Genomic DNA, 57,671 nt, shown 5'->3' on the forward strand with positions numbered 1-57,671 from the left:
AAGCATATACAAATTTAGGTGTTGGTTTAGAACCTTCAAGCAATTCAACGACTTTTTTAGCCATATCAATGCCGCCTTCGCCGCCTTTTTCCCAACATTCATTGAGCTCTACAGGTACACCAAAGTCATCACAGAGACGAGTCAATTCAGCAATCTCTGCATCGGTATCGGTAGCAAATTTATTAATTGCTACCAATACAGGCACATTGAAGTAACGCATGTTTTCAATAGCTTTTTGCAAATTGCTGAAACCTTTCGTAACGGCCTCAACATTTTCAGTGCTAAGTTCTTGTTTAGGCACACCACCATGCATTTTAAGAGCACGCAATGTAGCTACGATTACAATTGTATCAGGGAAAATTTCACCGTAACGACATTTAATGTCGAGGAACTTTTCAGCCCCTAAGTCAGCACCGAAACCAGCTTCAGTAACTACGATATCGCCTAATTTAAGGCCAAGCTTTGTAGCTACGATGGAGTTACAACCATGAGCGATGTTAGCAAATGGACCACCGTGAACGATAGCTGGTGTATGTTCTAATGTTTGTACTAAATTCGGCTTTATGGCATCTTTCATAAGAAGGGCCATCGCACCTTGGCAACCAAGTTGATGAACATAAACAGGCTCACCTGCTAAATTACAGCCGATAACGATACGACCAAAGCGTTCTTTTAAATCTTCTAGATCTTTAGCCAAGCAAAGAATAGCCATGATTTCAGAAGCAACAGTAATCATGAAGTGATCTTCTCGTGGGAAACCGCACACTTTGCCACCAAGTGCTACAGTTACGTTGCGAAGTGCACGGTCATTCATATCTAAAACACGAGTCCAAGAAAGTTGACGCAAATCGATTTGCAATTCATTACCTTGATGGATGTGATTGTCGATCATCGCGGACAATAAATTATTAGCTGCTGTAATAGCGTGCATATCACCTGTAAAATGAAGATTAATATCATCCATCGGTACAACTTGAGCGTAACCGCCACCTGCTGCACCACCCTTAATGCCAAATACAGGACCTAAGGATGGCTCACGCAATGTGGCAATCGCATTTTTGCCAATTTTTTGTAAGCCTTGTACAAGACCAATGCTCGTTGTAGACTTCCCTTCACCTGCTGGCGTCGGTGTAATAGCCGTAACGAGCACTAATTTACCATCAGCTTTAGATTCTAAGCGACGAATAGCATCAAAAGAAATCTTCGCTTTATAATGACCATATTGTTCAATGTCATCAGGTGTTAATCCGCATTTATCTGCAATGACCTGAATTTTTTCCATTTTATTCTGTTGGGCAATCTCAATATCGCTTAACATAAAGCCTCCTTGGCACTATGGCCACATTAAACCTATATAACAACTATTAATAAACTTTATCTACTTTTTGTCTACTGTGAATGTATATTTGTACACTTACATTACTCTATTATATGTGAAAGTCTCTTGATTGTCTAATAGTAATCACTAACAAATTTAGTAATATATCTAATAGATCTAAGATGCCTAAGACGTATAGAAAATCTAATACGTCAAATACGTATAATACATCTAAAACATCTAAAACATCTAATAGCTAAATTATATTATCTAATACGTTTATCACTACCTATTGCACATATGAGAAAGAGCCCTAATGCAACATACATTAGGGCTCTTTCTAAAAAACTTATATTATCTCATTAAAATGGGAATAAAATTGGTAACAATATAAGCGCTACTATGCTAGATACAACGATGAGTGGCAAACCAGCTTTCACATAATCCATGAAGCTATAACCAGCAATGTTGTATACCATAGTATTCGCAGGCATACCAATTGGGGTAGCATACGCTAAGGAGCTAGCGATTACGATAGCTGCAAGCACCGCTTTTGGATCGAAGCCCAATTGAGATGCTAAGCTAAGACCGATTGGTACCAATAATGCACAGGTAGCAGTATTAGACATGAAGTTCGTCATGAACACACCAAGCACAAAGATTACTACTAGAACAACAATTGGAGATGGACTAGCACCAAGGCTATTTACGATAATATCTGCAATTACAGAACCAGTACCTGTTTTAACCATTGCGTCCCCAAGGGCCATAGAGCCAGCGAAGAGCATGATTGTTTTCATATCTATAGATCTAACAGCTGCACTTTCACTAATAACATTAGTAGCAACTAATACAAGAGCACCTATCCAGGCACTTACATAAAGTTTTACACCTAATTGTTTTTCAAAGATCATAGCAACAACTGTCAAAATTAATACAATTGCAGCAGTCCATTTTTTCCAAGACGGTACATGGCTATAATCGTCATTGCCTTCAAAGGCTCCATCTGGTTGATGACTTGGAGCATCTGGTAAGAAACGTTTACCAATTGTAGCATAGAATATAGTACCTACGATAAGGATTGGTAAGCCTACTAGACCATAATCAAAGAAACCAAAGGAGCCTAAGCCTGCCTGTTGTAAACCTGCTTGCGCAATCATATTACCAGGCGCACCGATAAGAGAAATATTACCACCCATAGCTGCAGCAAATACAAGAGGCATCAATAGTTTAGTTTGTTTAAAACCACTCTTTTTACAAATACCGATAATTACAGGAATCAGTACAGCAGCTGTACCAGTATTAGATAAGAAACCAGATAAAATACCTGTAATCATCATAACTGCAACAAGTAAAGATGTTTCAGTTTTAGCAAACTTATGAACTACATTACCTACACCTACAGCAACACCTGTTGCAAAGAAGGCTTCACCAATAACAAACATGCCCATAAATAGTAAAACGTTTGGATCTACAAAACCGGCAAATGCTTCTTTAGCAGATAAAACTCCACTTAGATGCAAGCCTACAGCTACGATCATAGCGGTAATAGACAATGGAATTTTCTCCCACGCAAACATGACGATGGCAAATACCAAGAAGCCAAGAGTTATCATTACACTCGTATCCATATATACCTCCTAATACGTGTAATATACCTAAAAAAGGGTGCAAAAAAGGAGGATTGTACAAAATCCGTATAATCCTCCTATTTAGTTACATTTCACAATGCAATTATTTAATGAAGCCTACGTGTTTATAGAGCTCTTCTAACACCTCTTCTTTTTTCGCATTGTATTCTACTTTTTTATTTTCAAAGTAGTTATTGCCATCTGCATCAATAGATACGATAAGCGGACCAAATTCTTTTACCTTAAAAGTCCACAAAGTCTCACACATACCTAATTCACGCCAATTAGCAGATTCTACTTTTTCGACTTCTGTAGCAGCAAGAACTGCATTGCCTGCAGGGAATACACAGTGTAGTGCGCCAAAGTCTTTACATGCACGTGCTGTTTCAGGGCCCATCCCACCTTTACCTACAATGAGACGGACACCGGTCTTCTTAACAAAGTCATATTCGAATTTTTCCATTCTCATAGATGTAGTAGGTCCTACAGATACTACTTCAAATTCATTATCGCTTATAGTACGAATAATTGGGCCCGCGTGAAGGATAGCACCATCTTTAACGTCAACTGGTAACGTTTGACCTTCTTCCACCACACGACGATGCCCCATATCACGACAAGTTGTAATATGCCCAGTCAAATAAATCACATCGCCGGGCTTAATGCCTGCTAAATCAGATTGTTGAATAGGTGTAGTTAATATTTTCTTAGCCATTATAATGTCACTCCTTTATGAGATTTAACTGTGCAATTACCATCCTTGTCAAATACGAGATCGCCGCGACGATGATTCCAACAACCTACACTGACAGCACAAGAAATAACAGATGGATGACGTGTACCATGTTCAATGTTAACACCTAATACAGTTTTATCCCCACCCATACCTTGAGGTCCAATACCAATCTTATTAATTCCATCCTCTAACAATTGTTCCATATAAGCCGCTTTTTCATTAGGTGCTTTTGAAGATACAGGACGCATTAATGCTTTTTTAGATAAATCAGCCGCAGTATCAATAGTTGTAGCAATACCTACACCTACCAATAGTGGAGGACACGCATTCAATCCATAGCTTGTCATCAAATCAAGAACAAACTTAGCAACACCTTCATAGCCTTCGCCTGGCATCAATGTTTTACCTGACCCTGGCAAGGAGCAACCGCCGCCAGCCATGTAAGGGAAGATTTCTACATCATCGCGATCAGGAATGATATCCCAGTGAATATAAGGTGCAGTGAGGCCAATATTTTTACCAGTATTAAATTCATCAAAGGTTTCTACACAATTCAATCGTAATGGAGCTTCTTGTGTAGCCTTATAGGTTGCTTCTCTTAGAATATCTTCTAATTCTCCTAGTAATGGATAATTAGATCCAACCTTTACCCAAAATTGTAAGACCCCTGTATCCTGACAAGAAGGACGATTAAGCTGAGCTGCTAAATCCATATTATGTTGCATTGTCTCATAAATAGATTTGGCCATAGGATTTTTTTCATCCTGCGCCAATTCATGAATTTTTTCTTGTACATCATCAGGCAATACCTTTGCCATATAAGAAATGAAATTAGCTATCTTATTAGTCATTTCTTGTACTTGTTGTTCCTTCGTACTCATCGCAAACCTCCAAAAGGACTTCATTATTTAAGACTCAATAACTTCTATTTCGGAACCTTAGTTCCTTTCGATGATTTCATTCTACTCTTTTTTCAGAATATAACTATCCAATTTACAAGTTGTTTTTGCTTGTAAAAAAACAGTAATTTCATACAAAACCATCTATATGATTATATTTTCACCCCTCTAAAATATACAATTACACCTATCTAGAAATACAAAAAAGAGCACTACCTATCAAAAGGAAGTGCTCTTTCATCATTTATTTTTATATGCTTATCAAATATACAAAATCACCTATACCTAATGATTGTATATCTACCTTAATTTTAATTTTCAAAATCATAAAATTATAACTAACTACAAAGTATTATAACAATGAAAATTATGATTGTAAATTTCTTATAACCAGCTCAAGTTGTTCTCTAACAGCCTTTAACTTTTGATTAGCCTCCTCTAATCTATCCTTATTGATAGATTCATCTTGGTAGGGTAAACAAGTTTGTAAAATATCTATAATATCTTCTTCCTTTGTAGAAATAATTTCCTTCCAATCATGTAATTTTGTCTTACGTCCCATCTCTTTTGCTTGCTTTCTATATTCAGATGGTGTTGTATGGAAATGTTTCTTGAAAGCTACATTAAAGGCTTTAATATCTGCGAAACCACAGCTACTTGCAATATGTGCCACTCCATCTTCAGAGTTAACCAAACGAACTGTAGCCTCTCGTAATCTCAACCGCAATAAATACTCTAAAAAGGAAACCCCTAATTGGCGTTTAAAAAACTGAGATGTATAGTTCACATTATAACCGCCAATTTTAGCAATATCTTCTAACTCAATCTTTTGCTGATAGTTTTCATCAATATAAGCAATCATTTTATCAAAGGTAGCTACAGTCATATCAACAGGCTTTGTATGTACAGGGGTAGTCTTAACCGTATCAATTTCACGATATATATCACTAATCAAGGCTAAATAGTGACTCTCCAACCGTAATTGACAATCAGGCCTTTCACCATTCACCATTAGTAACATCATTTGCGCTGCATGATGACGTAAGGACGTAAATAATTGATTATACCGATTAGTTTTATCTGAGCGCAATACAAATTGGTACATTCCAAAGTTAGGATCAAAATATTGGAAAAACTCCTTACTTACATGAATAACAAGAGCAGTCGTATCCTCCTCTAAGGCCAACGTAGCATGACCTACTTGAGGAGAAATAATAATTGTATCAAGAGGCTCCATAGTAAAAACCTCACTATTACAACTCATATCAATTCTACCCTTTAACAAAATTAGGATTTCCACACCACTGTGCCAGTTGTAATGATATGTACTAACCTTATATATATCACTATTAAAATCTATATGATTATGTTTATAGGTATAGTGAAAGTAATCCATAACAACGTAACACCCCTTATAAAGTCAAACAAGTACCTATCAATTATTTACATAAAAAATGCATCCCTTAGAAATTCAAGGGATGCATTTATTATGATATATATATTTAACTAAGGTCAACAGTAACTTAATTTTTATCTATTAAGCCTGCTAAAATGTTGATATACACATTACTGTTACTATTACACTTAATTAAAAATTACATAAGAGCTGTAATTGCTGCTGCTAAACCGAAGAAGATACCTGGTGCATTGGCTAATGCTACTGGAATATCTCTATGTTCTTTAAACAAACCATATAACACCCATAATGTACAGTTGATAGCTGCTACTAAAGGTTGGATCCAATCACCAGTACCTGGATGTGCTAAGTTGTTCATAATTTGTGGGAAGTAAGATACATACATAGCTACAGCTGTAACTGTTGCAACTTTACCTACGTTTTCCATAAATTTTACTTGATTCATTATATCCTCCAAAATGATTAATTTACGATTGTTTGTAATACCTGATGAAGTATATTCTACTCATTTTAAGGAATCTAACTATCCAAATTAAAAGATAATTTTTCTAGTAAACCTTACATAAAACGATGATTTTCTTTTGATTTATTATATTTTGATTTCACGACAATCTATAAATCCGCCCCCATAAAAGGTACAAAAAAAGCACTACTTATCAACAGTAGTGCTTTTTAGGTAACTATTTGATGATTTTTTATATAGAAAATCACCCAATTCTAACGTTTATATATGTATCAAAAATATTTGCTAATATTTTGCTAATGCGCCCTAGGCTATGAAGATATATATTCTATCAAAATATACGGAATTAATTATAAGTCTTTTACAACATCAGCTAACTTCTCTTTCAAATATTCTAACTTTTTACTCATGAATTCTAACTCATCCTTCGCTCGTGAATCATCTTCATAGGATAAGAATGAGTGCAGTAGATTTAGAACATCTTGATTTTCTACAGAAATAATTTCCTTACAGTCTTGCAATGTCGTTTTACGCCCAATATTCTTTACTTGTTTGCGATATTCTGTTAGGGTTATGTGGAAATGCTTTTTAAAAGCCACATTAAAAGCTTTAACATCGGCAAAGCCACAATCACTCGCAATTCGTGCCACAGCCGTATCGGTGTTAATTAAACAAAGGGTAGCCTCTCGAAGTCTCAAACGCAAAACATATTCAACAAAAGAAATACCCATTTGCTTTTTAAAGAACTGAGATGTATAGGCAACATTATAGCCCCCAATTTTTGCAATATCTTCCAACTCTATTTTCTGCTCATAATGCTCATCAATATAGGCAATCATTTTATCGAACGTTGCTGGTTTCATATCACCAGGTCTAGCATTTTCATGAATCTTTTTAATGGGATCAAACTCTCTAAATACATCCTCAGCCAATGCTAAGTAATGATGCTCTATCCACATTCGATGTACCGGGCTTTCACCTTTAGTCATCAACAACATCGTCATAGCTGCATGATGCCGTAAGGTTGTAAAGAATTGATTATGACGAGTACTATTATCTGAACGCAATACAAATTGATAGGCACCAAAATCTGGATCATACTGTTGGTAAAATTCATTTCCTACATGCATGACAAAGGCAATGACATCCTCTTCCAAAGCTAATGTGGCATGTCCCACTTGAGGAGAGATAATGACCACATCAAGTGGTTCCATCGTAAATGCCTCACCATTACAACTCATTTCCATTTGGCCTTTTAATAAAATAAGAATCTCCGTCTCACTATGCCAGTTGTAATGATATGTGCCAACTCTATATATGTTACTGCTAAACTCTATGTAATTATGTTTATATGAATAGTCGAAATAATCCATAATTTCTGAAGTCCTTTAATATAACTGCTTTTGCAGCTTTTGTTCTTGTGCTCTACCTACCGCCAACAAATCCTTTTCTGCTGAAGTCCAATCACCAAATAAAATTTTATCTACCACAGTTCCAATTGATTCAGTACACAGTTTTGAGTTATATACTTGTTCTAAATCACGTTTATACACTTGAATACTTTCAAAGACTCCACTCTGTTCTAGTTCAGTAATATTAGCGACCAAGGATTTTACAATTCCATCATGATGCTCTTTAGGTGTCGCTCTAGCTTGCAACGGATCTACTAGAAGCATTTCTAGATAACGTAATTGTGTCGTCAAATAAGATAACTCTGGCTTGGTGGCAATCAAACAAAAGTCGACGGTATAGCCTTTAGATTTTAATAATGTAGCTGTATTAATTGGTACTGCAGCTGAACGTAATGTGCCTTCAATAATTAAATTGTATTTTAAAGAGCTTAATTTATCAATTACAGCCTCTACCATCTTACCTGCAAACATTTTTGTGTAATCTACACTATCAACACCATATTTCTCTTGTAACTCTCTAAAATACGGGTGTTGAGCACGGTATGTATCGCCATCAATGACAATATAATTACCTTTTGACTCTAGCATTTTCACACGATGAATTGTGGTTTTCCCTGCCCCACTTTGACCACCTAAAATAACAGCATGAGGTGTACTAGATATATTTTTATTAAACGTTAAGAAATCAATGGTACGTTCTAAGGCCTTATCAAAGTCTTCAGAACTATAGGACTCAATAGCTTGTACATCACTAGTCTCTTTAACAGCTTTAACATCACTAATGTCATGAGAAGCTTGTGCTAACGACTCTTTAATAGTATTTTCAAGTTTTACCAGATCTAACTTTAGAATATCTAACTCATGTATAGACGTAGCTAAATATAACTCTGTATTTACAATATGAGAATACGCTTTTAATAGCTCTACACAGTCACTAGTGCCACTCCCCTCAACTAACTTACAGAGACGCGCTAATGTTTCCGCGCTTTGTTCTTTTAGAACTTCTATTTGTAAAGTTAAATTATACTGTTCAACGACATTCATACATTCGACCTCTCTCAACGCATTAAAAATGCACCCCTTATAATCCAAAGGATGCATTCATTATGATATATTTATTTAACTACGGTCAACAGCATCTTGAAGTTTTCTCGGGCATCGAGGCTATGAGGCACTTCAGATGGCATAATCAATGTTTCACCAGCTTTCACAGTATGTTCCACATCACCGACGACGATGTGTGCCTCACCATCAAGAATTTGCACAATCGCATCGCCTACAGTTACATGTGTTGAGATTTCTTCGCCCTTTGGTAACGCAAACAAGGTAACACTGAGGCGTTCATTTTGAGCTATCGTAATACTAATCACTTGCCCCTCTTTATACTCTAAACGCTCGCCTAGATGTAAAATTTCGTTGACTGGGATATTTTTTGTGAAAGTCTTACTCATAGAAATCACTCCTTATATAACTATTTGATAGTAGAAATAATTAAAAAGTAGATTGAAATAAATTTTGTCAAAACTCAATTGATATAACTAAAAGGACTATCCTTTTGTTGACTTTATTATAAGTTAATTGAGATTTAATTTCAGTGTCTACAGCAACAGAATTGAAGTAATTTTATATACTTATATAAACAAATTGACGAGGCCTCCATAGAGACCTCGTCTTGTTATTTATATCTATTAATCTTACAAATATTCAATATGCTTAATTTATAAATGCTACATATATAAAACTTGTAAGTCCATATATTTTAAACCGCAGGTAGTAATCCTAATAGATACACATCAAAGGTATCGCCCGGATGTACTTCATGTACCCCACGAGGAATACATGCGAGGGCGTTCACAGTATATAAACCTAGCATACTACTACTGTTAAAATGACGATTTGCCACAAAACGTGGTGCACCACCGCCAAAGATTACTTTACCTTGTACATAGCGATCAAAAGCATTCCGCTTAAAGATTTCCGTATCCATTACACAGGCTACTACCGGTGTGGTCCAGTTTTTTAAGCCTTTATATCGTTTCAATGTTGGCGCTACGATTAGATGCCATCCATTAAAAGCTGCCCCTGGATTACCAGATAGACCAAAGATGATTTGACCTTTCGGCGTCACTGCACCATAGGATGCAGCACCTGGACGCATTTGAATGCGCGCATAAATGGATTTAACTCCTAGTTTTTCATAAATAAGAGGCATTGTATCAAACAGCCCTACTGATACACCGCCAGAGCTAATGATAATATCGGCATCTTCACTGAGCTGTAACACATGATTAATTTCAGACTCTAATTCCTCTGGAGCATCACTGACATGATAGTGCGTAATTTTATGAAAGCCTAAATCCTCCAAGAGTCCACAAATCATAGCTCTATTAGAGTTATAAATTTTACCAGCTGTTAAGCTTTCACCAGGTTCAATCACCTCATGGCCAGAGGTAAGAACTAACACGCGAGGCATTGCATTGACAGCAATCTCAGTCAACCCCAGACCAGTCAAAACAGTTTGTACTGTAGAGGTTACCTCTGTTCCACGAGGAATCACAATAGTGCCAGCACTACATTCCTCACCTTGAGGGATGATATGATCGCCACATTTGTATTTACCTTGAATTGTGATTGTTGTACCCGGTTCTCCGGAGCCAACTACCTGTTCTTGCATGATAACAGTATCGCATGTATCCGGTATAGGTGCGCCCGTCATAATACGTACTGCATGGCCTGGTGCAACAGGTTGTTCCCATACAACGCCGGCGCCTATAACACCGTCAACAATATACTCATTACAATCCGCGGAAAAGGCAATGGCATACCCATCCATCGCTGATTTCGAAAAGGCCGGTACATCTGTGGGCGCAACGATATCCTCTGCCAACACATATCCCTTAGCAGACTTAACATCAATCATTTCTACTTTATAAACTTGCGTATCTAAGGCCTTCTCCCATAATTGAAGGGCCTCCTCAACAGTAACGACGGCCATTTAAACACCTCATCATTTCCTGTATATGACGTACTAATCCTGGTACGTCTTGGTCTAACTTGCTAATTTCGATTATAGCTACTCGATCGATAGAATCTGAGATAAGCTCTTCTGTATGTCCTTCTTGCGTAACCTCTATAATAGGGGCAATGCCTTGGGACCTTGTTTCTAGTATAACTATATCCACAGGCATAAACTGTGATATTTCATACAGATTTGATTGTTCTTTAGTGCGTATACGAATCGCTGTTTCATTAGGGCCTGCAATAGCCACCGCATCAGCACCAGCTTTATAAGAAAGGTCTGTATCGGTCCCTTCATGATCCATTTGAAAGCCGTGTTTATCACTCTTTACAACACCTACAGAAAACCCAGCTCGTTGTAACTCAGCTACAAGACGGGTTACTACCGTAGTCTTACCTGTTTTACGTTTTGATGCTACTACACTAATAAGCGGCACACGACGGAACTCATTTTCTGCTAATGCACGAGCCCATTGATAGTCATCATAATGATTTACATTACTTAGCTCCCAATCATAATCACTGGCATCAATAGATTCAACATGACCAATCGTATCAAGGGCATGCTGCAACGATACGTCTTTACCGGCCAGAATAGATGGAAGTAATGATACAATATGAGGTCTATAAATTCCCGCCATAGGTTCTGGCTTACCTCTAGAACCAGTAGGAACTATGACATTCCAATTGTTATGATTCACTTGATATAACCAATCATAATATAAATCCATAGGCATAAATGGCATATCTACAGCCATCACCGCATAGGCAGGACTCATTCCAACAGCTAGAGCACTATAAAGTCCCCCTAGAGGACCACGTCGCTCAACAGAATCCCGAACAATAGAAACTTTTTTCTTCTCATCGTTCGATAACGTATCAATGATATGAGTCTGCATGGCATGTCCTAACTGATCATCATCACCAATGGAGATGATAATATCATCCACATCCGCTTCTAATCCCTTACGAAGTGCATGAGATATGAGGCTTTCACCATTAACCCAAGGTAATAATGCCTTAGGTTGCCCCATGCGAGAACTCAAACCACCAGCCAAAATAATTAAACCTAATTTATCCACGACGTCCTAACCCTCGTTTAACACCTTGGTAAATGAATAGTAAAACAACAATATTTAAAATCCCATCTGGCACCATATAAGAGGCATTATAAATCATGGAGTAAATCCATGGATTTTGACCTTGAGGTGCATAGCTAGCGAACACAACGGCACCGCTCACAACAGTGGCGATCCAGCGCAATATAATACCAACAATAGAACCTGTAATGAGACCAGAAATAGAATCTTTGAAGTAACCACATACACCTATGGCACCATAAGCAACTAGATAATCCAATATAATACTTAAATAGTGTACAGATGATTTAAAGCCTAAAATAAAATGTAAAATACCATATACGACGCCAGCAAAAATTCCTCGTGCACCACCCCAACGATAGGCATAAATCATGAGCGGCACTAAAGCTGCAGCCTTAATAGAGCCTCCTTGAGGCATATGAAAAATCGTAATAAATGATAATACTTGAGCAATTGCAATCGCCACACCTGCTTCTGCAAGCATGCGAGTTTTGGACTGATCCATGTCAATCAACCTCCTTTTACCATATATATTAATGTATATAACTTGCATAATCTACTTGTATTGTACTACAGTTCGTTTCTGAGTCCAAACAAAATATTCGGAACGTATTGAAAATTTTACGCGTCTCTTGTATAATGGTACAGGTTCAATTTGTAATACTCGAAGGAGATATAGAAAATATGATTAATACAACGAACATCTTTGATTATGAAGACGTGCAATTAATTCCTAATAAATGTATCGTAACTAGCCGTAGCGAATGTGATACACATGTTAAATTAGGTAATCGCACATTCCGCTTGCCAGTAGTTCCTGCAAATATGCAAACTATTATCGACGAAGAATTGGCAGAAAAATTAGCTCGTGAAGGTTATTTCTATATCATGCATCGTTTCCAACCAGAACGTCGTATGGATTTTGTTAAACGCATGCACGACCTTAATTTATATTCTTCTATTTCCATTGGTGTAAAACCAGAAGAATTTGCTTTAGTTGATGAATTCAAAAAAGCAAATTTAACACCTGAATACATTACAATCGATATTGCACATGGTCACTCCAACGCTGTAATCGATATGATTCAATACATCAAAAAGAACTTGCCTGGAACTTTCGTTATCGCTGGTAACGTAGGTACACCAGAAGCAGTTCGTGAACTTGAAAATGCTGGTGCAGATGCAACTAAAGTTGGTATCGGTCCTGGTAAAGTTTGTATCACTAAATTAAAAACTGGCTTCGGTACTGGTGGTTGGCAATTGGCTGCCGTTCGCTGGTGCGCAAAAGCAGCTACTAAACCTATCATCGCTGACGGTGGTATCCGCGATCATGGCGACATCGCTAAATCCATTCGCTTTGGTGCTACTATGGTTATGATTGGTTCCCTATTCGCTGGTCATGAAGAATCTCCAGGGGAAGAAAAGATTGTTGACGGCAAAGCAGTAAAAGAATACTTTGGTTCTGCTTCTGAGTTCCAAAAAGGTGAACGCAAAAACGTAGAAGGCAAAAAAATCTTCATCGATTCCAAAGGTTCTATCTTTGATACATTAGTTGAAATGGAACAAGATTTGCAATCCGCGATTTCTTACGCTGGTGGTACTACGCTACAAGCAATCCGCAAAGTAGACTATGTACTTGTTAAAAACTCCATCTTCAACGGTGACCGTTAATACAATATTACATGTAAAAGCCACAGGATAAATCCTGTGGCTTTTTTGTATCTCATCGATGATATATAACGAATCAACATATTTGTAATAATATTGCTATATTTCATAAAATTAGCCCCAAAGACATTTCGTCTTTGGGGCTATTATTTAAGCTTCAGCTTCTTTTGATTTGTCCATTAACATATAGGCGTATTTACCTATACCTGCACTTACTACAAGTAATGTAGTCAATACGATAAATGCTACTGTAAGACTTGTGCCATGAGCAATGAAACCAATCAATGCTGGCCCCATCAAAATCCCCATATAGCCAAGCATGGTAGATGTTGCCACAGCTTGTGTCATAGGAATTACATTTTGTTCCCCCATGGCAGAGAACAAGTTTGGTACTACCATAGCTAAGGAAATACCAAGTAATAAATATGTGTACATGGAGCCATAACCTGGTAAGAATACGATAAGGCCCATTGCAATGGCGCCAAGTAAATAACCACCAACGACAACTTGTTTAGATGTTAAGTGTTTGCCAATTGTATTTCCCAGCAAACGGCCGATACACATAGTACCATTAAAGAGCATAACACCCATAACGGCCTCTTCAATAACGATACCTTTATCTTCGAACAGGTATAATGCACTCCAGTCCCCTACGGCACCTTCAACTAAGTAGGATACAAAGGACAAGAGACCAAAGATAATAGCAATGGGATGGAACGATAATGGGCTTTTAGATTTTTTAACAACCTTTGCATTTGGATCACTACCAAAGGTCAACATAAATTGGCTAAGCACAACCATAGCAATAAATAATACGATGAGAAGTCCCCAAATACTTTCATTAACAGGTAAGGATAATATTTTTAAGAGCACCAGCAAAACACCAGCACCGGCAAAACCGCCTAAACTCCATCCACCGTGATAGGCACCCATTAAGTGTTTCTTACTCACCTTTTCTGTCAAGATAGCTTGTAAATTGGCAGACGAACCACTTAAGCCGACGCCAATACCAAAGAAGAATAAAGCAGCTGTGGTCGTAGCAATTGTAGAACCCATGGTAACAACCGCAAGAGATAACATCCCAATAAAGCTAGCTAGTAAAACAACTTTCTTGCATCCAAAGTTCTCTACTAGCTTACCAGCTATGGCCATGGACAAACAAGAGCCTACACCGAGCACTAAAATCATGGAGCCCAATACATCTTCACCGATACTAAGCTTTGCTTTTAAATATGGCACAAAGCCCGCCCATAAAGCTGTATACATACCGGGAATAAAGAATCCCCCAAAGGCACCACGAATATTTGCTGTTGAAATAGAAACTTGATTGTTCATTACATCCTTTCTGGCTTCTAGAACCGTCCGGCGAAGAAAGGCCCTTTTTATCCGCAAAGCGCTAAAACTTGCATCATTGCAGGAAACCATTTTAATTACATATGATTTATTATTGGAATATAATAACTCTCTTTATGATACATGTAAAGAGGGTTTTCTAATTTTAAACTAAACTTAAAAAGCGATATATAGTATATCTGGTTAAATATAACTAATTAGTCTTTTAGATGACAGTTAGTAAAGGAGACATATCCCCACACAACTTGTAAGTAATGCTACAAGAACAGGTACAGCAGTTCGTTTAAGTAAATCTACTGATTTTATATGTGCCACGCCTGCTACGCCAACCATTACAGGACTAATAGGGCTAAGGAATAAGCCTAGGCTTGCACCGTTTTGCATACCAAGCATAGTAGTAATCGGATCAAGGCCTAGATGAGCTACGATATTAGGTACTAGTGGAACCAAAGTAAATAATGGCGCTACATTGCTACCTGTCACCATGCTAAGGCCTAACATGCCGCCCCCTAGCACAGAGGTAAGTCCTATGGAGTTAAGAGATAATGTTTGAAGTGCCCCAAGCAAGGATTCAATAAGACCTAAACTCACTAGTCCTTGTGCAAAGATTTGTCCCCCTATAATAAGTGTCACTGCATAAGAAAACTGATTCCCCATACCTTCAAAGAAAATAGTTGTACTTTTAAGAACTGTACGCAGATTACGATGACGAATTAATTCAGCTAATAAAGCTATACCAAAGGCAAGCATCATAGCAAGGGTAACATTCATCTTCACACCAGGAAAGCCATATTGACTAAAGCCCAAAATAAAACACAATGGCAATAATGGGAATATCATATACGGCTTAGGCCCTATTGGCGCCTCTGGAATACTTTCACAAGCATCTATAACCTTAGGTTCCTCCACCCGGTCACGATATTTCTGCCAGAAAAAGTGTGCTATAGCAGTCACAATGGCGACTAAGAAATAAAGACGCAACTGGTAGCCTACAAAATAGTTTGGCACGGGCATATTCAAGGTCTTTGCAATGAGTAACGTAGATACCGCACCAGGTCCTACGTCCATAAGATGTCCCGTAGCAATAACTGCTGCCGCCCCTACAGGGCTTACACCTAATCGAAGTAACACAGGATACATAGTGACCATCATAAGAAGTGCAAGGCTCAATGGATTAGGTACACAAATGGATAATCCCATATTGAGTAGAAACATAAGGGCCAGTACAATATATGGACGATTTAGACGATATAAAGGACGTATAAATGTATGTGCCAATCTCGTCCCTGCCCCAATATGCTCCATATATTTTGCATAACCAGCACAGGTCATAATCATGAGGCCCAGATTGACTATGTTATTTGATGTCGTTATTCTTACGATATCCATTGCATCAAATATGAGAACTCCTGTGGATTGGTCACCAACTAATATGGCATCAATCCAGCTCGCCTCATAAGCGATGAACATCATAAGAATTCCTAAGCCAATCAAAATAGGTTGTGGCTGGTAGCGCTTCATCAATAAAAAGCCTGTAATAGCAATTATGATGAGACATATAACTATATTCATAAGTACCTCTCATAGAGAATGTATTAGACTTACAGCGGATTTATATCACAAGTACTACACTTGAATTATACTTATATCATACTTATATAATACTTGCATCACATCCAACTTATACCTATATTATACCTATACTATACGGAAAATATAAATAAAAATACAATGAAAAAGCACCATATCCCGTAAGATATGGCGCTTTTATACGCTTACTATTTATGTTCTTGTAACCACTGAATAGCATATTCAGCATATACGGCAGATGCCGCAGATAGTACAGTATCATCCATATTGAATCGATTGTTATGATGATCGTAGGTAGCCTCGATTTCAGGATTTTGAATCCCAATAAAAGCAAAGCATCCTGGTTTATCTTGTAAATACCATGCAAAATCTTCCCCTGGCATTACTTTACGCATTTTAGAAAGCTTGTCTTTACCTAATGTATCAATAACGACACGTTCCGCCAATTCGCTAGATGCAGGATCATTAATAGTAGGCGGTACTTTTTTTACATATTCTAATGTAGCAGTTGCTCCATAGGCTTCAGCAGTATGTTCTACTACGCGTCGTATAGATTCAACATAGTACTCTTCTTGGTCTGGGTCAAAGAATCGAATAGTGCCCCCCATTTTAGCTTCACCAGGGATAACATTCCATTCAGATCCAGAGTGAATGTTACCAATAGTGAGTACAAGAGAATCTAAGGCACTAATATTACGAGACACTACGGTTTGCAAGTTCATGACGATAGCACTAGCTACTACAATGGCATCAATCGCTTGATGTGGCTGTGCACCATGGCCTTGTTTGCCTTTTACATTAATAGTAATCTGACTACTTGCAGCCATACGAGGACCTTCTTCTACAGATATGAGTCCTGCTGGTAAGTCGATCCATACATGGCCACCAAAAATGGCATCTATCTTATCATACCAATCACCAAATTTGATGAAATCTGGCGCCCCTGCCCCAGTCTCTTCAGCAGGTTGGAAGGCTAAATATATATCGCCTTCAATGCGATCTTTCATAGACATTAACATCTTGGCAGCGCCTAACAAAATAGCCATATGACCATCGTGACCACAGGCGTGCATTTTGCCTTCAGTTTCTGATTTATAGTCCACTGTATTATGTTCGTGAACAGGCAATGCATCAATATCAGCGCGCAAAGCAATGGCTTTACCAGGTTTATCACCGTGGATGATACCAACTAAGCCGATGCCACGCTCTGTATCTACATGAACCTCTACGCCCATAGATTCTAATTCTTTAGCCAGTGTCTTAGTTGTTTCAAACTCTTCATTGCTCAGCTCTGGGTGTTTATGGAAATATCTACGCCAATCTTGAACGTAGCCTTTATATTGTTCAATTAAATCGCGACTATGCATGGTATCGCCTCCTTATAAAATCCCTTAATCAAGGGGAATAACAGGGTAAAAGTAAAAGAAAACGACAGGCAGCGCCATGTCGTTTTCTTTATGTCTTATCGGTTGCGCAATACTGCTTGTACCGCCAAGGATACAACAGCTGTTGCAACTGCCACAGCAGCCGTAATTTTTGCTGTTGTGAAAAGTTCTTCTTTTGTAGGTTTTGCTTTTGTAGCAATATCTAATGTTTTTGCTACAGCAGGAACCAATACTTCGTTACGTAAGGATTCTGTATTCATATTTACTCCTCCAATATAGACTGTTTCTTCTAGGGTAACACGAATGAGAACTAAAGTCTATATATTCATCGATTTATTTCAATAATTACACGGTTACGCAACTATTTTAAATGATATTTATAAAAGTTATCCTTAAAATTATTTTGCCGCTAACTCTTCAATAGCTTCAGCTACAATAGCAATCGCTTTTTCCAATTGGTCTTGAGGAATATTAAGAGCTGGTAAAAGACGTACTTTATTTTTCGCAGACAAGCATACAACGCCCTTTTCAAGACATTTCGCAATGACTGCTTTTGGATCTACTGTAGTTTCAATACCAAGCATAAGGCCCATGCCGCTCACACCTAGAATACCAGGTTTGCCTGCTAAGGTAGTTTTTACATAGTCTCCTTTTGCTTTTACAGAATCTAAGAATTCTGGTGTTAAACGATTAATGATAGTATTGCCTGCTGCCGCACAGATTGGATTGCCACCAAAGGTTGTAGCATGTGCACCAGCATTTAACACATATTGCATCTTTTCATTGAATAATGTAGCCCCCATAGGAAGGCCACCTGCTAAACCTTTTGCAGTAGATACTACATCTGGCTCAATGCCAAATTGTTGGTATGCGTATAGACTACCAGTACGACCATTACCAGTTTGTACTTCATCGATTAACACGAGTTGATCGTGTTCATGAGCATATTTTGTAACGGCTTGTACAAACTCTTTATCTAGTGGCATAACGCCACCTTCACCTTGAATAGGTTCCATCATGATGGCACAAACTGCAGGATTATCAAGAGCTTTTAAAGCTGCATCAATATCATTAGCTGGTGTATGAATAAAACCTTCTGTAAATGGGAAGAAATGTTGATGGAATACATCTTGGCCTGTAGCAGACAAGGTAGTAATAGTACGACCATGGAAGCTATTAATCAAGGTGACGATGACATGACGACCTTCACCGTATTTGTCATGGCTATATTTACGAGCTGCTTTGATAGCACATTCATTAGACTCTGCACCAGAGTTAGAGAAGAATACCTTCTTCATACCCGTTTTAGCGCATAGTTGTTTTGCCAATTCAATTTGTGGCAAAGAATAGTATAAATTAGAGATATGGTTCAACGCATGAGATTGTTTTGTCACGGCCTCTGTCCATTCATCGTCATCGACACCAAAAGCTGTTACGCCGATACCAGATCCAAGATCGATGTATTCTTTACCATTTACATCCCATAAAAGAGAACCTTTACCCTTTTCAAAACATACATTAAACCGGCCATACGTATTGGCTATATATTCTTTATCTTGTTGTTCAAAATCGATTGTATTACTCATTACATCCTCCGAACGTACGGTCGTGCCGTCGTCTATCTATATGAAAGGTAACGATGGCAATAAATATTTACCATCGCTATACCTACTATATTACTTTACAAACATGGTGCCAAGACCTTCATCAGTCAATAGCTCGATAAGAATGGCATGTGGAATCTCACCATTGATGATAAACACCTTTTGAGCTCCTGATTTGATGGCCTCTAAGCAGCAATCCACTTTTGGGATCATACCGCCAGCGATAATCCCCTCTGCTTTTAATTGATCCGCCTCTGCCATAGTAATTTTAGAGATTAAAGAATTAGGATCATGTACATCACGTAGCACACCATCAATGTTTGTCATAGCCACCATTGTTTCCGCCTTAAGGGCACCGGCAATTTTTGCGGCTACTGTATCAGCATTGATATTATATGTCTTGCCATCAGCCCCCATACCAATGGAAGAAATGACAGGAATATATCCTCTACTGATAACATCATCGATAATACTTGTATCAATCGTATCGATAGAACCTACATAACCAAGCTCATCATTTTGTTTATGAACTTGAATCATATTACCATCCACACCACAGAGACCAACAGCCTTACCACCAAGGTCTGTTAAATCTGCTACAAGGCCTTTATTAACCTTGCCGGCTAATACCATTTGTACTACATCCATTGTCGCTTCATCTGTGACACGCAAGCCATTTGCAAAATGGGACTCAATTTTCATGGCATCTAGTGTGCTATTAATAGCTGGACCACCGCCATGAACGAGCACAACTTTTACCCCTACCAATTGAAGTAGCATTAAATCCTTCATAACAGATTTTTTTAATTCTTCATCAATCATAGCATTGCCGCCATATTTAACGACAACATATTGATCTGTATATTGTTTAATATATGGAACGGCCGCAGTTAAGATATGCGCCCGCATTGCATTTGTTACGTCCTTCATAGTTCCCTCTCTAACCTAGTGCTAGACCTGTATCCTCAGGCAAACCTAAAGCAATGTTCATACATTGAACAGCAGCACCAGAGGCACCTTTGCCTAAATTATCGAAAATAGCATGAACCATAATGCGTTCATCGTTGCCAGTCACATAGATTTTCATGCTATCTGTGTTGCTCAATTGATTGGCATTTAACATGCCTGTATTACTGTTCTCAGTAAATGGTACGACAGTAATGATCGGACTACCTTTATAAAAGTTTTCCAATGCCTGTTGCACTGTCTCAATGCTTATTGGCTTTTGACATAAACGACTGTGAATACCTACCGTTACTTCCATGCCAGAATAATAATCATCAACGATAGGAATAAAAATAGGTGCTTCACTAAGACCACACACATGCTGTACCTCAGGCAAGTGCTTATGTTGTTGACTAAGACCATATTGACGCGGTGCATAGAGGAAATAATCCTTCGGTTCACTTTCATATTGGCCAATCATCTTTTTACCACCACCGCTATAGCCTGTTAAGGATGTGATAGTGAAAGGATACTCTGTTGGTACAAGACCAGCTTTTACAAGAGGTGCAATACAAGCAATCATCCCACTCGCATGACAACCAGGGTTAGCAATATGTTTTTTAGTAGCGATGGCGGTTTTATAATCCGCACCGAGTTCTGGGAAGCCATAAGCCCAATCAGCAGCCGTTCTAAAGGCAGTCGATGTATCAATTACCTTACATGGTAATTCACCGATAGCAGCCATGATTTCTTTAGATGCCACATCAGGCAAGCAGAGAAATACAATATCTGCCTCTTTAGCTACCTCTTTAATAGCCTCTACATTTTTACGATCCTCATCAGCTGTAGCTAATAATTCTATATCTTTTCTATCGGATAACCGTTCATGAATTCTTAAACCTGTTGTGCCTTCATGACCGACAATAAATACTTTATAGGGTGTCATAGTAAACCTCAATTCTCACCTATTGGTGACTCACACCTATTTATACAACTCTCAGTTATTACTTTCATCGATTATAAATAGGAAACAAACTATACGATTCATCACCTTCTAGGGAGATGAAATTATTTCAAAGGATAGTCACTAAATGTAGCAACCATAACAGCTTTGATAGTATGGAGACGATTTTCTGCTTCTTGGAAGGCTAAGGAGTTTGGACCTTCAAATACCTCTTCCGTTACCTCAATACCATTCATGCCGAACCGTTCAAAGATATCTTTACCAACTTGAGTTTCTGTATTGTGGAATGCTGGCAAGCAGTGACAGAATTTGGTATTTGGATTACCAGTTAATGCCATCATTTCAGCGTTAACTTGGAATGGTTTAAACGTATTGATACGTTCTTCCCACATATCGTATGTATCACCCATAGTTACCCATACACCTGTATAGATTACATCTAAGCCTTTAACACCTTCCGCTACATCGTCTGTATATGTGATGGTAGCACCTGTTTCTTTTGCAACTTTTAAACATTCTTCATAGAATGGACCGGCTGGCCAGTATTGTTTAGGACCGATAAGTCTGAAATCCATACCCATTTTAGCGGCGCCACTCATTAAGGCATTACACATATTAGATTGACCATGCCCCACATAAGCATAAGAGATTTCATTCAATGGTTTATCAATATTTTCTTGAAGCGTCAAAAAATTCGCTAATGTTTGTGTAGGATGATCCATATCGGTAAGGCCATTCCAAACAGGTACGCCAGAATAATCAGCTAATGTATCTACATCGGCTTGATCAAAACCTCTAAACTCGATAGCATCATACATAGATCCTAGAACACGAGCTGTATCTTTTAAGGATTCCTTTTTATTCATTTGGGAACCTGTAGGGCCAAGATATGTCGTATGAGCACCTTGATCTGCAGCACCTACTTCAAAGGCACAACGTGTCCGTGTAGAGTCTTTTTCAAAAATTAATGCAAAGTTTTTACCTACTAATGTTTTGATTTCTTTGCCTGCTTTTTTATCGGCTTTTAATTTTGCAGCCAAGTCCAAGAAGTATTTAATTTCTTCTGGTGTGTATTGAAGCATTGTTTTAAATGATGTATGTTGTAAACTCTTCATGATAACCTCTTATTTCAAACTACTTATTTAACTACTTTTCTTGTAAAAATTCGGCGGCAATAGCAGCCATCATTGTTATACCAGTTTCCAGGATGCTTTCATCAATGGTGAAAGCCTCATTATGCAAGGCCGGATTACCTTCAAATCCAGTACCTAACCAAAGGAAAGCACCTTTTATTTTATGAAGATACGCGGAGAAGTCCTCTGCAGCCATAGACGGGAATTCAGGATGTACCACCGCTTCTTTACCAAGATATTTCTCTACAATAGATGTGGCATAATCGATGGCATCCGGATCATTGATGGTAGCTCCATGACCACGTTTATAATCTAAGGTACTCTTTGTTTTTAATAACATATCGAGAGCTTGTAAACTTTCACCAAGACGTCGTTCTATATAATCCCGTTTTGCTGGTTCATAAGTACGACAAGTACCTTCTAGATATACATCGCCACAGCCTACATTGTATCTGTCGCCCCCCTTGATAACACCGATGGTACATACTAGATTTTCCATTGGATTCGTTTCACGAGCCACAATAGATTCTACGTTTACAATCCAGTTTGCGGCTGCTACGATGGCATCTACCCCATTATGAGGCTCCGCTCCATGGGTCGATTTCCCTTTAATATGGACGAGGAAGTGATCCGATGCAGCCATCAAATTACCTTTTTTTAGACCTACCGTACCAACCGGTAATTGTGGCCATACATGAAGGCCATATATTTCATCTACATCATCAAGAATGCCGCTATCTACAATACCTTGTGCACCTGGGAATAATGCTTCCTCTTCGGAAGGCTGGAATACGAGCTTTACGGTGCCATGCAATTGGTCTTTAATAGACTGTAAAATGGCTGCTGCACCAAGCAAAATCGCAATGTGGCTATCATGACCACAAGCATGCATAACGCCGTCATTTTCTGATGCAAATGGCAATCCAGTAGTTTCATGTATGGGTAAGGCATCTATATCAGCACGCAATGCAATGACTGGTCCAGGTTGAGTCCCTTCGATTTTACCGATAACGGCATAATCAGAAACATCATTTACAAAAGGTATACCTAATTCACCAAGAACCTTTTGAATAAATAAGGATGTATTTTTTTCTTCACCAGATAATTCTGGATGACTATGAATATGTCTACGCCATGCTACAACTTGTTCTTTATATTGTGCGGCATATTTCTTGATCAAATCTTGTAATGTATTCATTACTCTATCTCCTTTATACACTATATGTATGTTTTATACATTATTAGCGTATTTTTATAACCTATGTACGTATTATAATACTATCAGTCGTTTTATTCAAGTTTTATACAAATTTTCTGTATTTTTATTTGTTATACTATGAATTAATTTTTATCATAGTCCTTAGAACTGTAATTTACATGAACTTAATTTAGCATATAAAATATATAATAAATATATAATTATCATTTATATGTTTACCTATTTAAACTATAAATCAGAGAAAACTATTTGTATAAACACACAAAAAAGACACCTTCCAAGGAAGGTGTCTTTTGCTTATATATTCTTATATTCTTGTGCTTCTATTTCTCTATAACCGACTCATCTAGCTGTGTACCGTCTGGTAAGAAAGCTTTTACTATCAATTTATTCGGTGTAACAGTCATCGTCATATAGTTATTCTTATCTCGATCCGGTGCCACATATACATCTAAAGGATGTTCTTTCCACTTAGGGCGACGAGCATCTCCGGCAATACCAGTCAGAATATATAATGGTCCCGAAGCATTTCGATCAAAGTTGCGTACATGGCCTCTATTACGATAAGAATGTAAATGAGCTGACAACACTAAATCTACATTAAACTCATCAAAGATAGGCATAAACAATACGCCCTCTTCGTTGAATCCTACATCACGACTTGCACCAGGGCGGTCAAAGGCATATTGGAATGGATCCCGATGCATGAGGACTACGGTCCACTTTTTAGTATTAGCTGCTAAATCTTGGCGTAGCCACTGAATCTGTACATCGTATAAATCAGGATGATGCGTATCATGGTTATCCTCATGATTGCTTTCATATAACATTGTATCTAATACAACGTAATGAACATCACCGAAGTCATAGGAATAATAACGACGATTAAAAATTTCATTTCCATTAGGCGGTACTGCGAAGTAATTCAAATACGCATAAGGCTCGCGCATTTTCCAATCTAATGTATACATCTCATGATTGCCTAAGGTCGTTGCTAACGGCACATTAGCACTCAATGGTCTAATGGAATTTAACCAAGTGCGCCATTGATAGTCTTGTTCCCCATTATCTACAAGGTCCCCCATACTAATATACAGGGCTGTCCTTGGATTGCGATGTGCTGAGTCCTTTACAATCTCTTCCCATTGAGAATAATCCCCCGACTGAGAGTCTGGATATATGAGCACATCATAGACACTAGCGCCAGCCGTTTCCAGAGAGTACCAATCACTACGGCGATCACTGCCATAACCAACGCGATATTCATATTTAGTATTAGGTGTTAAACCTGTCAAAGTGCCCTCATGGATATAGGTGGTACTGCCGTCATCAGTAAAAGCTTTATCCGTTGCCCCTATCGTTTGAGTATTTTCAGAACCTGCTAGACGATACTCTATTACCGCATCAGCTTCGCTGCTATCTGATTGCCACATAATAGTACGACTCGTGCTGTTATCTTGAGCTACAATTTGTCGAATGTAACGGCCTTCAGAATTAAGGAGCGGTTTTATTTCTTGACCACTCACAACAGCTGCAGTCCGTGCAATTCGACTGTATATAGTATCCCTATATACATAGCTACCTACAATAGCACCAACCACGGTAATAATAGCTAGTAAGGATATAATTAATCTTTTTTTGTTCATATAATTCCTTTATTAACTAAACTGTTTGACTAATATTTAATATGAACACATTATAAAACTTAAACTTAACTTTAAGTCAAACAAGATTTACCTACTATTTTTCGTAATATTGCTTCATTTGTGTATAGCCATTAACGATGACTTCAATTTCACCTGTTCTAGGATGGAAGATAAGACCGTGAATAGGTACGTCTTTCGGAATCAAAGGATTCATACGCAATTCGTCTACAGTGTCTTCTACATTTTCAGCAGGGTGTGTAAATCCATCTGCCCAGCGTTCCATTTCTTTACGGACCATATGAATCGCTTCTGGTGCAATACCACGAGCCAACATTTTTTCTGTTAGATCTTTTGCCGTAGTTTTTGCCATACCACATTCGTGATGACCAATGATAAAGATTTCGTTAACGCCTAGCTCATAAATACAAACAAGTAAACTACGTACAACGCCATCAAAGGGCCCTGTAATACAGTTCCCTGCAGTCTTTACGATTTTCGCTTCACCGCGGCCAATATCCATGGAATCTTCTAAGAAGTTAACAAGACGTGTATCCATGCATGTAACGATTGCCATTTCTCGACTAGGCATCTTACTGCATTTAGTATCTGTTTCTACATAACCTGTATTTTGATCTTCTACATATTCTCTATTATGGGCTAAAATATCATCTAATAAACTCATAGTACCTCCTATATAAAAAGACCTTGGCATACAACCAAGGTCTCTATATCAATAATGGTCGATATAAATATTATATCATATTCAGTTGTATCCATTCTAAATCACTACTAGTCTTATATCATTATTCTCCAAAAATAGATTTAGAATAATTAGAGTTAAAACTTATCTATCAGGTGTAGATAGTGCTTCGATAGCTACGCTACCACCGCGTACAACTTCAATACGATTAACAAACATATCTTTAAATAGAGCAATCATATCGTTATTTTTGGATACTGTTTTTACACATTGTACGAGAACAGATTTGCGGTTATAATCAACTACCAACAAGTCAAAGGTTTGAGCAATGCGGAAGATTTCTTGTTTATCTGCTTCTTTGCAACTGTTGACCTTAATAAACAATAGTTCTTTCTTTGTAATCCGCATATCTGTAAAGTCGATAACCTTAATCACCTCTACACTGCGATTAAGCTGTTTAATGATTTGTTCGTATGTCAAATCATCGCATGTGAGCTCAATGGTCATACGAGACATGGTAGGATCTTCCGTTTCCCCTACAGTCAATGTATCAAGGTTATAATTTTTACCTGCGAAGAGGCCTGAAATTTTAGCCAATACGCCGATTTGGTTCTCTACATACGCTGAAATACAGCGTTTTTCCATATGTAATTCCATAGCCCCTCCTATTTTTTATCCTTTAATAACATATCGCTTAAAGACTTGCCCGCTGGTACCATTGGCAAAACATTAAGTTCTGTAGGAATGATAAATTCAAGTAAGGTTGGTCCATCTTTGAAAGTATCTGCCAATTGGAAGCCCTTTTCGATATCCTCTAGCTTAGTAATGCGCATTGCCTTTGCACCATAAGCTTCTGCCAATTGTACAAAGTTTGGAACGTATTCAAACTCAGCATTATCGATCATATCACGTGTCACAATAGAGCTTTCATCCATCAACAAATTAGTACAAGCATATCGTTTGTCGTAGAACAATTGTTGCCATTGGCGTACATTACCAAGGAAGCCATTATTCAAAATGATGAGAGTTACTGGTAAACGGTAATGCATAGCTGTGGCAAATTCTTGGATATTCATTTGTACGCCACCATCACCACAGATAGCAAACACTCGTTTATCAGGGTTGCCAATTTGAGCCCCTAACGCCGCTGGGAACCCATAGCCCATCGTGCCAAGGCCACCAGATGTCAACATTTGGTGTTGTCCTTTAATTTCGAGGAACTGAGTAGTCCACAATTGATTTTGTCCTACATCAGTAGCAACAATAGGTCGTGCATAGTGGTTATTAATATAATCAATAACAATTTGAGGTGTTAAGCCTTCTTCACCAGCTTGTGTAACAGGGCGGTCAGCCTTAAGTTGTTGTAATTGTGCAGGCCATTCACCAAGATCATGAGGTTCAATATATTCTAATAATTTTTCAATAGCTAATTTAGCATCTGCTACAATCGGAATATCTACCTTAATATTTTTAGAAATAGATGCTGCATCCACATCAATATGGATAATCTTACAATTTTGTGCAAAGGTACTTAACTTGCCTGTAATACGGTCGTTAAAGCGTGTACCAATAGAAATCATTACATCACAATCAGTGAGTGCCACATTCGGTGCATAGCCACCATGAATACCAATATTGCCGAGATATAAAGGATGTCGACTATCGATAGCACCTTTCCCCATCAATGTAGTTACAACAGGAATGCCTGTTTTTTCTACTAGCTTCATCATGAGGTCGTTAGCACCACTAATGCTAACGCCACCGCCTAATAAGAATAGTGGTCGTTTAGCCTTGCTGATAATAGAGCATGCTTTTTTTACTTGTCCTACGTGAACTGTTGTATTAGGTTTATAGCCACGAATATTGACTTCTGATGGATACTCATCAGAGCCCATAGCCTTTTGAATATTTTTCGGAACATCCACCACTACAGGACCAGGACGACCAGTACGGGCAATATAAAAGGCTTCTTTCAAAATACGCCCTAGCTCTTTACGATCACGAACGGTAACAGCATATTTACAGATATTGCGTACAATACCAACCGTATCCACCTCTTGGAATGCGTCATTGCCCATGAGGCCCAAGTCTACTTGACCTGTAATACAAACAAGAGGAACACTATCAGCGTATGCTGTAGCAATACCTGTCACAAGGTTTGTAGCACCTGGTCCAGAGGTTACCATGCACACCCCTACTTTACCTGTACTGCGAGCATAACCATCTGCTGCATGAGCCAATGCTTGCTCATGACGTGGCAAAATTACTTTTACCTTATCTTGTTTATATAATTCATCCATGATATCAATGGTTGCTGCCCCAGGATAGTTGAATAGTATATCTACCTGCTCCTCTTGAAGGGCCTTCACCACATATGCTGCGCCTGAAATCATAGGTGCCTCCTTAACTATGTAAAAAATGCATATCGCATTCTCAATATTCTCATTCGATATATCTAAAAAATTGAATATCTTATATAGATGTGTTATACTCAGTAGTGTACCACATGTTGTGGTACATGAGTATGTAATAAATCTCAAATTATAGAAATATATATTAATTTTGTCTGGAAAGGACTGTAAAACCATGAAAGAAATCTTAGGTTTCCACTTAAACGGTTGCCCTTATTGTGCAAATGCATTCCGTGCTATCGATGAACTTGTTGCAGAAAACCCTGCATATGCAGACATTCACATCAACTGGGTTGAAGATCAAGACGCTCATGAGCTCTTCAAAACTCACCCTTATGAGTACTATCCAAACTTATGGTTCGACCTCGACAAACAATATGAGGCTCAACCTGGTGAAAGCTATGACCAAACAAAAGCATTAATCAAAGCTGTATTGGACAAAGCAATCGCGTAAGATTATTACATGAAAATGTGATAAAACCATTAAAAAGAGGCTAGCATGGCTAGCCTCTTTTTTTGTCTTTCCATTCAAGATACATATGTCTAATGACTTGGATCGGCGATACCAGTAACATCCTTGGTCCACCATAACGCATAATTTCACGGATTTTTTCACGATAATTAGGTGCATAGCAATGGGTTTTACATACACTACAGAATGTTTTACTTTCCATATGAGGACATGCATCAATGCGATGCTCCGCATATTCCCAAACCTGCTCGCAAGCCTCACATAGCTGCCCCTTAGGAGTATGGTGCTTATTATGACAATAGATGCCAATAATTTGGTACATAGTTTTTAGTTCTAACTTACGTTTTTCATCAACTGTCATACTACCCTCCTATTTCACAGACCATGATACCCATGCCACTTTATCAACTGTTTTATTATGGATTTCTCCATTAATGGCTAATGGTTCAATGAGATTCCTAATTTCTACTTTCATATCTTCTATATCGCCCCATGTATTATTATGAAGTCGCATAGCAAAGTAATTAACCGCTTTATCAAGGCTCATAACCTCTGTTTCAGGCACTGTTTTATAAGTCACTTTTACATTATGTCCTATTTCATGGATAACATCTAAACATGCTTTCATCTTACCATCCCAAGGAAATGAATCGCGACCAAAGAAATGTTCAGATAACATATCTACCGTTTTATCACTGCGTTCACTAAAAGCAATCCACAAGCATTTGTCCTTACTTGATTCATGCACGGCGCGAATGTTTTCTACATCAAACATGATAGGGCAAAAAATACTATATGTTAAATCAAAGGTTTTATCCCATTTTAGTTCACGGCGAGTTTCATCAGACCACGGTGCAATATACAAGCTAAGATCTAAACCTTCTGCCTCTGCTAATAGTTTAGCACCTCTAATCATACCGTCAGATAAATCTATACCTGTTGCCTTATAGCCTTCACGAGCCAATCCTAATGCATAGTCACATACACCACAGCCAATATCAAGGGTACAACCGTCTTTAGGGGGCAAAAGATTTTCATTCTTCAAGAAGGATAAAAACTCTGTAACCTGCGCCTTACGATCGTCCCGATTGTGCATTTCTACAAAGTAATTAGATCGATTATTCCACGCATCTTGCTCATCACGCCAAGTTTTGTCGACGGTGAGTTCTTGTATTCTATTTGTCATTCTATCTCCTCTGTATCACTACATCAAAACTATGCAATGATACAATTTAGTACTTTATTAATCTTAATTAGATAATCTATATGTTATTCATCACGTCCTATATGCCTAGTGTTCCAGCTAGGATGTTCAGATTTTCACAAGGACATTTTTATTGTACATCATTCTCAAAATAAAATGTGTTACTCAAATCACATTTACACGTTATCTTGATATTATTAAATATATATTTTTACATAAATGCTATATTAGACGGTATTTTCAAAAACAAAAAAACTCCACTCAACGAGTGGAGTCTTTTATCTCTCATTTTACAAATAGATTTATATACTATCTGCTCATATACATCAATTGAATATATGATTACTTCTCTTCTTGTTTCTCTACTGAAGCAGACGCCTCTTCAATTTTAGGAGCTTCTGTTTCAGTTTTCTCTTCAGTCTTTACACTCTCATTATTAGAAGAAGATTCACGCTCTTGTTTAAGATGTTCTTCTCTCTTCGCTTGTGCTTCTTGCTCGCGTTTTTCAAAGGATTCTCTAATTTTATCTGTTGTATCCTTCAACTTGTCTGTGCCCTTTATAGCAAGATCTTTAATTGCTTCTGGATCAGCACCACTAAATTCAGCTAAAGCCTCTTCATTATTTGGATCAAAGAATGGAGCCTGTTTAAATCCCAATAAGGATGCTACAAATACCATTGGAATTTGGGCAATCTCACTATTATACTCTTTTACTTGGAAGTTATAAGTCTCACGTTTATTAGAAATGAACGTTTCATTTTCACTAATCGCTTCTAAGAATTTACTATATTGAGTATTGGCTTTTAACTCTGGAAATTGATTAGCTAAAGCTGTAATATTTTGAACTGCTTTTGCTGTTTCACGAGCCATATCTACAAAGTTATCAGACACTTTTAATTGAATTAATTTTTCATAATCATCATACTCATTTACAAGACCTGTAAACTGATTAACAATAGCTACTTTTTTCTCGTAAGCAACGATAATATTGGCACGTGCCTCTTTAATCTCTACAGTCAATTTTTGTAGTAAATTGTATTGCTTAACAAAAAAGAAAATTAAGAATATAATTATAAAAAATATAAGCGTAGAAAACATAGAACTCTCTCCATTTCGATTACAAATAACCATGCAATTTTGAGATTATTATACATATGTAAGATATAACCAATATGAAATTTCATTCATGAAGTGATATAAAATGATTTCATACATTACTTATATTTATTATAATAGAGATAAGGAGGACTTAATTGTATGGGAAAATATATGTTAATCCTTATGTTTCTATTGATCGCTATTGCTGTAGTTTTTGCTACTTATAACTTATCTATAATCAGATCTATGCCTCCTGGAGAGCGTTATAAACTTCTTTACTTTAAGGATGATCAAGTCTCTATAGGCATTGGCTTAGTAAGAAGAACATTTAAATTTAGCGATATTCGTGAGGTACGTTTTTCTAAAGGAAAACAATTCCGTAGTATGGGTAGCTGGGCCGGCAGAATGCAAATTTGTAAACTAAATGGTAAAACAAGCCGTTGGATAGAATTTGATGGTACTGTCTATTACAAAAAGATGGTATATATAACTAATGAAGAAATCATTGATAAATCAATAGACTTACTGATGAATGAATTTCAAGCACGAGGAATTCGTTGTACTAAATATAGATGCTAACATATAATTTTCTGAACTATACATCAACCTAAAGAATAAAGACACATAAAAAGGCTTCTCGAAATTTCGAGAAGCCTTTTGTTTGGTGCGCCTAGCAGGAATCGAACCTGCGCACCCGGTTCCGGAGACCGGCGCTCTATCCCCTGAGCTATAGGCGCATGAATACCTAAAAATTATACCATATTACGTTATGGTTCGATAGTATAAAGTATAAAGCAAGATAGTCTGTATATAGAAAAGACCTTACTATTAAATCAATTCAAGATTGGAATAACTATAGTTAAACTCAATCACTATTGCTACATCATCTAATAGTAAGGTCTTTATATTTATATTTTTTCTTTAATCAACGCTAATAGAGCATCACAGCTACGACTGACATCATCATAGGTTTCATCAAAATTTCCCGTATACCAAGGATCCTTTACATCTCGGCTTTCACCAACAAAAGACATGGCCTTGAATACCTTAGAATCTAAATCATCACCAATAATTCGTTTTAAATTTCGCCTGTTGTTTTCATCCATAATAATGAGGTAATCGAAGTTGTGATAGTCATCAACAGTTACTTGACGAGCCTTACGACGAGTATAAGGAATACCCATTTCATCTAGTTTTTGCTTAGTCCCATAATGGGTGTCGTTTCCTATCTCCTCACGAGATGTGGCGGCAGACTCAACATAAATAGAATCGCTAAGTCCAGCTTTCGCAACGATATGCCTCATATAAAACTCAGCCATAGTTGAACGACAAATATTACCATGACAAATGAATAAAATTTTAACCATCATAATTCCTCTAGTAACTCAACCATCGATAAGTTATTAACGCACAAAGTTCGTAGATACTTTTTTCTCTTTATCTGTATCTGGATATGGCACACCTTGTTCCTTAGCTACAGCAAAGCTACGCATCATCCAAACCATATTTCTAGCCAAGTTGCGCATTGTTTGCATACCTTCTTCATCTTGCTTAGCATCTTCGGCTACTAGACCATGGCTAATATTCCAATATGTAGAGCCTGCAATTGGCATTTGAGAAATACCAAAGTATTTATTAAGTACATCAAAGGAAGCCGTTGTACCACCGCGACGAGCTACGGCGATAGATGCACCTGGTTTAAAGGCAAATGGATTGGGCTTTACACTTTCTGCACTGAAGAATACGCGATCTAAAAAGGATAAAATACGTCCACTCGGATGCGCATAGTATACAGGTGTTGCAAAGATAAAACCATCTGCATCCTTCGCTTTTTCTACGAAGGCATTTACATCATCATCCTTAAATACACAATCGCCATGCTCAGAACAATAGCCACATTGAATACAATCACGGATAGGTTTATTGCCTAGCTGAATGACCTCTGTATCTACATTGGCTTCACTAAATACCTTTTGTACCTCTTGTATAGCTTGCATTGTTGTACCGTTTATATGGCTACTACCATTTACGATTAGAACTTTCATATTATATCCTCCTAACTCTTACTTAAGAAGTTACACATTAACTAGCCTTTATATACTATCACAGAAATACAAAATTGTTAAAGTCTGTCCATCACAGCAAGCCAGTTAATATTGTCTATTTGCCGCTATAGAATAATTCACATAAACACTTTTACAAAAAAACTCTGTAGCAACTCAATTCCAGCTACTACAGAGTTTTCATATATTTAATTAGAAGTTATGTCTAACGCCGGCATCGATACGCCATGTATTATCTATGGTAGCACCAAAGTTTTTAGTGAATGTACCATATAGATATGTACTAGGACGAACGCTCCAAGAACCGCCGATTTCCGCATCAAGCCATGTATCCTTTAAATCTACAGTTGTTTGTACTGTTGGATTACCTAGTGCAGAATATGTAGTATTTACCTTACCAGAGAATTCATGAGCTAGTGCTAGTTTTGCAAAGATATTAGATTTTTCTGTTTCTTTACCAATACCAATGCCAAGTCTACCTACAGCAGAGTTTACAGCATCAGATTTCACATGCATGGATCCGCCGCCTGCAATAGCCGCATCATAGGATACACCATTTAAACGACCTAGAATAAATTCTACACTAGGGTCGATATAGAAACCATTTTGTTTTTTAATACGTTTGCCATATTCAGCACTCAAGGATGTACCAAATGTATGGTAGTTACCATTCAAACGTTGGCCGCTCATAGAGTTAAGGCTATAGTCGTTGGATAATCTATTACCACGAGCGATGATATCTATATAACGACCATCGTCATGTTGTTTTGTCCCATATAAGGCTATACCACCTAACTTGCCGTCGCCACTGCCGTTGGCATAAGAGTTACTAGATGTACTGTAATCTAGGGCACCGCCGAAAATCCAGCCATTGGAGGCTTTATGATCATACCCGATTTGTACGCCATTGTATGTCATATGTGCATCAGCACCATCTGTAATCTTAGATTTACCACCTATATATTTGGCCCATACTCCTTTATCTGTATTAGCTAGACGAAGATCACCTAAACGACGTTGTAAATCATTCGTATTATTTTTCCACGCCATAACTGTTGAAGTAAGGGCTGATTTTGTACCACTCACCAAAGATGATTCACTACTACGAGTAATCTTTGTTGTATCATCTACAACGAGATGCCCTTGTCCGTCAAAGTGATCCGTCCCAAGTTCTGCAACAGCACTTGGACTTGTAATACCTTCATTAATTTGAATGGTTGTACTTAGCTTCTTATCATTGCCTGTATATTGTAATTTCTCAGCTAATGCTTGAATATCCTTTTTGTAGCTTGCATCGTCGATGATATTACCGGAATGGTCGCCTTTCATTGTAATATGGCTATTATCCGCCGCATGTTCAACGACGATTTGCCCTTTTCCAGCTTCGCTTGCTGGTACGCCAGATTTATAAATAGCATTCACATAACCGCTATAGTTCTGAATTGTTATAGGCCGCGCATCGATAGGATGAATGTTACCTGCTGCAGTTGGGTTAACACCACCTACAAGATTGCGAACCTTACTGCCCTTGTATAGGTACGCTGCATTATCCCCTGATGGACGTTCTTTTTTAGGTGTAGGACGCTCCATACCAATCCACTCATTATTCCAAGTGGCACCATTTTGTAAGTAAATATCTGCACCAGAATTATGAGGGTTTTTATTGCTTTCAGCATATTCATTTAATACAGCACCGATGAGGCTAGAGTTTGGTGTTGTGAAAGCTAAACCTACATTCGTCGGTTCTTCATTATGGTTTGGATCGCGGCCATAATCCTTGTTGATAAGGCCCACATTACCAACAGCAACTAAGTCATGAGTGCCTGGATGTTTGCCATCAGCGCCTGCATTAACATATACATCCCCTTCTTCTGCTACTACAGAATAGGTATCAGATGTTTCTACAGGATGAGTGATAATCTTACCGCCTCCATCAACAAGGATATGACCTCGTTGATTGACTTGTAAACCAGAGCCGATAGCATCGATATCCACATTACCTTTAACATGAATATTGGTATCCCCAAAATCTCGGTCCGGATTATCCTTGCTAAGACGTGGCACCTTCCCACCGTAACCAGCATAGACTGCACTCATATAATAATGACCTAATTCTCGCTTCGATGCTGGTGCATCATTCTTTAATCGTACGATAAGGTCTTTGTCTACCGTTAGTTGTGAACCAAAGCCATTATAAATACCTGTAACATTCTTGCTTTTACCAGCCTCTGTTAAACTTTTACCATGTATATTAACTGTTAATGTATCCTCTATGTGTTTAACCTCAGGTTGCGTTTGTACTGGTGAGCCCATTGTTAACCCCAGCAACTCCTCTGCTTTATCGCTTGTTACAGTAATTTCTGTTGCTATCGCAGAATAAGATATACCAGTTAAAACTAAAGCAGCCATCACAGCGGATAAATGGCGATGTAACTTCATAATAATCTCTCCTTTTACTTACCTTGTAGGTAAGCGTCCTCACAGAACACATTTACATTTTTATTTGCTCAAAAATATAAAAAGACCCCCTTAGTCCAACTAAGGAGGTCTTCTATTAACTCACACACTCGGTAAGTACTAAAATTACTAATTATTATTCTTCAGGAGAAATAAGGAAGGACAATGCACTAAAGTATTTATTTTGTTCCCCTTTAGTTTGTGTAGGGAATGCAACTTCAACACCTACTACATTTAAGCCATCTGCTGTAACAGCTACAGTAGCTTTACCATTTTCATCGGCTTTAGCTTCACCAGTTAAATCATTTACTAAATCTTTGATAAGAGGTGCATTCGCATATGGTTTACCATCTTTAAACACTTGGATTTCATAGGTATCACCTTTTCTTAATGTCAATGGATTAACAGAAGGTACAATTTGAATAAATGCATTCTTATCTACAAATGGTTTTGCTTGTGCATTCCAGTAATGAACATCATATTTGATAGCATGTGTACTCTTAACCGCACCAGGAACTTCGGTGATTGGTTTATGAATTGTTTTACCATCTTTAGTCTTAGTCCAGTAGCCATAATCGAAATTAGTTACAGTTACACCAAGATCTGCTGGTGGAACAATAGCTATATTTTTTTCATGCTTCACAACTTGTACTGGAATTTGTTTGCCTTGTACATCATATGCAGTAATATTTTTTACCATATCTGCACTATAAGCATTATCTACAGGACCCTCACCTAATACAAGTACTTTTTCATCTGTACGGTTAGCGAAGAACACACCATGTGCATCAACAGAAGAGCATACACAGCCTGCAGCTAAACCTACAGCAAATAAAGAAGCTAGAATTTTCTTATTCATAAGAACCTCCATAATCAATAACTTGTTTCAACAAACTTGATATTATTATACAGCCTTCCATACGTTTAGTATATACCAATACCCCTATAGCTTAGTTAATATGCGGAGTTAGTATATACAACCATTTGTATACGAATCTAGCATTAATGATAAAATTATCATCAACTTTTCATAAGGATATAATATATAGGAATATGTTATAAAAATTTTATAATTTCGACAACAAAAACGACGCCCCCATAGGAGCGTCGTTTTATATCACTAAGGATATTATTTTTTGTTTTTAGCAGCTTTCGCACGTGCGTTACGATCAAGGATTGTTTTACGCATACGAATGCTTTCAGGTGTTACTTCAACGAGTTCGTCATCGTTAATCCACTCAAGAGCTTGTTCCAAGGAGAAGATACGAGGTGGAGTCAAGCGTACTGCTTCGTCAGAGGAGCTAGAACGCATGTTAGTAACGTGTTTTTTCTTACATGGGTTAACATCCATATCAAGTTCACGAGTGTTTTCACCAATAACTTGGCCTGCGTACACGTCTTGGTTAGGACCAACGAACAGTGTACCGCGATCTTGAACAGAGTTCAAGCCATATGGAGTAGTTTCGCCATTTTCAAATGCTACCAAGGCACCGCGTGTACGGGAAGGAATTTCGCCTTTGTATGGTGCATAACCATGGAATACATGGTTCATGATACCATTACCTTTTGTAGCTGTTAAGAATTGTGCACGGAAACCGATCAAACCACGTGCAGGAATTACGAATTCCATGCGAAGGTAACCAGCTAACTCAACCATGTTAGTCAATTCAGCTTTACGTTGACCAAGATTTTCCATTACAGTACCCATGAATTCTTGAGGTACGTCAATAGTCAATGCTTCTAATGGTTCGCACAATTTGTCGTTAATAGTTTTGAAAATTACGCGAGGTTTACCTACTTGTAATTCATAGCCTTCACGACGCATAGTTTCGATTAATACAGCCAAATGCAATTCGCCACGGCCAGATACTTTGAAAGCATCTGCAGAATCAGTTTCTTCTACCTTCATAGAAACGTTAGTTTCTACTTCGCGGAACAAACGATCACGTAAGTGACGGGATGTAACGAATTCACCTTCACGGCCTGCGAATGGAGAGTTATTTACGGAGAATACCATGGACAATGTTGGTTCGTCGATGGAAATGGATGGCAATGCTTCAGGATTTTCAGCATCTGCTACTGTTTCGCCGATATTGATATCGTCGATACCAGCGAACGCAATGATATCACCCATTTCAGCTTCGTCAGTTTCAACACGGTTCAAGCCATTGTATGTATATACACGACCGATTTTCGCTTTACGAGTGCTTTCACCAGTCATGATAGCCACTTGTTGGTTAGGTTTCATTTTACCGCGAACGATACGGCCTACTGCGATTTTACCGATGAAGTTATCGTAATCAAGTGTAGTAACCATGAATTGAAGAGGACCTTCCAAATCACCTTGTGGTGCAGGAATTTCTTCGATCAATGTTTCAAACAATGGTTCCATATTTACAGCTTCGTCATCCCAGTTAGTTTTAGCCACACCAGCACGAGCAGATGCGTATACTACAGGGAAATCTAGTTGGTCATCATCAGCTTCAAGTTCCATGAACAATTCAAGTACTTCATCTTCAACCTCTTTAACGCGTTGGTCAGGACGGTCAATTTTGTTGATAACAACGATTGGTTTCAACTTTTGTTCTAAAGCTTTACGCAAAACGTATTTAGTTTGAGGCATTGGACCTTCGTAAGCATCTACGAGAAGCAATACGCCGTCAACCATGTTAAGTACACGTTCTACTTCGCCGCCGAAGTCAGCATGGCCTGGAGTATCAACGATGTTGATTTTAATGCCATCATGCATAACAGCAGTGTTTTTAGACAAAATAGTAATACCGCGTTCACGTTCCAAGTCGTTGGAGTCCATTACGCGTTCTGCTACTTTTTCATTTTCACGGAACACATGGCTTTGTTTTAATAACGCGTCCACCAAAGTAGTTTTACCATGGTCAACGTGGGCGATAATCGCTACATTACGAAGATTTTCGCGAATCATAAGATCCTCCCTTTAATTCCTTTAGTATATTCTATATCACATAGCACTTGTAAAAGTAGCTATGTAGGTATATTCCCAAAATTGGCAACACTTAATTATAACGTAGTCTATAGAAAAAAGTCAAAGAAGTACAGGATTTCTAATCATGGCAATTTCTACATTTGATTATACTTTTGACTCATCTTATAGGCCCATCATTGTTTTTGCCACCTATTTTTGTATTCTATAGCCCGCTTAGCAGATTTACGCAACAATGGAATTTGTTCATTCGTTAAATGAAAACAGAATTTAGGAATCATTTGTTCTATAATCTCTTCATCAGAGGCTTTCAAAATAAATTCTGGCTGTAGTATAGGTTCCAATTCATCAAGTCCAGGATAGTCTTTCCCGATGCTCCAATCATGATTCTTATTAAATGGGCACGAGTCTTGGCAATTATCACAACCTATAATCCACTCTTCCAACATATCCTCTGTCACACCTTCTGGCAAATTACCATCACCAAAGGTATTGATAAAAGATACACAGGTTAATGGGTTCATTGTAAACGGTGCAGATAAAGATTTTGTCTTACAACCTTGCTGACATAAGTTACAAGAATCTGGGCACGGAGGAATATCCGTATCATGAATATATTCACAAGACTTATCTATTAAATAGGCTACTAATTCATAATTAGAACCTTTAGGACCATAAAAGAAATTATTTTTTCTATAAATTCCAAGGCCCGCGGCTACAGAAGCGGGACGCAGAGGGACAACACCAGCTGGCTTTGCGGTTTCACCACCAATATATTGAATATTTTGACTCTGTAACCATGTTTCAAAAGATTGTCTCCGTTTAAATTCAACACCATCAGGGATATTACTTAAAGATAATAGTAATCCTTTTGCATATCGATTCTGTAGCGAAGCAGGAAACTTATAATTTCCAAAATACTCGGTACAAACTACTATGGATTGTGCCCAATGATAATTTTCTTTTAATGCTAGAAAAGCTTTACTATGAGCATATACATCTTCACTTTCAGGTACATCTTCTAAACGCTTCGTCAACCGATCTTTATAAAAATCAAGTGCATCAAGAGGCACTATACCACAACTATCATAGCCACATGCTAGCGCTTTATCATGAATCTCTCGTGCCAATAAAGTATTCATATCATCGCCTCCTAAACATAGATTAACTATATAGTTATCATACTCTTTTACAGATTATAAAAAAAGATTTCTTATGAGTCCATCCTCCCGAAAAAGTAATGATACATAAGAAATCTTGTATTAATATTTAGTTTGTATTAATCTTCACCAATCATACGTACTTCTGGCTCCAGATGTACACCATGTTGATCATATACGCGTTTTTGTACTTCTTTAATAAGATCAAGTACATCTTTAGCTTTAGCATTGCCAGTGTTGATAACAAAACCAGCATGCTTATGAGATACTTGTGCATCACCAACAGATAACCCTTTAAGACCTGTTTGTTCAATCAAAGTACCTGCAAAATACCCTGGTGGGCGCTTAAAGGTTGAACCCGCACTAGCATACTCTAAAGGTTGTTTAGATTCGCGCTTTTCTGTGAGCTCATCCATGCGAGCCTTAATAGCGTCCTTATCACCAGGTTGTAACGTCATAATAACCTCTCCAATAACCTCATGATTATCATGGAATACGCTATGACGATATCCAAAATCTAAGTGAGATGCATCGTACTCCTTAATATTGCCCTCAAAGTCTACAGCTAGTACTGAAGTGACCACATGGCTCATTTCCCCGTCATAAGCACCTGCATTCATAAATACAGCACCACCAAGTGTACCTGGAATACCAATGGCAAATTCAAGGCCAGATAGTCCGTTTTCCCAAGCAAATTCAGAAGCATCTTTTAACATATAACCAGAACCAATGCATAATACATTATCATTGCAATCCATGATTTGTGTCATATGTCGAACCGATACGACAGCACCGCGAATACCACCATCTTTCACCAAAATATTGGAGCCGCAACCAATAATAGTTACAGGCACTTGTAATTCGTGAATATTGCGTAGCGTAAAGCTCAACTCATCCATCGTCGTAGGTTCAATAAATAAATCAGCAGGACCACCAATTTTAAATGTCGTATGATGACAAAGCAGTTCCTGTTCTCGTACACGTGTACTAGGTAATTTCTCTAATAAGGCTTCTTTTAAGTCCTTAATGTTTTGGTTGTTGTTGTTCGCCATGATCTAACACTTTCATCCCCTCAGTGATTGGTTCGCTAATGATTTTATAAATATCATTAGAGATTTGGCTCCAACGCATTTGTGCTTGTAAATAAGCAGCCGCTGCAGCACTTTCTTGAATTTGAGGCATCAATTCCTCTTGTTTCTTTTGCAATTCATCAGCTTCTGGTGCACCAGACAACTTTGCGTATTCCCATTGCATTTGTTGTGCCATAAATGTGCGTACCAACGCCGCTGCTACTGCGTCAGCTTTCAAAGCTTCTTGAGCTGCCATTAATTCTTTGTACTCTTCGGATTCACGCATAGCGTGAGCTAAATCATGAGCTTTATCGTAGTTCATAATATCCTCCTCCAACAACACCTGTCAAAATACTACCTCTCATGTAGATTGGGTAGGATTTCTAATACATATTTATTTTATATATCTCAATGGTGAAAGTATATTTATTTAGGTTGAATCCAGTTGCCTTCGGCTTTAAGATCTGGATAATCAAGTTGGCGCATAGCTTCATACGCAATAATGGCTACTGCGTTAGATAAGTTTAGAGAACGCGCCTCATCTACCATTGGTATGCGAATACATGTTTCTTCAACACCTTCTAATAAGCTTTCAGGCAAGCCTCTTGATTCAGGGCCAAATACAAGCATATCCCCGATTTCATACTTTACCTCGGAGTGGGTATGCTTTGCTTTTGTAGTAGCGTAGAAATATCTGCGATCAGGATATTTCGCATACAATTCTTGAATATTTTCATGTACCTGTACATCTACCAAATGCCAATAATCGAGACCAGCTCGTTTCACGTGCTTATCGTCGATAGAAAAGCCAAGTGGTTTGATAAGATGTAGGGTCATGTGATTAGCTGCGCATAAACGTGCTATATTTCCTGTATTGCCAGGGATTTCTGGCTCATAAAGTACTATTTCCATTTTCGTTCCCCTATTCTTTATATCTATATTATTCTACAAAGGAACGCACAAAATGTCCACTTTTCCCGCCTTCTTTTTCTACGAGGTATGTAGGGCCCATAATCATGCCTTTATCAATGGCCTTACACATATCGTATACGGTGAGCAAGCCCACTTGTACAGCTGTAAGGGCCTCCATTTCAACGCCCGTTTTTCCAGTAGTCTTAACGATGGCACGTACCTTGACGGCCTTGTTATGATTTTCATCAGTGCAAGCAGGGCTTTCACCATCTACTAAAGAGCAGTGAACCTCAACCTTTGTGAGCGCTAATGGATGACAAAGAGGAATGAGATTGCTCGTTTGCTTAGCCCCCATGATAGCAGCTAGTTGCGCAACACTAAGGACATCGCCTTTTTTTATAGTACCTGAAGCAATGCGCTCATAAATTGCATCATTGATTGCTATGAATCCTTCTGCGATAGCTGTGCGAGATGTGACATCCTTATCGGATACATCCACCATCCAAGCATTACCATCTTGATCAAAATGTGTTAAATCCATACTATATCCTTACTAATTATGCATAAATTATCATCAATAGTTTTATTTTCATTAGTTATATTATACAATAGAATTAAGATTTATATGTATAAGGAAGGAAGTGTTCCTATGAAAACAAAACTAACTTATTTCGGTCATGCTTGCTTTATGCTAACACGCGGTGATGTGTCCATGATTTTCGACCCATTCTTAACAGGTAATACATGGGATATCGCAAAAAAAGAAGATATCAAATGCCAATATATCTTTGTCAGCCATGGTCACGATGACCACTATGGCGATACAGATTTCATTGCTAAAGCAAATGATGCGCTCGTTATCTCTACGGCTGAGGTAGCAGGTAAAGCAGCAGCTGCTGGTTGTCGTACACACGCTATGCATTTAGGCGGTAAATTTGACTTTGAATTCGGTTCTGTTCGCATAGTACCAGCCTTCCACGGTGCTGGTATCCCTGGTGGTCATGCAGCAGGTTGTATCGTAGATTTCTATGGAGATATTGTATACTTCGCAGGTGATACAGCACTCTTTAGCGATATGAAATTGTTGAATCGCTTTGGCGATATTGACTACGCTTTACTTCCTATCGGCGATAACTTCACGATGGGCGTTGAAGATGCAGCACTTGCAGCCTCTTATGTAAAAGCGCGTATCTCTATTCCAATTCACTACCAAACATGGCCTGTTATCGATCGTGAACCAGGTGTATTTACAAGCTTAGTTGAAGGCAAATATAATCAAACAGCCCTCATTATCGATCCAGGTTCCTCTATCGAGCTCAATAACTAAAATAAAAAATAACATCTACGTAGAAATGACGCAATTCTAAGGAATTGCGTCATTTTTATATGCTTTTATAAACACATCTCTAGGTTAAACCAAAATATATCAATACTCACCTTTATAAAGCAGCCTAAACCTCTTGGTTAGCCATAGAAAAGCCACTACGACTAGACATACGTACAAATTCATCTATATCTTGTGTTTCATCTACACCCACATAACCTAGTTCACGAACCATGCCATACGGATTATGAAGAGATAGTTGAGGCTTTTCCCCTGTAAGAACCCATAAAACCTTATACCCTTTCGGAGCCTCTCGTAATCGTTCCTCGCCTTTGCCATCCGTGAAGTAAACTAATAAATCCACACGGTTTTGATTAGCTAAAGAAAATACTGGCGAGAAAGCTGTTGCACCGCGCACATCAAGGCGAGGCTTTACATCTTTTACTGATTCCATCGTATAAGTACGGCGCACCTCATTATCACATTCTACAACGGTGATGCGATGGTTATAGGCATGTACAATCTGCAGTACTTGTTCTAACGCGTTCGTAAACTCTGCATCGGTAATACTACCACTCATATCGAGAGCAACCCATACATTAGCCTTATGTTGACGCAAGGTACCAGACAACTCCAAGCGCTCAGGTTGACGACGATTGCGACGCATCGTCGTTTTTTTGTACCCACTTGCTACCTTGCCCATGAGCTTTTTAAGGTAGAAATACCACGGAAGAGCACGACGTGTCTTTTGGAAGGTATCGATGAGACTCTTCACATACCCTTCCATATCCCCCTTTGAGGCTTCGTTGATATAGCGCTCCGTAATTTGGTCCATCGTATCCGTATCAATGGAATCAGATTCATCCCAAATATCATGGCTAGTTTGAGGGTCAAACTCCATAGCTACAGCTGTATCAGAATTATCTACGGGTACAAAGAGTTCAGGCTTTTCCTTCATCGCCTTATCGATGGCCTTGGCGTAATACTCAATGGTACGGAATCGTTTGAGCATCAATCCAAAACGTTCATTTACATTGGCTACAGTAATCGCATCACGATCAACATGTTCTAAGTAGTCATTTACAACCATATCCATCGCCATATGTACGGCCGTTTTATTAAAACTTTGACTCAATGTTTTTACACGCATCAAATGTGCAGAAATAATATGAAGAATTTCACGCTTAATGCCATCCTTCATAACATCTGGTGGCTGGCGTAGTAAGATAAAAGGATTTACATATAATACATAGCCACCTTGTTTTAAGTTAATACCGAAGGCACTGGTCATATCAAAACGAATACGATGAGCCATTTGTAAATAGAAGTAACCAAAGAATTGGTCCTCTTCAAGGAGTAAGCTATTTACATCATGCAAAATATTCCATAATCGTTGCTCAAAGGCAGGTGTCATAACGGCTTGTTGCATTACCGCAAAATCGGTGCCTTCAATTTGTATCTCATCTAAGGCGCGTCCTATGGTCCCTATATGACTATCAGACATATTATGGTTCATCAAGTCCGCCGCTATGCGTTCTGGTTCCATGCTATGATGTTGCTCTTCATAACTATCTACATAGGCTTCGTAGGCAGCATAGATTTGCGTGTACAAGGCCTCTGCTTCACGATGAATACGTTCCCGTTTTGCATGCCAACGATCGAGAGCCTCGATGGCCTTCTCATCATAGGAACCTGTTTTCTCCCACCCGTCTATATGAGTGAGTAAATCAGAGGCGTCGCGAATATCATCTTTATCTAAATTTCGTTGCATCATTCCACCTCCTTTTTCGTTTAACATCAGATTTTATGTATATCATGTTTTATATATTGGTTATTGTATCCCCAATCATTCGCTAAATTTCTTTATCCATATAGACAGCTTCATTTAGTTAACTATGGAGCAGAACTATTTTTGTGCTTCAAAGAAGGTATCGATGAACAAGTCATCTTCAATGGCATAAGCGAAAACACGTTCGTATGTGTTACGCAAGTCTTTCATAACTGCTACGCGTAGATCACCTGGATACAATGTAAGGAATTCAATGAAGTGATGAACTTCTTCGGCATTGCTATTGCGGTTTAAACGATGCAACATATTTTTAGCCGCTACGTATAAGCGTGTTGGACTTTCACCTTTAACCTGTTCAGCCATAGACATAATGGCCCCTGGCTTTTGAACCGCCACCAATACATCATCAAAGGTAATAAGTGGTTCTTGGTCTGACTCGATAAAGTTTACAAACGCCTCGGCAATGAGTTTACCTACATTACCGCGGATAACATTCATAAATACATCGCGACTATAGGCTGAATCTTCTTGGTTTTTATAAATCGTATACAGGCCAGATACGCGTTCAAAGGAGCGTGGTGTCGCATCAATATCATCTTCATGTCGTTGATTTAAATACTCTGGATAGGAAGAAATGAATTCGATAACTTTTTCCTCAATACCAGCACTTATAGCCCAGTCAATCCATTGCATATAATCAGCATTCATATAGAGCCATACAAAACGGTTTTGTTGTGCCGGGTCCATGTCGATAGTTTGGTAGTCAAAAGAATCCTCAGGGTTCATAGCGGCGATGATACGCACTTGATCACTTAAAGAGAAGCCATTGATTTCACGATTCAAGATAAGATTCATTAACTCCTGTTGTACTGCATGTTCAGCACGGTTAATTTCATCGATAAACAGTAATACTTGACGACCTTTATCCACAGCTTGAGCCACATGTTCCAACGTATGATGTACAGCATACACTGTAGTCTTTACAGAATGTGTGTTACCACGACCATCTGTATGTGTTACAGATTCTACAGTTGGTAAACCACCAATTTCACCTTCTTTTAAAAGATTTCCATCAATGGTTACCAATTCCCAGTCATGCACAGTAGCTACGCGTGCCGCAAGAGATGTTTTACCAATGCCCGTTTCACCAACGAGCAAAGGCACTTGATTAGCAGCAAGCACTAATTCTACACTTGCCATTGTATCTATAAAGTTCATTGTGTCTCCATTTCTAATACTTCAAATATTCACTGACTGCAATTTTCTTAACAGCCCTAGTTCCATAAGCGTCTATAAGTGACAATAGGTCGATATGCCATTTAGATTGGCGACCACCGATAGCTTGGTTGTTAATCAATTCACGAATATAGTCTTCATCAGCTGTATCACTAGAGATGGCGCTAATGATGATCGATTTAATTTCGTCCACAGTGACACCTAAATTATTTGGTATATACCCTAGTGTGGCAGCACTTACACCAAATAGGTGCAATGCCAAGTCCTTTGTAAGCTTTGTAATTTGCCGCATCGCTTGAGAATCTTGTTTAACTGCTGCTTCTAATACGGCTACGCTAGGCTCATCAATATAACGTAATGCCAAGTAGTTCTCTTTAACCGCTTGCAATTGTACGGCTTCACTAGGCGCCTTAATATATTGCAAAGCATCATAGTTAGACTTTACAGCTTCTAACTGCAGTGCTTCAGATGGATTTGCAATATAGCGAATAGCCCACCCAGATTGATTGAGTGCACATTGAACAACTGCATCAGATGGGGTATCGATATATTCTAAAACAGCCCAATCTTTTTCCACCAAGGCCTGTAATAGTTCTTCTGTAGGATGTTCCACGAATTGTATGGCTCGTGGTGATTGTGAAAGCGCCGTTTCAATAACCTTTTCGGTAGGTTCTTTAATGTATTGCAACAACATGCCATTTTGAGCTACGCAGGTAAGTTGCATTGCTTCTGTAGGGTTTGGAATATTCCGAATTCCATGGGGGTTATTGGTCAGCGCCGTTATGTATTGTTCTTCTGTCATACTAACCTTCATTTCTATTTAAAAAGGCCATACGAATACGTATGGCCTATACTGAATTCTATTTTTATTGTATCACATTTTTTCGATATAATTATATCTCTTTCGTATACTTACTACACCGTTAATGCATCTAAATCAGAATTATTCCCAATTACTAATAATTTATCATCTTCACCGAGAATGGTAATTGGGTTTGGTGGAACTTCTAAATCTTCACCGCGTCTTATGCCTACTGCATTAAGATTATATTTCTCACGCAAATTAGAATCCTTTAAATTAGATCCTACCAAGAATGTTGGCACCTTAATTTCTATGAGACTAATATTTTTAGATAGTTGTAAATAATCCATCACATGGTCTCTAGTTAAAAACTGTACAAGGCGTAATGCCATATCGTATTCAGGGTAAATCACTTGATCTACACCTATTTTATGAAGCATTTTGCCTTGTATATTATTTTCAGCCTTGGCCACAATTTTAGGTGCATTTAATTCTTTAAGAAGCATAGCTGTCATTAAATTAGCTTGAAGATTTCCACCTATAGCCACAATAACCATATCAAACTGGCTTAGGGCCAATTCTTTGATTGCCTCTTCATCAGTTGTATCTGCAACTATAGCATGTGTTATAAATGGCGAAATTTTCTGTACAACTTCTGGATCAATATCTACACCTAATACCTCATGCTCCATGGAAGCTAACATCTTGGCAACAGTGCCACCAAATTGACCAAGACCTATTACTGCTATCGTTTTATGTTTCATATATGACCTCTTTTATATTCAATCTAATCTATTTTTATAACAATACACGCTCTTCTGCATAGCTAATTGGTTTAGTCGGTGCCGTTCTTAGCGCCCAAGTACCAATAACAGTCATAACCCCTACACGACCTGTAAACATAACAAACATCAACACCCATTTACTACTTTCAGATAAATTAGGTGTAATACCCGTTGTAAGACCTACGGTCCCAAAGGCAGAAGTTACCTCAAAAAGCAGTCGAATAAAGTCATATGGCTCATCCCAAGCCAAATAACAAGTAGCAAATAAAACAAAAAGGATAGATAAAAAGATTATCCCATTTGCCTTAAGTACAGTAATCAACGAAATACGACGTTCAAAAACCTCTGTATCAGGACGGTTATTAAATAATGTACGCGCTGCTAGAAAAGCGACGGCAATAGTACTAATCTTAACACCGCCCCCTGTAGAGTTAGGACCTGCCCCAATAAACATAAAAATGATGGTAATAAACAGTGTAATTGGATGTAAATCATTATAATCTACAGTTGCAATCCCCGCTGTACGAGGTGTAATCGATTGAAACAGAGATGCCATGACCTTGTTCCATATAGGTAAAGGGCCAAACGTTTTGGGATTCGCCCACTCAACCCCCAAGAAAATAATAGTTCCTAAAAGGATGAGCGCCGTTGTACCAACTAACATTATTTTTGTATGTAGTTTTAAATCTACAAATCGTCGTAGCTTGCGATGCGACCAAATATCAAATGTTGCGAGATAACCAAAACCACCTATTACAATAAGGGCCATTGTATTCATATTAAATAATACATCGCCCACCATAGCATAAGGTAGATCATTATCAAAGAATATAAATCCTGCATTACAAAAGCTAGAAATAGATTGCATAATCCCCGTATATAAAGCAGCATCACCAATATAGGGATATAGCTGAATGGTATAGATAATGCCCCCAATTATTTCGACACAGAAGGTATAAATGGTTAGCTTCTTCGTAATGTGTAGAAGCCCTTTCATACCATCTTGCCCTACATCTTCTGACAAAAGCACGCGATTTTTCAGACCTACACGTCGCCCTAATACTAGAGCAATAATAGTGGTAAAGGAAACAATCCCCAAACCACCTAATTGGATAAGGATTACCATGACGATTTTGCCAAACAAGGACCAATGATGATAGGTATCTACTGTTGACAATCCAGTTACAGAAACACAAGATACTGCGGTAAAAGCTGCATCTACAAGCGTTGTACTATGACCTTGAGCATTTGATATGGGCAACATGAGTAATATCGTCCCTATAGTCATGGTAGCAAAAAAGCTAAGGGCTAATAGGCGATAAGGATTTTGTTGCATATATTGCTGAACTTGATTTTTTGAAGTATTTTTCCACATAACTGTAGTCCTATCCTATTAGTTCCTGCACTGACTTTAACGTTGGTAGTGGACTGCGCCCGCCTATGCCTTGTGTATTTAAAGAAGCTACTGCAGATGCAAAAATAGCGGCCTTCTCTAAATCGGAATGTGCACAAGCTTTGAGCAACTCTACAGCATGTATAGATGCACGGTCATGCTTAGTCGTCGAAGTTGTGTCTTGCCCCTTCATATGATTAATTGTATGTACTAAATTAGCTAAAAAAGCACCATGGAAACTATCCCCCGCACCTGTAGTATCCACTACAGATTCTTGTGGGAATGGTTTACATCGATAAGATGTTCCATCAGGCCAAACAAAATAACTGCCATTAGCACCATCTGTAACGCCAGCAATACATGCACCTCGTTCATGAATGATACAACAAGCCTCTTCTAAATTAGTTGTGCCCGTATATTTTTCAGCATAATCACGAGCTACGATAACGATATGACTGGCTTCAGTAATAGGCTTCATGTCTTCATCGTAACGCTGAGCACCACCATCTAAAGAAATGATAGTGCCTACCTCTTTTGCAACGGCCATAGCAGAGCGCATGAGTTGGCGATGTCGACCATTGATATGCAGAATATAGGCAGATCCTATGAGCTGCTTATGGGTATCTAAAAACTCAGGCTCAGTTGCAGTAGACCGTTCAAAAAATACAGCACGCTCACCAGTACTCTGTTTTACGAGGATTGTTGCCACACCACTGTTAGCACCGCTTTCAACTTGAATTGCCTCTGTATTAACATTGTATTTTTCAAAGTCATCTAATATATGACGACCTACCATGTCATCACCAATGCTATCAATCATTGCGGTACGGGCACCATATTTTCCTGCCACCGCTAGTGCTGTAGCCACTGGCCCACCACCATCTGTAGTAGACGATACGACTTGTTGTACCTCACGGCCTGTAGGATAATGATCGACGACGATAAATCGATCTAATGTACTGGCACCTATGCCAACAATATCTATATGTTTTTGAGGAAATGTACTCATACTAATCTCCTAACTCCGAAAACATAACTATTCATACAACAATTATACTCTGGTTGTTCTTTGAATATAGTGTATCTATTCTATATGGTATCAAGCACTATATACTTTTAAGTTCTATACATTTTACAGTTTTATTCTTTCTTATAGTGTTATTACTTCTTATAGTTACAGAATACCTTTCACCTTATAAAAAGTAAACCCCAGACCATGGTCTGGGGCTACTTTGTAGTACAAAGTGTACTGTATGTCACGTAGTTTGTCTTATTTAGTATATGTTGTGTGTGAGAAAGGTTGTTAGATATAAGGTGTAATATAACAAGTTAAGACATCATACGTTCCATCATATATTCAATTTCATCAGCACTCAAATTGTACATAGCCTGTACCATTCGCTCTGCTGACTCACCAGATGCACCACTTTTCGCAATTTCTGCTTTTGCCTTAGCTATAAGGGCTTCCTTGCGTTGTGCTTCGGAATCTTCATCTGTTGGTACGGAAATATTAGCTTTACCTTGACCAATACCACGTACCTCTTGATTAGGATTATCTTTAGATGTTGTTTTCGTATCTTGGGCGGCCACCGCTTCCATAGCGAAGGAGTTTTTACCAGTCATGATATACTCCACAGCTTCCAAGGTACTTTGTGTAAGGTTAACAGTCCAGAATTCACCAGCTGCAGTCAATTTATAAAGTAACCCATTGTAAGCTACAAGACCACGTTCTTCCCATAATTCATAGAGCCAGTTTAATTCTTCTAGTCTTGGATTTAGTGTTACCAAACTCATAATATTGAGGAACCCTTGTTCAAGTTGGCTTACCACTTGATTTACGACGGGTTGTAACTCACTTTGTTTCATAAGAGCCATAAATGGTTTTTCACCGCGGCTAACCATATCTTCGTATGGCTTTAATGCACGATGTAACATCATACCGTACCCATCCACATTACCACCGGCACCGCTACCAAATGGGAACATAGGCACGCCCGCTTTAGCCAAGATATTATACAAGCTACGTTCACGATTGTTTGCACTCCAGTGAGCAGCGCTTAATCGACGATAGGAACGCTCATCAAGGTACTTACGACCAAATTCGAACATATCCCCTTGCATTGCTGTCGTCGCAGCAGCTGGCACCTTACCGTTTGCAATATCTTTATTAAGATCACTGCCATCAAATACGTTCAATTGATATAGGTCAGCACCATCTACGCCAGAGATTACTAAATCAGCTAGATCTTGTTCCCAAACCTCCATAGTTTGACCAGGCAAACCATAGATTAAGTCGATAACAACAGAACATTGACCATAGGCTTTCAACGCAGCCAGCCGTTCTAATACGGTTTCTTTCGTATCTAGACGGCCTACCATTTGACGAACTTCTGTGTTGAAAGATTGTACACCAATAGACATGCGGTTTACGCCGTTTGCCATCCACACATCGAGCTTTTCAGGAATCAAATCGTGAATACGGCCTTCTAAGGTAAGCTCATAATCGTTAGCTAGTGGCAAATATTCTTTAATTGCTTTTAGCAATCGTTCAGAGTTTGCTGGAGATAACGATGTTGGTGTACCACCGCCAATAAATAGGGCGTGGATTAATCCATCTTTTAATCTTGGACGCTCACTAGCTAGTTTTAACTCGCTAACAAGACCATCAATATATTGGTCCTCTACGTTTTGACTCGTACCGTTTTGGAAGAAGCCACAATATGTGCATTTAGTCTTACAAAACGGAATGTGAATATAGGCGCATTGCATTTCACCCTTTTTCGGTGTGCCATTCATTAAGGTATCCCAAACGGCTTGTGTTTCCTTTGGCGAAACTAAGGTGCCATTTAGCCCTGCATGAACAACCCGTTTATGAGGGAATGCACCACTCATCGGATTATCGCATTCTAAACCTAATTGTAGATTGCGTTGTTTCTCCGGAATGGATTCAAAGAAACTTGCTAAACTCATACTCCAATCCCCTTTCAGTTTAGGCTTGCAACTTTGCAAGTACAGATTTCGTAAATTCTTTTGCATTTGCAAAGTCTTGTTCGTCTGGATGCGTTTCAGCCGCTTTATGTAAGGCATCGCGTTCAGGGCTTTGACCATGAGTAGATCCAGGTGGGAACATTTTATACATCATTTCGATGACTTTTGGATCAATTTTACCTTGGCATACGAAGCCATCTACAAGGGATTCCTTATTTTGTAATAATTCAGATGCTTTTTCAATACTTTCACGAGCATGATCAGAATCTGCATACATACCTAATGTGGCAAAGAATACGATATTAGGATTTGTTAGGGTTTCAATCAATTTTGCAGCCTCTTTATTTGCTGTACCGCGGTCTACCCAGAAACCTACGAAAACATTGTCATAATCAGCTAAATTCTCAGGCGCCTCTTTTACAGGAACGCAAGGCGTACCTTCAGGCATAACGGAAGCCATTGCTTCCGCTACGCTTTTAGTATTTCCCGTGAGGGAAGAATATAAAATAATGGATTTCATAATTATCTCCTTTAATTCATAGATAGGTCTATTACATAGATACTTCTATTCATCTTCATCATCAGATGATTCATGACCTCTAAACTCAACTGGTACCTTGATATCGATATCTGCTCCAGTTGGATTTTTATATGGTGTTGCGGCCACTACGGCAGACATTGCCGCATCATTGAATATTTCATTTGTAGAATATACGATACTTTGTCCAATAAGACTACCATTTGTATCAAGTGTTACTTGTACAGTCACATCGCCTTGTAATTTTCTTTTTAAAGCCATGGAAGGCATTTGTGCATTATCTTGCACTCTTGCACGGAATCCTTCTACATCAAATGCAGCTTTCACTGTACCATGACCGTCACCTTTACCAGTGCCGTCACCCTTACCATTCCCCTGACCTTGGCCATCACCATTGCCAGTGCCATCACCTGTACCGTTTCCACCGCCAGAGCCGCCACCATGTCCGGGGCCGGAACCACCTGTGGAATTATCACCAGAGGTATTACCTTTATGTTCGCCGCCTTTCGGGGGTACATCTACTGCATCAGGAATATCTCTTGCAGTAGATGGATCAACATTTGCTACAACAGCCTTTGTTCTTGCCGCTACTTCATCAGCCGATAATGGTTTAGGGAATAGGTCTGACCTGTTTCCGCCACCACCGCCGGCATGACCACTGCCGCCATCATCGAGCACACTTTGTGTGAGGTCGATTTCATAAGTTTCCATGTCTTGAATTGCTGGAACCACTACGAAAAAGATTACGGCAATAAATAGAGCAATAAGATGAACTATGGCGGATATAATGGCTGCTTTTTTCCATGATATGCCTAGTCCCATAGCTATCCTTTCTGTTCAGCTGCAATAGCCAAGCGTTTAACACCAGATTGTTTTAGCATATCCATAATCGCTACTACTTGACCATGAGCTGCACGTTTGTCGGCTTGTAAGATAACACTAGCGTTAGGATTTTCTTGAATCCGTTGTTTAATCATAGCTTCTGCTTGATCAATACTCATTGGATTGTTATCAATTGTAATATGCCCTTCCGCATCAAGTGTAAATACAACTGGTAACTGAGCCGGTGCAGATGCACTAGTAGCTTGTGGTAATTGTACAGATAATGCTTTTTGAGCCACTGTTTGTAAGCTATTCATCATGAAGAATACCAACAAGAAGAAGATAATATCAATCATTGGGATAATCATGAATTCAGGCTTTGTTTTCATACGAAAGCTTTGTAAGTTCATAATCATTTCCACCCTTCTCGCTTAGCGCTAACAATGCTAACACACATATTTTCAATTTGGTTAATGATAGCATCCAAACGATGACTGAATACTGTATATACAATAAAGGCCATGATGGCTACGCACAAACCAGATGCTGTAGCGATGAGGGCTTCACCAACACCACCAGTAATAGCAGATGCGCCCGCACCGGAGTCGAGGATACTGAAAGAACCAATCATACCTGTTACTGTACCTAATAGGCCCAATAATGGAGAGATTGTAACGGTAGCACTGAGATAGTCCATATATTTACGGAAGCCTACTGCGTCTACGCCCATTTGGTCAGCAAAGGCTGTTTTCATAGCTTCCTCGCTAGAAGCATTATGTAAACCTGCTTCTGCAATACGGCTTGCAATAGATGGGTTTTCTTTGATTACTTTATCAATTTCTGCCCAATTTTGTAATTTTGCTAGTTCATTGACTGCATGGGTAACAACGAAAGTTTTACCGGCATATTTGTGATAGTAGAAAGCTCGTTCTACAGCGATAGCGATAACCATGAAAGACAAGAGTAATAATGGATACATTACATATCCGCCGCTATGAAACAAGTGAATGACATAATTTAAGTTTTCCATATTAGTAACCTTTCTGCCTGTTTACAGACTGAACATTAGAACCTGTAGGTCCCTTGAATTCTTGTATAATCGCCTAACTTAAAGCTTTCACTACCATATAACGTATCTCGTTTATTAGTGCCCTTCGCATCGAATGTGTAGAATGCCTCAAGGAGTAAATCCTTGCGAGGCACATAGCCAGCACCGAATGTAAAGCTACGAATACCGTCGAGATAACGATCCGGTACTGCGCCAGTACCATTGCCACCAAAGAAGGAGCCATGTTCAAAGTATTTGTAATCGATGAACGCATTCCAAGATTTAGGAATATCTAGGTCGGCACGACCAATGTCGAGACGAGCCATCCAGAAGTGTGGTGTACCACCCATTTGATGACCTTTAAGAGCAAAGTCGGCTGTGCCACGTTCGTGTTGGTATATAGTACTACCATTTAAATAACGGCCCAAGTTGGAACGGTTTTGGCCGTAATCGACTGTAACAGATGCATTCGCACCTAATTGATATTTAGCGCCAATACCGAATATATGAGCTACATTGGAGAAGCTATATTCATCATTACCGTTGCCATTTGCATTTAGGTATGTATGCGTTTTACCGCCAAAGGAGCGTAAATACCACGCTTGTAAGCCAAGACGAGAGCCTATTTGTTTCTTGTATTGAACAAAGGCAGCTTTATCAATAGCTGGTACAGTATCTTTTTCAAGAACTACCCCTTCTGTTTGAATCAAGTTGCCAATGATCTTACCAATCGCTTCACGTGGTAATTTGTTTTCAGACTCTGCATCATGTACAACCTTTTCAAGATTATACATATAGTTGAACAATGCATTTGGCATGCCCCAACCATAGTAAGAACTACCTTCACCCCAATCATTGGAGGACATTGTAAAGTTCTTTTTGTAAATCGCATCTTTAGCATCATAATCACTAAATACATAACTACCACTATCGTATTTATACGTTTTAGCACCCAAGTAACCAGTGAACTCATAATCACTAGCTGGCTGTCCATAGTAATCATAAGATTGTTTGAACGTGCCATCTGGCTGTTTAACCCAAACCACATCAAGCTCACTATTGTTATAGTTGCTCCAGTTATCTGTAGCATTATATTTAGCAATTTCTGCTACGGATTGATTGATCTCGTCACCATGTTTTTCAACATAACCTTTAGGGTTTACTAAAGCATCTTTATTGTCAGTAGACACGATAAGACCTTTAGCCTTTTCTTTTAAGTATTCAGGGTATAAAGAAGAGTTCACATTATACATAATGTCCCCGGTCTTATAGAGTTTTTCCCCTGTATTCTTATTAGTGATTTCATACATTGCATAACCACCAGATGGAATATCGAGGGAGAATTTCTTCTCAGCCATATCTGTAGGGTATGCCTTAGTAAGAATATCTTGTAAGCGGCTCATCACTTGAGCTTGTTTTTGTTGTGTTTCTACGAGCTTAGCATTTGCCTTTTCAATCTCTTGATCGCGATTTGGATTGCTCCAGCTAAGATTTAATGTAGCTTTATAAGCTTCATATTCATCTTGTAATCCTTTTAGCTGTTGATAGAAGTAAATGCTATCTGTCTTACCTTTGTAAGTAGAATCATAAATACCATTAGGACTATCTGGTGCCGCCGTATCTTCACTAGATTTTTTCTCACCATCAGAACCAGTTTTAGTAGCACTTTCAATATCGTATGGGAATTCATCGCGATTAATACCGATTAACTCAGCCGCTGTTGGCGGTCTGTAAATAACTTCATGTACTGCGTGAGTATAGGCAGAATCAGTAATACCTGTATTATGTTTGAAAGTACCAACACCGATACGAACTTGAGAGTCGTGACCATTCCAAACGGCACGAACACCATCATAGGATTGACCGAACCAATATCCACTCGCACCCATAGGCTCAGTTAAGCGGCCCACAGATACGTCCCATTTTTTTACGCGTCTTGTGAGATCCACGGTATCGATTCGTTGATGGTTAAAGCCTTTAGAATCAGATTGAGTCCAGCTTGTATCTACACCACTCATGCCAGTCGCACTGCCGATAACTTTGAGGTTTGTAAACTCATTAAGACGTGCATCAAAGCCAAGTCGTAAGCGTTGTTCAAAGCTATGACGATTAGCATCGTACATATTTGCTTTGGCAGAACCAATAGCAGAGTTCGCTCTAAATGGAGATTGTGGTCTATTAGAGCCGTCATGTGCCATCCAGCGCGCTCTGTAATCGCCAACTAATGTAACACCACGTTCTTTTGTGGTATCAAAATCAGAACGAATAAAGTCAGTTAAACGAACTACATCTGCTACATTTTGTACACCAGATTCAGCATTTACTACTTCGCCATTAGCGCCATTAGGTGTATTGGCCCCTACTGCATTAACAGTTGTGCCATCCTTGGATTTGCCGATTGCTGTAGTTTTGCTGCTATCACCACCACCGAATTTAAGGTTAACGCCCACACGATATACCCGTTCTTGTGTAGCACGATCATCATCGCGATGATTAAAGATATTGTTGATACCAAAGTACATCATGGCATTTTTATTGAATCGTTTTTGAACCATTACATTCCAAATGCCAAATGTTTTCTTTTCATAAGTTTGCTTATTATAAACGCCTGCATCACCAGACAAGATATCTGGCCAGTAGTTACCGCCATTATTTAGTGTATTACTATCAAGCATATTGATATAGTAATCACCCCAGATGGAACCATTCCAACCGGATTTAGGATTGTCATAAGTAATACCGATGTCAACTTTGTGCATTGGTTTATCAAGCAATTGACGAGGCATACTTGGATCGCTCTTGTTGATGGCATGCAAGTATGTATAACCTAACTTACCAGACCAATATTTGCCGAACTTTTGTTGTACTTCCGCTTGAACACCTGTGATTTCTGCTTTACCAATATTTTTAAAGCTGTAAATCATATCTGGGGCCCGTTG

The 57,671-nt window shown here is 38.5% G+C and carries 54 protein-coding genes and 1 tRNA gene (2 of these 55 only partly in view); 4 read left to right on the forward strand and 51 right to left on the reverse strand.

What is annotated here, in order from left to right; all coding sequences use genetic code 11:
- From O3607_RS03545 to thiT, 12 genes are all read right to left on the reverse strand, one after another.
- Positions 1 to 1,318: the 5' portion of a formate--tetrahydrofolate ligase gene (locus tag O3607_RS03545; protein WP_178884650.1), read on the reverse strand. It extends 353 nt beyond the left edge of the window; the window shows 1,318 of its 1,671 coding nt (coding positions 1–1,318); it begins with the start codon at positions 1,316 to 1,318; its stop codon lies off the left edge, out of view.
- A gap of 362 nt (positions 1,319 to 1,680) precedes the next feature.
- A complete protein-coding gene (locus O3607_RS03550) occupies positions 1,681 to 2,949 on the reverse strand; it encodes an SLC13 family permease (protein ID WP_178884648.1) in 1,269 nt (422 codons plus the stop codon).
- A gap of 103 nt (positions 2,950 to 3,052) precedes the next feature.
- Complete coding sequence (gene ttdB / locus O3607_RS03555) at positions 3,053 to 3,664, reverse strand: L(+)-tartrate dehydratase subunit beta (RefSeq protein ID WP_105089475.1); 612 nt, start codon at positions 3,662 to 3,664, stop codon at positions 3,053 to 3,055.
- Positions 3,664 to 4,566, reverse strand: coding sequence for a L(+)-tartrate dehydratase subunit alpha (gene ttdA / locus O3607_RS03560; protein ID WP_105085995.1), 903 nt, complete (start codon positions 4,564 to 4,566; stop codon positions 3,664 to 3,666). The genes ttdB and ttdA overlap by 1 nt, the downstream gene beginning before the upstream one ends.
- Before the next feature lie 385 nt (positions 4,567 to 4,951).
- Positions 4,952 to 5,980, reverse strand: a complete 1,029-nt coding sequence (locus O3607_RS03565) for an AraC family transcriptional regulator (protein ID WP_105089476.1) — start codon at positions 5,978 to 5,980, stop codon at positions 4,952 to 4,954.
- A gap of 199 nt (positions 5,981 to 6,179) precedes the next feature.
- The gene (locus tag O3607_RS03570) at positions 6,180 to 6,446 is read right to left on the reverse strand and encodes a SemiSWEET family transporter (RefSeq protein ID WP_105089477.1); all 267 of its coding nucleotides are present in this window, start codon (positions 6,444 to 6,446) and stop codon (positions 6,180 to 6,182) included.
- A 368-nt stretch (positions 6,447 to 6,814) separates the two neighbouring features.
- Complete coding sequence (locus O3607_RS03575) at positions 6,815 to 7,837, reverse strand: helix-turn-helix domain-containing protein (protein ID WP_371443331.1); 1,023 nt, start codon at positions 7,835 to 7,837, stop codon at positions 6,815 to 6,817.
- A 15-nt stretch (positions 7,838 to 7,852) separates the two neighbouring features.
- The gene (locus O3607_RS03580) at positions 7,853 to 8,920 is read right to left on the reverse strand and encodes a zeta toxin family protein (RefSeq protein WP_371443332.1); all 1,068 of its coding nucleotides are present in this window, start codon (positions 8,918 to 8,920) and stop codon (positions 7,853 to 7,855) included.
- A gap of 71 nt (positions 8,921 to 8,991) precedes the next feature.
- Entirely contained in the window at positions 8,992 to 9,327 is a 336-nt protein-coding gene (locus O3607_RS03585) for a cupin domain-containing protein (protein ID WP_178884644.1), read from the reverse strand.
- Between the two features lie 308 nt (positions 9,328 to 9,635).
- On the reverse strand, positions 9,636 to 10,871 hold the full coding sequence (locus O3607_RS03590) for a molybdopterin molybdotransferase MoeA (RefSeq protein ID WP_178884642.1): 1,236 nt from the start codon (positions 10,869 to 10,871) through the stop codon (positions 9,636 to 9,638).
- The gene (gene mobB, locus O3607_RS03595) at positions 10,852 to 11,976 is read right to left on the reverse strand and encodes a molybdopterin-guanine dinucleotide biosynthesis protein B (RefSeq protein WP_178884640.1); all 1,125 of its coding nucleotides are present in this window, start codon (positions 11,974 to 11,976) and stop codon (positions 10,852 to 10,854) included. Before mobB ends, O3607_RS03590 begins: the two co-directional genes overlap by 20 nt.
- Positions 11,969 to 12,499, reverse strand: coding sequence for an energy-coupled thiamine transporter ThiT (gene thiT / locus O3607_RS03600; RefSeq protein ID WP_178884639.1), 531 nt, complete (start codon positions 12,497 to 12,499; stop codon positions 11,969 to 11,971). Before thiT ends, mobB begins: the two co-directional genes overlap by 8 nt.
- Positions 12,500 to 12,678: 179 nt before the next feature.
- Between thiT and O3607_RS03605 the strand changes: the two genes are divergently transcribed.
- Positions 12,679 to 13,665, forward strand: coding sequence for a GMP reductase (locus O3607_RS03605; protein ID WP_039969037.1), 987 nt, complete (start codon positions 12,679 to 12,681; stop codon positions 13,663 to 13,665).
- Positions 13,666 to 13,812: 147 nt separating this feature from the next.
- On the opposite strand, the gene O3607_RS03610 is transcribed toward O3607_RS03605, so the two are convergent.
- The 13 genes from O3607_RS03610 to ilvB all read right to left on the reverse strand — a co-directional run bounded on the left by O3607_RS03610 (position 13,813) and on the right by ilvB (position 28,594).
- A complete protein-coding gene (locus O3607_RS03610) occupies positions 13,813 to 14,997 on the reverse strand; it encodes an MFS transporter (RefSeq protein ID WP_371443333.1) in 1,185 nt (394 codons plus the stop codon).
- A gap of 234 nt (positions 14,998 to 15,231) precedes the next feature.
- Entirely contained in the window at positions 15,232 to 16,587 is a 1,356-nt protein-coding gene (gene dcuC / locus O3607_RS03615; RefSeq protein WP_024066598.1) for a C4-dicarboxylate transporter DcuC, read from the reverse strand.
- Positions 16,588 to 16,793: 206 nt separating this feature from the next.
- Complete coding sequence (locus O3607_RS03620) at positions 16,794 to 17,972, reverse strand: M20 family metallopeptidase (protein ID WP_024066599.1); 1,179 nt, start codon at positions 17,970 to 17,972, stop codon at positions 16,794 to 16,796.
- Positions 17,973 to 18,067: 95 nt separating this feature from the next.
- Positions 18,068 to 18,250 carry a hypothetical protein gene (locus tag O3607_RS03625; protein WP_005385822.1) on the reverse strand — a complete coding sequence of 61 codons (183 nt, stop codon included), beginning with the start codon at positions 18,248 to 18,250 and terminating at the stop codon, positions 18,068 to 18,070.
- Positions 18,251 to 18,388: 138 nt separating this feature from the next.
- Positions 18,389 to 19,576 (reverse strand): aspartate aminotransferase family protein, encoded by a 1,188-nt coding sequence (locus tag O3607_RS03630; RefSeq protein WP_024066600.1) that lies wholly within the window; start codon positions 19,574 to 19,576, stop codon positions 18,389 to 18,391.
- Positions 19,577 to 19,666: 90 nt separating this feature from the next.
- Positions 19,667 to 20,524 (reverse strand): acetylglutamate kinase, encoded by an 858-nt coding sequence (gene argB / locus O3607_RS03635; protein ID WP_024066601.1) that lies wholly within the window; start codon positions 20,522 to 20,524, stop codon positions 19,667 to 19,669.
- Between the two features lie 10 nt (positions 20,525 to 20,534).
- Positions 20,535 to 21,485, reverse strand: coding sequence for an N-acetyl-gamma-glutamyl-phosphate reductase (gene argC / locus O3607_RS03640; protein ID WP_024066602.1), 951 nt, complete (start codon positions 21,483 to 21,485; stop codon positions 20,535 to 20,537).
- Between the two features lie 122 nt (positions 21,486 to 21,607).
- Positions 21,608 to 22,618: an ornithine carbamoyltransferase gene (gene argF, locus O3607_RS03645; RefSeq protein ID WP_129823215.1), complete on the reverse strand. Its 1,011-nt coding sequence runs from the start codon at positions 22,616 to 22,618 to the stop codon at positions 21,608 to 21,610.
- Positions 22,619 to 22,649: 31 nt separating this feature from the next.
- A complete protein-coding gene (locus O3607_RS03650) occupies positions 22,650 to 23,834 on the reverse strand; it encodes a M20 family metallopeptidase (RefSeq protein ID WP_287514308.1) in 1,185 nt (394 codons plus the stop codon).
- 344 nt (positions 23,835 to 24,178) lie between these two features.
- Positions 24,179 to 25,501, reverse strand: a complete 1,323-nt coding sequence (locus O3607_RS03655) for a fibronectin type III domain-containing protein (RefSeq protein ID WP_024065860.1) — start codon at positions 25,499 to 25,501, stop codon at positions 24,179 to 24,181.
- Between the two features lie 94 nt (positions 25,502 to 25,595).
- Positions 25,596 to 26,183, reverse strand: a complete 588-nt coding sequence (locus O3607_RS03660; protein ID WP_105089499.1) for a carbonic anhydrase — start codon at positions 26,181 to 26,183, stop codon at positions 25,596 to 25,598.
- A gap of 162 nt (positions 26,184 to 26,345) precedes the next feature.
- Positions 26,346 to 26,858, reverse strand: a complete 513-nt coding sequence (gene ilvN / locus O3607_RS03665) for an acetolactate synthase small subunit (RefSeq protein ID WP_024064414.1) — start codon at positions 26,856 to 26,858, stop codon at positions 26,346 to 26,348.
- Positions 26,859 to 26,866: 8 nt separating this feature from the next.
- On the reverse strand, positions 26,867 to 28,594 hold the full coding sequence (gene ilvB, locus O3607_RS03670; protein WP_129823218.1) for a biosynthetic-type acetolactate synthase large subunit: 1,728 nt from the start codon (positions 28,592 to 28,594) through the stop codon (positions 26,867 to 26,869).
- Between the two features lie 193 nt (positions 28,595 to 28,787).
- Between ilvB and O3607_RS03675 the strand changes: the two genes are divergently transcribed.
- Complete coding sequence (locus O3607_RS03675) at positions 28,788 to 29,066, forward strand: hypothetical protein (RefSeq protein WP_005385785.1); 279 nt, start codon at positions 28,788 to 28,790, stop codon at positions 29,064 to 29,066.
- A 49-nt stretch (positions 29,067 to 29,115) separates the two neighbouring features.
- Here O3607_RS03675 and O3607_RS03680 read toward each other — a convergent pair whose 3' ends face one another.
- The 3 genes from O3607_RS03680 to O3607_RS03690 all read right to left on the reverse strand — a co-directional run bounded on the left by O3607_RS03680 (position 29,116) and on the right by O3607_RS03690 (position 31,386).
- On the reverse strand, positions 29,116 to 29,445 hold the full coding sequence (locus O3607_RS03680) for a nitrous oxide-stimulated promoter family protein (RefSeq protein WP_005385779.1): 330 nt from the start codon (positions 29,443 to 29,445) through the stop codon (positions 29,116 to 29,118).
- Positions 29,446 to 29,454: 9 nt separating this feature from the next.
- Positions 29,455 to 30,270, reverse strand: a complete 816-nt coding sequence (locus O3607_RS03685) for a class I SAM-dependent methyltransferase (RefSeq protein WP_371443334.1) — start codon at positions 30,268 to 30,270, stop codon at positions 29,455 to 29,457.
- A 360-nt stretch (positions 30,271 to 30,630) separates the two neighbouring features.
- Complete coding sequence (locus tag O3607_RS03690) at positions 30,631 to 31,386, reverse strand: LemA family protein (protein WP_129823221.1); 756 nt, start codon at positions 31,384 to 31,386, stop codon at positions 30,631 to 30,633.
- 159 nt (positions 31,387 to 31,545) lie between these two features.
- Here O3607_RS03690 and O3607_RS03695 point away from each other — a divergent pair, with 159 nt between their 5' ends.
- Complete coding sequence (locus tag O3607_RS03695; RefSeq protein WP_024064268.1) at positions 31,546 to 31,965, forward strand: hypothetical protein; 420 nt, start codon at positions 31,546 to 31,548, stop codon at positions 31,963 to 31,965.
- An 83-nt stretch (positions 31,966 to 32,048) separates the two neighbouring features.
- Here the strand turns inward: O3607_RS03695 and O3607_RS03700 are convergent.
- The 11 genes from O3607_RS03700 to moaC form a co-directional block, all read right to left on the reverse strand.
- Positions 32,049 to 32,123 (reverse strand) — tRNA-Arg (locus tag O3607_RS03700).
- A gap of 171 nt (positions 32,124 to 32,294) precedes the next feature.
- On the reverse strand, positions 32,295 to 32,753 hold the full coding sequence (locus O3607_RS03705) for a low molecular weight protein-tyrosine-phosphatase (RefSeq protein ID WP_129823254.1): 459 nt from the start codon (positions 32,751 to 32,753) through the stop codon (positions 32,295 to 32,297).
- Between the two features lie 36 nt (positions 32,754 to 32,789).
- Positions 32,790 to 33,431 carry a flavodoxin family protein gene (locus tag O3607_RS03710; RefSeq protein WP_129823222.1) on the reverse strand — a complete coding sequence of 214 codons (642 nt, stop codon included), beginning with the start codon at positions 33,429 to 33,431 and terminating at the stop codon, positions 32,790 to 32,792.
- Between the two features lie 210 nt (positions 33,432 to 33,641).
- Complete coding sequence (locus O3607_RS03715) at positions 33,642 to 35,888, reverse strand: autotransporter outer membrane beta-barrel domain-containing protein (RefSeq protein WP_024066476.1); 2,247 nt, start codon at positions 35,886 to 35,888, stop codon at positions 33,642 to 33,644.
- Between the two features lie 154 nt (positions 35,889 to 36,042).
- The gene (locus O3607_RS03720; protein ID WP_039969029.1) at positions 36,043 to 36,765 is read right to left on the reverse strand and encodes a DUF4198 domain-containing protein; all 723 of its coding nucleotides are present in this window, start codon (positions 36,763 to 36,765) and stop codon (positions 36,043 to 36,045) included.
- A 270-nt stretch (positions 36,766 to 37,035) separates the two neighbouring features.
- Entirely contained in the window at positions 37,036 to 38,847 is a 1,812-nt protein-coding gene (gene typA, locus O3607_RS03725) for a translational GTPase TypA (RefSeq protein ID WP_005385769.1), read from the reverse strand.
- A gap of 194 nt (positions 38,848 to 39,041) precedes the next feature.
- Positions 39,042 to 40,007, reverse strand: coding sequence for an epoxyqueuosine reductase (locus O3607_RS03730; RefSeq protein WP_024065731.1), 966 nt, complete (start codon positions 40,005 to 40,007; stop codon positions 39,042 to 39,044).
- A gap of 137 nt (positions 40,008 to 40,144) precedes the next feature.
- Positions 40,145 to 41,077 (reverse strand): UDP-N-acetylmuramate dehydrogenase, encoded by a 933-nt coding sequence (murB, locus tag O3607_RS03735; protein ID WP_060924058.1) that lies wholly within the window; start codon positions 41,075 to 41,077, stop codon positions 40,145 to 40,147.
- Entirely contained in the window at positions 41,049 to 41,417 is a 369-nt protein-coding gene (locus O3607_RS03740; protein ID WP_295212438.1) for a YlbF family regulator, read from the reverse strand. Before O3607_RS03740 ends, murB begins: the two co-directional genes overlap by 29 nt.
- A gap of 104 nt (positions 41,418 to 41,521) precedes the next feature.
- Positions 41,522 to 42,007, reverse strand: a complete 486-nt coding sequence (gene trmL, locus O3607_RS03745; protein WP_005385766.1) for a tRNA (uridine(34)/cytosine(34)/5-carboxymethylaminomethyluridine(34)-2'-O)-methyltransferase TrmL — start codon at positions 42,005 to 42,007, stop codon at positions 41,522 to 41,524.
- 28 nt (positions 42,008 to 42,035) lie between these two features.
- A complete protein-coding gene (gene moaC, locus O3607_RS03750; RefSeq protein WP_295212435.1) occupies positions 42,036 to 42,548 on the reverse strand; it encodes a cyclic pyranopterin monophosphate synthase MoaC in 513 nt (170 codons plus the stop codon).
- Positions 42,549 to 42,656: 108 nt separating this feature from the next.
- Between moaC and O3607_RS03755 the strand changes: the two genes are divergently transcribed.
- The gene (locus tag O3607_RS03755; RefSeq protein ID WP_371443337.1) at positions 42,657 to 43,334 is read left to right on the forward strand and encodes a metal-dependent hydrolase; all 678 of its coding nucleotides are present in this window, start codon (positions 42,657 to 42,659) and stop codon (positions 43,332 to 43,334) included.
- 124 nt (positions 43,335 to 43,458) lie between these two features.
- Here the strand turns inward: O3607_RS03755 and O3607_RS03760 are convergent, their stop codons facing one another.
- From O3607_RS03760 to O3607_RS03815, 12 genes are all read right to left on the reverse strand, one after another.
- Positions 43,459 to 45,102: a VWA-like domain-containing protein gene (locus O3607_RS03760; RefSeq protein WP_371443354.1), complete on the reverse strand. Its 1,644-nt coding sequence runs from the start codon at positions 45,100 to 45,102 to the stop codon at positions 43,459 to 43,461.
- Between the two features lie 135 nt (positions 45,103 to 45,237).
- On the reverse strand, positions 45,238 to 46,338 hold the full coding sequence (locus O3607_RS03765; RefSeq protein WP_005385758.1) for an AAA family ATPase: 1,101 nt from the start codon (positions 46,336 to 46,338) through the stop codon (positions 45,238 to 45,240).
- A 13-nt stretch (positions 46,339 to 46,351) separates the two neighbouring features.
- Positions 46,352 to 47,158, reverse strand: a complete 807-nt coding sequence (locus O3607_RS03770) for a hypothetical protein (protein WP_227721221.1) — start codon at positions 47,156 to 47,158, stop codon at positions 46,352 to 46,354.
- Between the two features lie 113 nt (positions 47,159 to 47,271).
- A complete protein-coding gene (locus O3607_RS03775) occupies positions 47,272 to 47,922 on the reverse strand; it encodes a TrkA family potassium uptake protein (protein WP_005385754.1) in 651 nt (216 codons plus the stop codon).
- A gap of 34 nt (positions 47,923 to 47,956) precedes the next feature.
- Entirely contained in the window at positions 47,957 to 49,318 is a 1,362-nt protein-coding gene (locus tag O3607_RS03780; protein ID WP_371443338.1) for a TrkH family potassium uptake protein, read from the reverse strand.
- Positions 49,319 to 49,328: 10 nt separating this feature from the next.
- Positions 49,329 to 50,345 carry a carbohydrate kinase family protein gene (locus tag O3607_RS03785; RefSeq protein ID WP_371443339.1) on the reverse strand — a complete coding sequence of 339 codons (1,017 nt, stop codon included), beginning with the start codon at positions 50,343 to 50,345 and terminating at the stop codon, positions 49,329 to 49,331.
- Between the two features lie 320 nt (positions 50,346 to 50,665).
- A complete protein-coding gene (gene hutW / locus O3607_RS03790) occupies positions 50,666 to 52,306 on the reverse strand; it encodes a heme anaerobic degradation radical SAM methyltransferase ChuW/HutW (protein WP_371443340.1) in 1,641 nt (546 codons plus the stop codon).
- A gap of 19 nt (positions 52,307 to 52,325) precedes the next feature.
- Positions 52,326 to 52,844, reverse strand: coding sequence for a flavodoxin family protein (locus O3607_RS03795; protein ID WP_371443341.1), 519 nt, complete (start codon positions 52,842 to 52,844; stop codon positions 52,326 to 52,328).
- 45 nt (positions 52,845 to 52,889) lie between these two features.
- A complete protein-coding gene (locus tag O3607_RS03800) occupies positions 52,890 to 53,684 on the reverse strand; it encodes an energy transducer TonB (RefSeq protein ID WP_371443342.1) in 795 nt (264 codons plus the stop codon).
- A 2-nt stretch (positions 53,685 to 53,686) separates the two neighbouring features.
- On the reverse strand, positions 53,687 to 54,094 hold the full coding sequence (locus O3607_RS03805) for a biopolymer transporter ExbD (RefSeq protein WP_039969325.1): 408 nt from the start codon (positions 54,092 to 54,094) through the stop codon (positions 53,687 to 53,689).
- Positions 54,095 to 54,096: 2 nt separating this feature from the next.
- Positions 54,097 to 54,714, reverse strand: a complete 618-nt coding sequence (locus O3607_RS03810; protein ID WP_371443343.1) for a MotA/TolQ/ExbB proton channel family protein — start codon at positions 54,712 to 54,714, stop codon at positions 54,097 to 54,099.
- Between the two features lie 35 nt (positions 54,715 to 54,749).
- Positions 54,750 to 57,671 carry the 3' portion of a TonB-dependent receptor domain-containing protein gene (locus tag O3607_RS03815; RefSeq protein WP_371443344.1) on the reverse strand. The gene runs 2,166 nt beyond the window's last position, so 2,922 of the gene's 5,088 nt are visible here — the last part of the coding sequence; its start codon lies off the right edge, out of view; its stop codon occupies positions 54,750 to 54,752.

Source organism: Veillonella sp. 20925_1_51 (assembly GCF_041431445.1).
In the GTDB taxonomy this organism is placed as follows: domain Bacteria; phylum Bacillota; class Negativicutes; order Veillonellales; family Veillonellaceae; genus Veillonella; species Veillonella nakazawae.

Bases quoted from the DNA above. Each gene is read 5' to 3' on its own strand.
- O3607_RS03780 (WP_371443338.1), bottom strand. From the start codon at position 49,318: ATGTGGAAAAATACTTCAAAAAATCAAGTTCAGCAATATATGCAACAA.
- O3607_RS03660 (WP_105089499.1), bottom strand. From the start codon at position 26,183: ATGAGTTTATTAGATGATATTTTAGCCCATAATAGAGAATATGTAGAA.
- O3607_RS03590 (WP_178884642.1), bottom strand. From the start codon at position 10,871: ATGGCCGTCGTTACTGTTGAGGAGGCCCTTCAATTATGGGAGAAGGCC.
- O3607_RS03770 (WP_227721221.1), bottom strand. From the start codon at position 47,158: ATGACAGAAGAACAATACATAACGGCGCTGACCAATAACCCCCATGGA.
- O3607_RS03755 (WP_371443337.1), top strand. From the start codon at position 42,657: ATGAAAACAAAACTAACTTATTTCGGTCATGCTTGCTTTATGCTAACA.
- O3607_RS03550 (WP_178884648.1), bottom strand. From the start codon at position 2,949: ATGGATACGAGTGTAATGATAACTCTTGGCTTCTTGGTATTTGCCATC.
- typA (WP_005385769.1), bottom strand. From the start codon at position 38,847: ATGATTCGCGAAAATCTTCGTAATGTAGCGATTATCGCCCACGTTGAC.
- argC (WP_024066602.1), bottom strand. From the start codon at position 21,485: ATGACACCCTATAAAGTATTTATTGTCGGTCATGAAGGCACAACAGGT.
- O3607_RS03710 (WP_129823222.1), bottom strand. From the start codon at position 33,431: ATGAAAGTTCTAATCGTAAATGGTAGTAGCCATATAAACGGTACAACA.
- O3607_RS03690 (WP_129823221.1), bottom strand. From the start codon at position 31,386: ATGTTTTCTACGCTTATATTTTTTATAATTATATTCTTAATTTTCTTT.
- O3607_RS03785 (WP_371443339.1), bottom strand. From the start codon at position 50,345: ATGAGTACATTTCCTCAAAAACATATAGATATTGTTGGCATAGGTGCC.
- O3607_RS03800 (WP_371443342.1), bottom strand. From the start codon at position 53,684: ATGGGACTAGGCATATCATGGAAAAAAGCAGCCATTATATCCGCCATA.
- O3607_RS03580 (WP_371443332.1), bottom strand. From the start codon at position 8,920: ATGAATGTCGTTGAACAGTATAATTTAACTTTACAAATAGAAGTTCTA.
- O3607_RS03675 (WP_005385785.1), top strand. From the start codon at position 28,788: ATGAAAGAAATCTTAGGTTTCCACTTAAACGGTTGCCCTTATTGTGCA.
- moaC (WP_295212435.1), bottom strand. From the start codon at position 42,548: ATGGATTTAACACATTTTGATCAAGATGGTAATGCTTGGATGGTGGAT.
- O3607_RS03705 (WP_129823254.1), bottom strand. From the start codon at position 32,753: ATGGTTAAAATTTTATTCATTTGTCATGGTAATATTTGTCGTTCAACT.
- dcuC (WP_024066598.1), bottom strand. From the start codon at position 16,587: ATGAATATAGTTATATGTCTCATCATAATTGCTATTACAGGCTTTTTA.
- O3607_RS03575 (WP_371443331.1), bottom strand. From the start codon at position 7,837: ATGGATTATTTCGACTATTCATATAAACATAATTACATAGAGTTTAGC.
- O3607_RS03765 (WP_005385758.1), bottom strand. From the start codon at position 46,338: ATGAACTTTATAGATACAATGGCAAGTGTAGAATTAGTGCTTGCTGCT.
- O3607_RS03715 (WP_024066476.1), bottom strand. From the start codon at position 35,888: ATGAAGTTACATCGCCATTTATCCGCTGTGATGGCTGCTTTAGTTTTA.
- O3607_RS03810 (WP_371443343.1), bottom strand. From the start codon at position 54,714: ATGGAAAACTTAAATTATGTCATTCACTTGTTTCATAGCGGCGGATAT.
- O3607_RS03655 (WP_024065860.1), bottom strand. From the start codon at position 25,501: ATGAACAAAAAAAGATTAATTATATCCTTACTAGCTATTATTACCGTG.
- O3607_RS03720 (WP_039969029.1), bottom strand. From the start codon at position 36,765: ATGAATAAGAAAATTCTAGCTTCTTTATTTGCTGTAGGTTTAGCTGCA.
- O3607_RS03805 (WP_039969325.1), bottom strand. From the start codon at position 54,094: ATGAACTTACAAAGCTTTCGTATGAAAACAAAGCCTGAATTCATGATT.
- trmL (WP_005385766.1), bottom strand. From the start codon at position 42,007: ATGGAAATAGTACTTTATGAGCCAGAAATCCCTGGCAATACAGGAAAT.
- O3607_RS03650 (WP_287514308.1), bottom strand. From the start codon at position 23,834: ATGAATACATTACAAGATTTGATCAAGAAATATGCCGCACAATATAAA.
- O3607_RS03565 (WP_105089476.1), bottom strand. From the start codon at position 5,980: ATGGATTACTTTCACTATACCTATAAACATAATCATATAGATTTTAAT.
- O3607_RS03680 (WP_005385779.1), bottom strand. From the start codon at position 29,445: ATGACAGTTGATGAAAAACGTAAGTTAGAACTAAAAACTATGTACCAA.
- O3607_RS03585 (WP_178884644.1), bottom strand. From the start codon at position 9,327: ATGAGTAAGACTTTCACAAAAAATATCCCAGTCAACGAAATTTTACAT.
- ilvN (WP_024064414.1), bottom strand. From the start codon at position 26,858: ATGGAATTACATATGGAAAAACGCTGTATTTCAGCGTATGTAGAGAAC.
- O3607_RS03605 (WP_039969037.1), top strand. From the start codon at position 12,679: ATGATTAATACAACGAACATCTTTGATTATGAAGACGTGCAATTAATT.
- O3607_RS03760 (WP_371443354.1), bottom strand. From the start codon at position 45,102: ATGCAACGAAATTTAGATAAAGATGATATTCGCGACGCCTCTGATTTA.
- O3607_RS03740 (WP_295212438.1), bottom strand. From the start codon at position 41,417: ATGAACTACGATAAAGCTCATGATTTAGCTCACGCTATGCGTGAATCC.
- ttdB (WP_105089475.1), bottom strand. From the start codon at position 3,664: ATGGCTAAGAAAATATTAACTACACCTATTCAACAATCTGATTTAGCA.
- O3607_RS03795 (WP_371443341.1), bottom strand. From the start codon at position 52,844: ATGAAATCCATTATTTTATATTCTTCCCTCACGGGAAATACTAAAAGC.
- murB (WP_060924058.1), bottom strand. From the start codon at position 41,077: ATGGCGAACAACAACAACCAAAACATTAAGGACTTAAAAGAAGCCTTA.
- O3607_RS03730 (WP_024065731.1), bottom strand. From the start codon at position 40,007: ATGAATACTTTATTGGCACGAGAGATTCATGATAAAGCGCTAGCATGT.
- O3607_RS03570 (WP_105089477.1), bottom strand. From the start codon at position 6,446: ATGAATCAAGTAAAATTTATGGAAAACGTAGGTAAAGTTGCAACAGTT.
- O3607_RS03775 (WP_005385754.1), bottom strand. From the start codon at position 47,922: ATGAAACATAAAACGATAGCAGTAATAGGTCTTGGTCAATTTGGTGGC.
- thiT (WP_178884639.1), bottom strand. From the start codon at position 12,499: ATGGATCAGTCCAAAACTCGCATGCTTGCAGAAGCAGGTGTGGCGATT.
- argB (WP_024066601.1), bottom strand. From the start codon at position 20,524: ATGAAGGACGTAACAAATGCAATGCGGGCGCATATCTTAACTGCGGCC.
- ilvB (WP_129823218.1), bottom strand. From the start codon at position 28,594: ATGATTTCAGGCGCAGCATATGTGGTGAAGGCCCTTCAAGAGGAGCAG.
- O3607_RS03620 (WP_024066599.1), bottom strand. From the start codon at position 17,972: ATGCATAGTCGCGATTTAATTGAACAATATAAAGGCTACGTTCAAGAT.
- O3607_RS03625 (WP_005385822.1), bottom strand. From the start codon at position 18,250: ATGAATACAGAATCCTTACGTAACGAAGTATTGGTTCCTGCTGTAGCA.
- O3607_RS03610 (WP_371443333.1), bottom strand. From the start codon at position 14,997: ATGAACAATCAAGTTTCTATTTCAACAGCAAATATTCGTGGTGCCTTT.
- argF (WP_129823215.1), bottom strand. From the start codon at position 22,618: ATGAAGAGTTTACAACATACATCATTTAAAACAATGCTTCAATACACA.
- hutW (WP_371443340.1), bottom strand. From the start codon at position 52,306: ATGAGTTTAGCAAGTTTCTTTGAATCCATTCCGGAGAAACAACGCAAT.
- ttdA (WP_105085995.1), bottom strand. From the start codon at position 4,566: ATGAGTACGAAGGAACAACAAGTACAAGAAATGACTAATAAGATAGCT.
- O3607_RS03630 (WP_024066600.1), bottom strand. From the start codon at position 19,576: ATGAGTAATACAATCGATTTTGAACAACAAGATAAAGAATATATAGCC.
- O3607_RS03695 (WP_024064268.1), top strand. From the start codon at position 31,546: ATGGGAAAATATATGTTAATCCTTATGTTTCTATTGATCGCTATTGCT.
- O3607_RS03685 (WP_371443334.1), bottom strand. From the start codon at position 30,270: ATGACAAATAGAATACAAGAACTCACCGTCGACAAAACTTGGCGTGAT.